This is a genomic window from Geodermatophilus siccatus, from assembly GCF_900103785.1.
Classification (GTDB): domain Bacteria; phylum Actinomycetota; class Actinomycetes; order Mycobacteriales; family Geodermatophilaceae; genus Geodermatophilus; species Geodermatophilus siccatus.
This window is the reverse complement of record NZ_FNHE01000001.1, coordinates 57,672-114,367: the sequence shown is the minus strand read 5'-3', so window position 1 is coordinate 114,367 and position 56,696 is coordinate 57,672. Positions and strand designations below refer to the sequence as shown.

Here is a 56,696-nt window from a genome sequence, read left to right as displayed (position 1 = left end):
GGTGAAGAGCTGCCAGCCCGTGCTGGACCTGGCGCGGGCGCACGGGGTCGACATGCCGCTGACCGAGGCCGTCGTCCGGGTGTGCCACGACGGCGTCCCGGTGACGCAGATCGTCAAGGACATCATGTCCAGGGAGGCGAAGCCCGAGTGAGCGCCTCGATCGAGGGCCGAGCCCGAGGAACCGGGTCGGCTGGAGCGGAGCGCACGTGAGCGAGCTGCCGGAGGAGTGGGGCGACGGCACCCGCTCGGTCCGTGCCGGTGAGGAGGCGCCCGTGCCGGGCGCGCCGCTGCGGCCCTCGCCGGTCTTCGCCGCGCCGTTCCACCTCGGGGACCGGCCACCGCGCGCCGACGGGGCGGACGCGTACGCGCGCACCGAGCACCCCACCCTCCGGGCCTTCGAGGCGGCGGTGGGCGAGCTCGACGGCGGTCGGTGCCTCTCCTTCGCGACGGGCATGGCCGCGATCACCGCCGCGCTCATGGCCTGCGCGAGCGCGGGGGACCGGGTGGTCCTGCCCGCCGACGGCTACTACACGACCCGGCTGCTGGGACGTGACGAGCTCGACCGGCTGGGCCTGCGGGTGGAGTACGTGCCGACGCCGGCGATCGAGGGCCTCGCCGCCCGCGGGGAGCTCCGGGGTGCCCGGCTGGTGATGCTGGAGACGCCGAGCAACCCGCAGCTCGACGTCTGCGACGTCGCCGCGGTGGCGGAGGCGACCCGGGACGCCGGCGCGCTGCTCGCCGTCGACAACACCACCGCCACGCCGCTGGGCCAGCGTCCGCTGGCCCTCGGTGCCGACCTCACCATCGGGGCGGACACCAAGGCGCTGACGGGCCACAGCGACCTGCTGCTCGGGCACGTGAGCACCACCGACGACGCGGTGTACGCGCGCCTGAAGAGCTGGCGGGACCACACCGGCGCGACCCCGGGGCCGTTCGAGGCCTGGCTGGGCCACCGCTCGATGGCCACGCTCGACCTGCGGCTGACCCGCCAGGCGGAGAACGCCCGCGCCGTCGCCGAGCTGCTGGCCGCCCATCCCCGGGTGACCGGCGTCCGGTGGCCCTGGCGGCCGGAGGACCCCTCGTTCCCGCTGGCCTCGAGGCAGATGGCCCGTCCGGTGGGCGTCGTCTCGGCGGTGCTGCCCGACGAGGCCGCCGTCGCGCGGCTGGTCGCCGCCAGCCGGCTGTGGGCGGCGGCCACCAGCTTCGGTGGTCTGCACAGCACGCTGGACCGGCGGGCCCAGTGGGGCGGGGACGACGTCCCGCCGGGCTTCGTCCGGTTCTCCTGCGGCATCGAGGACACCACCGACGTGGTCACCGACCTCGCCACCGCGCTGGACGCCGCCCTCGGGGGCCCGTAGCACCCGGTGACGTCGTGGAGCGGCCCCGTCCCGGGCGCCCCGAGCCCGCGAGGGGTGGGGAGATCGGGGTCCGCTTTCAGGCGGCCGGGGCGAGCTCGCCCCGCCGCCGGTGGGCCGCGCGGGCGGTCAGCCACAGGCTCACCCCGACGTAGTACCCGAGGTAGGCCAGCGACAGCGCGACCACGACCGGGTGCGGGTCGGGCACCTGCAGCAGCAGGACTGCGTAGGCGACCAGCCAAACCGCCGTCAGCGCCAGGCTCAACCCGCGCAGCGCCTTCGTCCGCGACGGGTAGAGGTAGCGCACCGGCACGAACACCAGCACCGAGCACACGACGAGCACCGTGGCCACGACCGCCGGACTCAGGTCGAGGACGATGGCGTAGAAGGCGACCACGTTCCAGTAGCTCGGGAAGCCCAGGAACGCGTGGTCCTCGGTCTTCGCGTCGACCCGGCAGAACTGGTAGCAGGAGGCCAGCAGCGGCAGCGCGGCGACGACCCACCCCGCGGCGCCGCCCGGCAGCGACCCGGTCGTCCACAGCAGCACCACCGGCGCGAAGGCGTAGGTGAGGTAGTCGACGATGTCGTCGAGCCGGGCGCCGTCGAACCAGGGGATCGTCTCCTTGACCCGCAGCCGGCGGGCCAGCATCCCGTCGGTGCCGTCGACGACGAGGGCCACCAGGCCCAGCCACAGGGCCGCCACCGCGTCGCCGTCGAACGCGGCCAGCACGATGAGCAGCCCGAGCACCGAGCCGATCGCGGTGTAGAGGTGGACGGCGGCCCCCGCCAGGCGCAGCCTGCGCGAGGTCGTCGCCGTTCCGGCTGCGTTCATCGGGTCGAGGTTCCCACATCCGGACGCGGTAGGTCCGTCCTGCCCGTCGTCCGGGCGCCGTGGAGGGCCTCCACTAGGGTCGGCCGCGATGAGCGGACAGGCGGGCAAGCGGCGGATCGCGGTGGTCTTCGGCGGCCGCAGCGCGGAACACCCCATCTCCTGCGTCTCCGCCGGGGCCGTCCTCGCGGCGCTGGACCCGGACCGGTACGACGTCGTCCCCGTGGGCATCACCCGCGACGGTGGCTGGGTGCTGACCGACCCGGGGCAGCGGCTGGCGATCGTCGACGGCGAGCTGCCGGAGGTCGCCGGCGGGACCCCGGTGACGCTGGTCGGCGACCCGAGCGGGCGCGGCCTGCAGCGCCTGGACGGCACGGGGGAGCGGATCGGCGTGGACGTCGTCTTCCCCGTGCTGCACGGCGCCTACGGCGAGGACGGCACCATCCAGGGGCTGCTGGAGATGAGCGGCATCCCCTACGTGGGCTCGGGCGTCTTCGCCAGCGCGGCGTCGATGGACAAGGAGTTCACCAAGAAGCTCCTCACCGCCGCCGGGCTGCCCCAGGGCGACCACGTGGTGCTGCGCGACCCCTCCGGGGCGCTGTCGCCCGACCCCGCGCTGCTCGACGACCCCACCCGGGAGCGTCTGGGCCTGCCGGTGTTCGTCAAGCCCTCGCGGGCCGGCTCCAGCATCGGGATCACGAAGGTCACCGACTGGGCGCAGTTGCCCGAGGCCGTCGCGACCGCCGCCGCCGTCGACGCCAAGGTGGTCGTCGAGGCCGCCGTCCCGGGGCGGGAGATCGAGTGCGGCGTCCTGGCCACGCCCGGCGGCGGGCTGCCGCAGGCCAGCCTCCCGGCGGAGATCCGGCTGCACCCGGGCACCGACTGGTACGACTTCGCCGCCAAGTACCTCGACGACGCCGCGGACTTCGACGTCCCGGCCGACCTCACCCCCGAGCAGACCCGGGCGGTGCAGGAGGCGGCCTGCCGCGCGTACCTGGCGATGGACTGCCGCGGCCTGGCGCGGGTCGACTTCTTCCTCGGCGCCGGTCCCGACGGCGCCGAGCGGCTCGTGGTCAACGAGGTGAACACCATGCCGGGCTTCACGCCGATCTCGATGTACCCGCGGATGTGGGCGGCCTCCGGCGTCGACTTCACCGCGCTGGTGGACCGGCTGGTCGAGGTCGCCCTGGCCGTCGCACCGACCGCCGCCGGCCACCCGACGTTGGACGGCACCCGGGCGTGAGCCCGGTGTCGGCCGTCCGGCGCGGCGGGCTGGCGCTGCTGCTGGCCCTGCTGACCGGCTGCGCCACTTCGACGGACGGCGACGCCTCCGCCGCACCGGCCGCGGCGACACCGGACACGCCCCGGCAGCTCGAGGGCCTCGTCGTCCCCGCGGTGCCCTCCGGACTGCCGCGCGTGCCCGACGACGCCCTCTCACCGCCGGCCGGGGAGAAGCTGGTCGAGGACGTCGCCGGCTACGCCGAGGACGCCGCCCGTGAGCGCGAGGTGCTCGACGACTACGGCTACCGATTCGGCTGGGAGCGCTACTGGGGCTCGGGATCCGGGCCGCTGACCACCGTCGCCGCCCACCAGTTCGAGACGACCGACGGCGCCGCGGCGTTCACCGCGGACCTGGCCGCCCACGAGGCCGAGGTCTACGGCGGCCTGCTGCGCGAGGACCCGCCGGACCTGCCCCCGGGCTGCCGGCTGCTGCAACTCGAGGAGGGCGCCCCGGCGGCGGGGGTGGCTGCGCCGGCCGCCCTCGCCTGGTGCGCGCGCGGGGCGTTCAGCGTGGCGGTCACCGCCGTCTCCGGGTCGGTGGAGTCGGCGACCGCGGAGGTCCGGGCCGTCGTGGCGGCCCAGTTGGAGCGCCTCCCGTCCCCGTGAGCCGGGGCTCCCGGTGGGGGAGCGGGGTGCTCGACGAGGCCGGGCACCCCCTGCGGCGATCGACGCGGATCTCATCCCGGCTGCACCTCGGGGCGCCGGCTCAGCCGCCGGCGTCGACCGGCTGGGCGGGGAGCGTCCCGGTGATGACCGGGCCGAGGGCGGTGACCGGTGCGGAGTCGGTGTCCACGGAGACGGTCACCTGCAGGTAGACCGGCCGGTCGACGGCGGTCCAGACGATGCTGTCCGGGTCGGTGGTGTCGACCAGCCACTCGACGCCGTTGACCTGGATGAGCGGGGACGTCGGTTCCAGCGCGGCGGGCCGCTCGACACCGCAGACCAGCACCACCGGCGGCTCGCCCCAGGCGTAGGCGTACGGGGAGTCGGACCGGACCGGGCGGGACTGCTCGCCGGCCAGTTCCAGCGGCAGGGCGCCCATGAGCGCCGGGCAGTTCGCGTCGGCCTCCGGCGTCACCGGTGGCACGTCCACCGGCAGCGGCGGCAGGTCGGCCCGCTCGGGCGCCTGCGTGCCCTCGACGTCGGCGACCGCGTCGTCGGTCCGCTCGCCGGCGTCCCCACCGAGGACGCGGGTGAGCACCAGCAGCACGACCACCAGCGGCAGGACGACGGCCGTGACGACGAGCGCCACCCGCCGCAGCGGGTCCTCCGGCCGGGAGGGCCGCGGCGGTGGACCGGGCTCCGGGGTGGGGTTCTCGGTCAGGGCGCTCAGATGTTGACGACGGGACAGGTCAGCGTGCGGGTGATGCCGTCGACCGACTGCACGCGGGCGACGACCAGCCGACCGAGCTCGTCGACGGTCTCGGCCTCGGCCCGGACGATCACGTCGTAGGGGCCCGTGACGTCCTCGGCCTTGGTGACACCCGCGATCTCGCTGATGGTCGACGCGACCTGGGCGGCCTTGCCGACTTCGGTCTGGATGAGGATGTAGGCGTGGACCACGGGAGACCTTTCCTCGGCTGGCGTTGCGGGTGCGGCGTCCGCGCCGGTGGGCGGACAGTTGCGCAACCTACCGCAGTGAGCTGGAGGGACCGGTGACTCGTCCTCGTCCGCTGGTCCCGCGCGACGACCCCGCCGACAGCGTGCGGGTCGTCGGCGAGTTCGGCGTGATCGCGCGCGTGCTCGCGCGGTCCGGCGTCGCGCGGGTCGCCGAGGTCGGGCCCGGCGACGACGCGGCCGTGCTGCGGGCCCCCGACGGCCGCGTGGTCGCCACCACCGACGTCCTGGTCGAGGGCCGGCACTTCCGGCGGGACTGGTCGTCGGCCGAGGACGTCGGGCACAAGGCGGCGGCGGCCAACCTCGCCGACGTGGCCGCGATGGGCGGGGTGACGACCGCGCTGCTGGTCGGCCTGGCCTGCCCGCCGGACACCCCGACGACGTGGCTGGAGGGGGTGGCCGCCGGGCTGGCCGCGGAGTGCGCGCCGCTGGGAGCGGCCGTCGTGGGCGGCGACACGGTGTCCGCGGCCCCGGACAGCGGGGGCGTCGTCCTGTCGGTGACCGCGCTGGGCGACCTGGGCGGGCGGGCGCCGGTGCTGCGCTCGGGTGCCCGGCCCGGCGACGTGCTGGCCCTGGCCGGCCGGCTGGGCTGGTCGGCGTGCGGCCTGGCCGTGCTGCGGCGCGGGTTCACCAGCCCGGCCGCCGCGGTGGCCGCGCACCGCCGTCCGGCGCCGCCGTACGCGGCCGGCCCGGCCGCGGCCGAGGCCGGCGCGACGGCGATGTGCGACGTCAGCGACGGGCTGCTCGCCGACGCGGGGCACGTCGCGGAGGAGAGCGGCGTGCTCGTCGACGTCGACCGGGCCGCTCTGGTCCGGGCGACCCTCGAGCTGCCCGGCCCGCTGCAGCAGGTCGCGGCCGCCCTCGGCGGGGACCCGATGGCCTGGGTGCTCACCGGCGGCGAGGACCACGCGATGCTGGCCACCTTCCCGCCCGGTGCCGACCTGCCGGACGGCTGGGCGCGGATCGGCACGGTGCGCGAGGGCGAGCCGGGGGTGCGCGTGGACGGCGAGCCGGCCGAGGCGGTCGCCGCGGCCGTCGGGGCGGAGGGGACCGGTCATGCGCACTTCCGCTGACGCCCGGCTGGCCGACGGCCGCCCGGTGGTGCTGCGGGCGGTGCCCTACGACGACCCGCTGGCCCGCGAGCTCGTCGGCCGCGTGCAGCAGGAGTACGTGACCCGCTACGGCGGGCCCGACGAGGCCGTGGTCGACCCGGCCGAGTTCGAGGCCCCGGCGGGGCTGTTCCTCGTGGCCGAGGTGGACGGCGTCCCCGCGGGGTGCGGCGGGTGGCGGGTGCACGCCCCTGGCGTGGCCGAGGTCAAGCGCGTGTTCGTGGCGCCGGAGTTCCGCCGGCAGGGCCTGGCGCAGCTGCTCATGGCCGCGCTCGAGGACAGCGCGGCCGCGGCCGGCGCCCGCTCGGTGGTGCTGAACTCGGGGTCCCGGCAGCCCGAGGCGCTGGCGCTGTACGCCGCACTCGGCTACACCTCTGCACCCGGGTACGGCGTGTACGCGGGTCTGCCCGGGGCGGTGTTCCTGGGCAAGCGGCTGACCGGTGAGGAGGAGCGGTGAGCGGAGCCGGTGTGGTGACGATCTCGGCCTCCTACGGCGCCGGCGGTGACCTGGTCGGCCCGGCGGTCGCCGCGCGGCTGGGCCTGGTCTTCCACGACCGCGCCATCCCCGCGCAGGTGGCCGGCCGGCTCGGCGTCCCGCTGGCCGAGGCGGAGGCCAACGACGAGAACGTCGCCCGCGGGTTGTGGCGGATCGTCGCCTCGCTGGGCACCATGCCCGACCCGATGGGCGGCGTCGTCCCGGTGACCGAGCAGCTCGACGAGCGGACGTTCCGCCTGCAGACCGAGCGGGTGGTGCGCGAGATCGCCGACGGGCAGGGCGGGGTGGTCCTCGGCCGGGCCGCCGCGCTGGTGCTCGGCGACCGTCCCGACGCGCTGCACGTCCGCCTCGACGGACCCGAGGAGCGGCGGCTCGACGCGGTGGTGGCGCGCTTCGGGCGCCCGCGCGACGAGATGCGGCGGGAGCTGCGGGCCAACGACGCGGCGCGCGAGGGGTACGTGCGACGGTCCTACCGGGTCGACGCGACCTCGCCGCGCATCTACCACCTCGTGATCGACAGCACGGCACTGCCGCAGCAGACGGTGGTCGACCTGGTGGTCGAGGCGGCCCGCGCCCGCGGCATCGGCTGAGGCCCCGTCGTTCCCGCCCCGGCCACCGGGGGCACTGAACGCCAGAGGCCCAGAACCCGGTGGGTTCTGGGCCTCTGGCGTTCAGTGCCCCGTGCGGGGGCGACCGTCAGGCGCGCACGACCTTGCCCGCGCGGATGCACGAGGTGCAGGCGTTGATGCGGCGACGGTTGCCCGGGGCGACGAGCGCCCGCACGGACTGGATGTTCGGGTTCCAACGGCGCGGCGTCCGCCGGTGCGAGTGCGACACCGACATACCGAAACCGGGCCCCTTGCCACAGACATCGCACACGGCAGCCACGGTGGATCACTCCCAGGAGATTCGTTCACGGACGGCGGCACGCCGACGCGCCCGCACACAGACCAACGGAGAGTCTAACCGGTCCTCGGCGGAGACGTCGCGGAGGTCGGGGGGACCACGCCTCCGCCCGGTCGTGCACCCGGCGTGGTCGGTCTGCGTGGGTACCCTCCGGCCGTGCTGCCGGCGCTCGACGACGCCGCGGTCGGCCAGTGGTGCCGGGCCGCGGTCGCCGTCCTGTCCGCGGCCCGGAGCCGCATCGACGACCTCAACGTCTTCCCCGTCCCCGACGGCGACACCGGCACGAACCTGCTGGCCACCGCCGAGGCCGCCGTGGCCGCGCTCGACGAGGCGGGGGAGGGCGGCACCGAGCCGGCCTGGGCGCTGCTGGCCCGCGGCGCGGTGCTGGGCGCCCGCGGCAACTCCGGCACCATCCTCGCCCAGCTGTGGCGCGGGCTGGCCGACCAGCTCGCCGGGCAGCCCCCGGCCGACGGGCCGACCCTCGCCGCGGCCCTGCAGAAGGCCGCCGACACCGCCTACGGCGCGGTCGCCGACCCCGAGGAGGGGACGTTCCTCACGGTCGCGCGGGCCGGTGCCGAGGCGGCGGTCGCCGCGGTCGCGGCCGGGCACGCCGCCCTGGGTGAGGTCGTGCGGGCCGCGGCCGACGGCGCCCGCGCCGCGCTCGAGGCGACGCCGGGGCAGCTGACCGTGCTCCGCGACGCCGGGGTGGTGGACGCCGGGGGAGCGGGGCTGTGCCTCGTCCTCGACGCGCTGGTGACCACGGTGACCGGCGTCGAGCCCGACCGCCCGTCACTGGCCCGCCGGCCCGAGCGCGGGCACCCCCACCACGCCCACGACCACGGCGACCTGCCGCACCAGCCGCCGGCCGGACCGGGCAGCGAGGTGCAGTACCTGCTGGCCGACAGCGACGAGGCCGCCGTGGCGCGGCTGCACGAGCGGCTGGCCGCCCTCGGCGACAGCCTGGTGGTCGTCGGCGTCGACACCCCCGGCGGGCGCGAGTGGAACGTGCACGTGCACGTCGCCGACGTCGGCGCCGCGATCGAGGCCGGCATCGAGGCGGGCCGCCCGTACCGCATCTCGGTCACCCCGCTGGCCCCGGTGCGGCCACCGGCGCCGGTTCCCGACGCGCGGGCGGTCGTGGCGATCGTCCCCGACGGCGGGCTGACCCGGTTGTTCGCCGACGAGGGCGCCGCCGTCGTCCCCTGCGGGCCCGACGGCGTGCCGGAGGACGACGTGCTCGCCGCCGTCCTGGGGTCCGGCGCGGCCGGCGTGGTCGTGCTGCCCAACGACCCGACGCTGACCGCACTGGCCTCCCGCGCCGCGGAGCGTGCCCGCGAGGAGGGCCGGGACGTCGCCGTCGTCCCCACCCGTTCGCCGGTGCAGGGCCTGGCCGCGCTGGCCGTCCACGACCCCAGCCGGCGCTTCGGCGACGACGTCATCACCATGGCCGAGGCGGCCGCGGCGACCCGCTGGGCCCAGCTCACCGTCGCCGAGCAGGAGGCGCTGACCAGCGCGGGGCGCTGCGAGCCCGGCGACGTGCTCGGCTCCGCGGAGGGCGACGTCCTGCTGATCGGTGCGGAGCCGGTCGCCGTCGCCTGCGAGCTGCTCGACCGCATGCTGTCGGCCGGCGGGGAGCTGGTCACCCTGGTCGTGGGCCCGGACGCCGAGCTCGCCGACGCCGTGTGCGCGCACCTCGCGCGCACCCACCCGACGGTCGAGGTCGCCCGCTACGACGGCGCGCCCGCGGGGGTCCCGCTGCAGGTGGGGGTGGAGTGATGGCGGTGGAGATGACGACCCGGCTGGACCGGGTCCTCGGTGCCAAGACCGCCAAGGCGATGGCGGAGTCGCTGGGTCTGCACACCGTGCGCGACCTGCTGCGGCACTACCCGCACCGCTACGCCAAGCGGGGGGAGATGACCCGCCTCGACGACCTGCAGGTCGGCGACCGGGTGACCGTGCTGGCCCAGGTGCGGTCGGTCGACAGCCGCCCGATGCGGCAGCGGCGCGGCACCCTCACCGAGGTCACCGTCGGGGACGGCGCCGGGACGATGAAGCTGGTCTTCTTCAACCACCGGCACACCCGCCTGGTGCCCGGCGCCTGGGGGCTGTTCGCCGGCACGGTCAGCGAGTACCGCAGCAGGCTGCAGTTCGCCCACCCCGACTGCCACCTCATGACCGGGGACGACGACGACGTCGACTGGGCCCGTGCGCTCATCCCGATCTACCCGGCCAGCAAGGAGGTCTCCAGCTGGGTGATCCAGCGCTCGGTGCGGTTGCTGCTCGACGCCTCCGGCGGCTTCGGCTTCGTCGAGGACCCGCTGCCCGAGGAGCTGCGCGTCCGGCACGGGCTGCCGAGCCTCCCTGCCGCGCTGCTCGACATCCACCGGCCCACCTCCGACGAGGACGTCGAGCGCGCGGAGCACCGGCTCAAGTGGGACGAGGCGCTCACCCTCCAGCTGACTCTCGCCGCCCGCCGCCGCGCCGCCGCTCTGGAGCCGGGCGTGGCCCGTCCCCGGCGGTCCGCCGGGCTGCTGGATGCCGTCGACGCGGCCCTGCCCTTCGCGCTCACCGAGGGCCAGCGCGAGGTGGGGGAGGAGCTGGCCGCCGAGCTCGCCCGCGAGCAGCCCATGCACCGGCTGCTGCAGGGCGAGGTCGGCGCGGGCAAGACCGTCGTCGCGCTGCGGGCCATGGCCCAGGTCGTCGACGCCGGCGGGCAGGCCGCGCTGCTGGCCCCCACCGAGGTGCTCGCCGCCCAGCACGCGCGCAGCATCAGCGCGATGCTCGGGCCGCTGGGCCGCGCCGGCGAGCTGGACGGCGACCCGGCCGGCACCCGCGTCGTGCTGCTCACCGGCTCGCAGAAGGCCGCCGCCCGGCGGGAGGGGCGCGCCGCGGTCGCCGACGGCAGCGCCGGCATCGTCGTCGGCACGCACGCGCTGCTGCAGGCGGGCGTGGACTTCGCCGACCTCGGCCTGGTCGTCGTCGACGAGCAGCACCGCTTCGGCGTCGAGCAGCGCGACGCGCTGCGGGCCAAGGGCAACCGGCCCCCGCACGTGCTGGTCATGACCGCGACGCCGATCCCGCGCACGGTGGCGATGACCGTCTACGGCGACCTGGAGACCTCCACGCTGCGCCAGCTGCCCGGTGGGCGCGGCGGCGTGGCCAGCTCGGTGGTCCCGGTCCGGGACAAGCCGGCCTGGCTCGACCGCGCCTGGGAGCGGCTGCGCGAGGAGGTGGCCGCCGGCCGCCAGGCCTACGTCGTCTGCCCGCGGATCGGCGAGGACGCCGCCACCGAGGAGGAGCCCGACGACGCCGACGGCGCGCCGGCCGAGGAGGGGTCGGGCCGCCGTCCGCCGCTGGCCGTCCTCGACGTCGCCGAGCAGCTGCGCGAGGGGCCGCTGGCCGGGCTGCGCCTGGAGGTCCTGCACGGCCGGATGACGCCGGAGGACAAGGAGGCGCGGATGCGCGCCTTCGCGGCCGGCGAGGTCGACGTCCTGGTGGCCACCACCGTCGTCGAGGTGGGCGTCGACGTGCCCAACGCCACCGTGATGGTCGTCATGGACGCCGACCGCTTCGGCGTCAGCCAGCTGCACCAGCTCCGCGGCCGGGTCGCCCGCGGCAAGCACCAGGGGCTGTGCCTGCTGGTCTCCGAGGCGCCCACCACCTCGGCCACCGGGCAGCGGCTGGCTGCGGTCGCCGGAACCTCCGACGGCTTCGAGCTGGCCCGGCTGGACCTCGAGACCCGCCGCGAGGGCGACGTGCTCGGCGCCGCCCAGTCCGGCCGCCGCTCGGGCATCAAGCTGCTGTCGCTGCTGGAGGACGAGGAGCTCATCGCCGAGGCGCGCGCCGAGGCCACCGCCCTGCTGGAGACCGAGCGTGGTCTCGCCGACCACCCCGGCCTGGCGATGGAGGTGGCCGCGCTGGCCACCGACGAGCGCGCCGAGTACCTCGAGAAGGCATGAGAGAGGACCCCTCGCCCCCCTCGAAGGACCCCCTGCCCCCCGCCACTCGCAGGCTCGCGGCGGGACCCTGCAGGAGGCCGTCGACGTTCGCGGCGGGCCCCTGGGAGGGGCCGCCTCGCACCCTCGGGGCGAGCCTCTGGACGGGGCCGAAGGCGTGACCAGGATCATCGCCGGCACCGCCGGAGGACGTCGGCTCAGGGTGCCGCCGTCGGGCGTGCGGCCCACCGGCGACCGCGCCCGGGAGGGGCTGTTCAACAGCCTCTCGACGCTGACCGACCTCGAGGGCGCCACCGTCCTGGACCTCTACGCCGGCTCCGGCGCCCTGGGCCTCGAGGCGCTCAGCCGGGGCGCGGCCCAGGTGGTGTTCGTCGAGAACGGCCCGCGGGTGCTGCCGGTCCTGCGTGCCAACATCGACGCGGTCGGCCTGCCCGGCGCACGGGTGGTGTCCGGCTCGGTGCCCACGGTGGTCGCCGGGCCGCCGCCGGCCCGCTTCGACGTCGTCCTCGCCGACCCGCCCTACGCCACGCCGCTGCCCGAGGTCCTCCGGGTGCTCGAGGCGCTGGTCGCCGGGGAGTGGCTGGCCGAGGACGCCGTGGTCGTCGTCGAGCGCTCCAGCCGCGAGGAGCCCTTCGAGTGGCCGACACCGCTGCGCGGACTGCGCGAGCGCCGCTACGGCGAGGCCGTGCTCCGGTACGGTCGCTGTCCGTGAGGCGAGCGGTCTGCCCCGGGTCGTTCGACCCCGTGACGAACGGCCACGTCGACGTCATCACCAGGGCGGCGGCCCTCTACGACGAACTCGTCGTCGCCGTCCTGGTCAACCCCGGCAAGGCCGGGCTGTTCAGCGTCGACGAGCGCATGGCCCTGCTGCGCGACGCGGTCGCCGACGTGCCCAACGTGACCGTCGACAGCTTCCAGGGCCTGCTCGTCGACTACTGCCGCGCCAAGGACATCCCGGTGATCGTCAAGGGGCTGCGCGCGGTCAGCGACTTCGAGTACGAGCTGCAGATGGCGCAGATGAACCGCGAGCTGGCCGGGGTGGAGACGCTCTTCGTGCCCACCGCCCCCCAGGTCGGGCACCTGTCCTCCAGCCTGGTGAAGCAGATCGCCACCTTCGGCGGCGACGTCTCCGGGCTGGTCCCCAAGGTCGTGCAGGAACGGCTCACCGCGCACCGGGAGCAGAGCACATGACCGAGGTCGTCTACCGGCTCTACGAGACCGTCGACGAGCTGAGCAGCGTCATCGAGAACGCCCGCAGCGTCCCGATGTCCGGCGGCTCGTGCATGGTGCCCCGCGACGTCCTGCTCGACCTGCTCGACGACCTCCGGGAGAACCTGCCCGCCGAGGTGCACAAGGCCGGCGCGATCGTCGAGCAGCGCACCGAGATCCTCCAGCAGGCGCAGGCCGAGGCCGAGCGGCTGACCGGCCGCATCCGCAGCGAGACCGAGCAGGCGGTCGGGGCGGCCCGGCGGCAGCGCGAGGAGCTCCTCGGCACGGCCCGCCGGCAGCGCGACGACCTGCTCGCCCGCGCCCAGGCCGAGGCCGAGGACCTGCTCGCCCAGGCCGAGGAGGAGGCCCAGCAGATCGTCGAGGAGGCCCGCCGGCACCGCGAGGCGCTGATCGCCGACGGGAAGGCCCAGCAGGCGGAGATCCTGGCGGCCGCGCAGGCCGAGCACGAGCGGCTGATCAGCGAGACCGAGGTCTACCGGGGCGCGGTCGACCGCGCCGACGAGCTCGGCGCGCAGACCGCGGCGGACGTCGCCCGGATGCGCACCGAGGTCGACGAGTACGTCGACACCCGGCTGGCCGACTTCGGCGGCACGCTCGAGCGGATGCTGCGCTCGGTCGAGAAGGCACGGGCCAGCCTCCGCGACGGCTGAGCGAGGGCCACCTCCACTCCGGAACGGCGTCGCTCCCCATCGGGTAGGCTGGGTCCCTGGTCCGACCGCCGGAGGTCCCCGCACCCCGGCCGGCCACCTCCCCGATGCCTACCGCGAGTACTGACATGCCTGCCGCACCGCCGCCCCGCCCAGGCGCCGCGTCCACGGACGCCCGGCGTCCCGCCGCCAACCCCTGGTTCGTGGACCTGCGGGAGCTCGGCCGCCGCGCCGGCTCGATGCAGGAGATCGAGCGCACGCTCCCGGCGCCCGCCGACTGGCGGGTCGAGCTCATCGGCGTCCCCGAGGGCGCCGAGGTCCGGCTGCGGCTGCGGCTGGAGTCGGTCATGGAGGGCGTGCTGGTCTCCGGGGAGGTCGACGTCCCCGTCGCCGGCTCGTGCGCGCGCTGCCTGGAGCCGATCGAGGACACCCTCGAGCTCGACGTCCAGGAGCTGTTCGCCTACGAGGGCAGCACCACCGAGGCCACCAGCGAGGAGGACGAGGTCCGCCGCGTCGAGGGCGAGCACATCGACCTCGAGCCGATGGTCCGCGACCTCGTCGTCCTGAGCCTGCCGCTGGCGCCGACCTGCACCGAGGACTGCGCCGGCCTGTGCGTCGACTGCGGGCAGCGGCTCGACGACCTGCCCGCCGACCACACGCACGAGCAGCTCGACCCGCGCTGGGCCGGGCTCGCCGGCCGTTTCGCCTCCGCACCGGGCACTCCCGCTGCGGACAACCCAGAGGAGAACTGACGTGGCCGTCCCGAAGCGGAAGATGTCCCGCGCCAACACCCGTGCCCGGCGTTCGCAGTGGAAGGCCTCCGCGCCGACCCTGACGCCGTGCCCGAACCGGGCCTGCGGCCAGCTCAAGCCGCCGCACCAGGCCTGCCCGAACTGCGGGCAGTACGCGGGCCGTCAGGTCCTCTCGGTCTGACCCCGGCAGGCCCAGCCGTGGGGACGACGGTCACCGGTACCCAGCCCGCTCCGGGCGGGGCCGCTGGCCGCTCCCCGGCGGGTGCGGCACACGCCGATCGCGCGGCCGCCTGGCTCCTCGACGCCCTCGGTGTCGAGCTGCCCGGCGGCCTGCTGGCGTTGGCGCTGACCCACCGCTCCTACGCCTACGAGCACGGCGGGCTGCCGACCAACGAGCGGCTGGAGTTCCTCGGGGACTCGGTGCTCGGGCTGGTCGTCACCGACGAGCTCTACCGGCGCCACCCCGAGCTGCCCGAGGGCCGGCTGGCCAAGCTGCGCGCCTCTGTGGTCAACATGACCTCGCTGGCCGGCGTCGCCCGCCGGCTCGGGGACGGCGGCCTGGGCCCGCACCTGCTGCTGGGTCGCGGCGAGGAGACCACCGGCGGCCGGGACAAGGACTCGATCCTCGCCGACGCGGTGGAGGCGCTCATCGGCGCCGTGCACGTCGGGCTGGGCCTGGAGGCCGCCGCCGTGATCGTGCACCGGCTGTTCGACCCGCTCCTCGACCAGGCCGCCACCCGCGGCGCCGGCCTGGACTGGAAGACCAGCCTGCAGGAGCTGGGCGCCCGGCTCGGCCTCGGCGCGCCGACCTACGTGGTCGAGGACACCGGCCCCGACCACGCCAAGACCTTCACCGCCGCCGTCGTCCTCTCCGGCACCGTCCACGGCCGCGGGTCCGGGCGCACCAAGAAGGCCGCCGAGCAGGAGGCCGCGGAGGCCGCCTGGCGCGCGCTGTCCGACGGCGCCGGCCCCGACGGCGAGGGAACCGACGGCGAGGGAACCAACGGCGAGGCACCGGACGGTGCGGCCGTCCCCGCCGAGTCCGGGGCGAGCTGAGCCGGCGTGCCAGAGCTGCCCGAGGTCGAGGTGGTCCGGCGCGGTCTGGAGCGCTGGGTCGCCGGGCGCACCGTCGCCGCCGTCGAGGTGCGCCACCCGCGTGCGGTGCGCCGCCACCTGGAGGGCGTCGACCACTTCGTCGCCGCGCTGACCGGACGCACGCTGACCGCCGCCCACCGCCGCGGCAAGTACCTATGGCTGCCACTGGCCGAGGCCGACGGCACGCCCGCCGGGCAGGCGCTCGTCGCGCACCTCGGGATGAGCGGCCAGCTGCTGGTCGAGAAGCCCTCCCAGCCCGACGAGACGCACCTGCGTGCCCGCGTCACCTTCACCGACGGGGGCCGGGAGCTGCGCTTCGTCGACCAGCGCACGTTCGGCGGGCTGGTGGTGGAGGAGTGCGCCGGGGGCGGTGGGGCGGGCGGAGCCATCGCGGAGGACATCCCGACCCGGCTGGCGCACATCGCCATCGACCCGCTGGACGAGGGCTTCGACGCCGACGGGTTCAGCGCGGCGCTGCGCCGTCGGCGCACCGAGGTCAAGCGGGCGCTGCTGGACCAGACGCTGATCGGCGGGGTCGGCAACATCTACGCCGACGAGTCGCTGTGGCGGGCCCGGCTGCACGGCACCCGCCCGACCGACCGGCTCACGCGGGCGCAGGTCGCCGACCTGCTGGAGGGGGTGCGGGACGTGCTGACCGAGAGCCTCGCCCAGGGCGGCACCTCCTTCGACTCGCTCTACGTCGACGTCAACGGGCAGAGCGGCTACTTCTCCCGGCACCTGGCCGTCTACGGCCAGGCCGACCGGCCCTGTCCGCGCTGCGGGACGCCGATCGTGCGCGAGTCGTTCATGAACCGCTCCAGCTACAGCTGCCCGCGCTGCCAGCCGCGCCCGAGAGCCCGCCGGTCGTGAGCGGACACGTGGGCACCGCAGCGAGGAGCGGAGCGCCCCGCGGGAGCGAGTGGGAGGGGCCGTGACGCGGCGCGCGGTGGCCCTGGTCTCGGGCTCGGTGCAGGGCGTCGGCTACCGCTGGTTCGTCCGCGGGCGCGCCGAGGCGGCGGGGCTGGCCGGCTCGGCCACCAACCTGCCCGACGGGCGCGTCGAGGTCGTGCTCGAGGGGCCGGACGCCGCGGTGGACGCCGTCCTGGCCGACCTGCAGGGCCCGCGGGCGCCCGGGGCGGTGACGCGGGTCGACGTGCGGGACGAGCCGGTCGAGGGGAGTACCGGGTTCACGACGGCGTGACGAACGTGACACCTCCCCGACACCGGAGCGTTGGAGTGTGCCCGTTGACCTGCGTGTCCGGGCCTGTCACCCTGGGAACACACGGACCGCGCCGACCGTCATACGGGGCGCAGGTCATCCCCTCACGCAGTCGAAAGGCCGTTGTTGCCATGGCCAAGGCCCTGTTCGGTCACGTCGTCGCCCCCGCGGAGCTCCGAGTAGCCGAGGAGAACGCCGTCCTGCGGGCCAAGGTGCGTCGGCTGGAGCAGGAACTGGAAGAGCTGCGCACGCAGCGCGAGGCCGCCATCGCCCACGAGCTGCTCAGCCTGGCCGGCGACAACGCCGAGCCCGCACTGGCGTAGTCGAGAGCCGTCGGCCCCGTCCGGAGGCTCGCCCTCGGCTTGCGCAGGGTGAGAGGGACGGGGTCCTCAACTCGTGCACCTCTCGAGCCTGACGCTGAAGGGCTTCAAGTCCTTCGCCTCCGCGACGACCCTGCGCCTCGAGCCGGGGATCACCGCCGTCGTCGGACCCAACGGCTCCGGGAAGTCCAACGTCGTCGACGCCATCGCCTGGGTCCTGGGCGAGCAGGGCGCCAAGAGCCTGCGCGGCGGCAAGATGGAGGACGTCATCTTCGCCGGCACCGCCGGCCGCCCGGCCCTCGGCCGGGCCGAGGTGACCCTCACCATCGACAACGCCGACGGCGCCCTGCCGATCGACTACACCGAGGTCTCGATCACCCGGCGGATGTACCGCTCCGGGGAGAGCGAGTACGAGATCAACGGGGACAAGGTCCGGCTGCTCGACGTCCAGGAGCTGCTCAGCGACTCGGGCATCGGCCGCGAGATGCACGTCATCGTCGGCCAGGGCCAGCTCGACGCCGTCCTCTCCGGCCGCCCCGAGGACCGCCGTGCCTTCATCGAGGAGGCCGCCGGCGTCCTCAAGCACCGCAAGCGCAAGGAGAAGGCACTCCGCAAGCTCGAGGCGATGCAGGGCAACCTCGACCGGCTGGCCGACCTCACCGCGGAGCTGCGCCGCCAGCTCAAGCCGCTGGGCCGGCAGGCCGAGGTCGCCCGCCGTGCGGCGGGCGTGCAGGCCGACCTCCGCGACGCCCGGCTGCGGCTGCTCGCCGACGACCTGGTGCAGCTGCGCGACGCGTTGGACAAGGACGTCGCCGACGAGACCGCCGCCCGGGCGCGGCGCACCGTCGTCGAGGCCGACCTGGCGCGGACGTCGGCGCGCGAGTCGGCGCTGGAGAGCGACCTCGCCGCCAACGCCCCCTTGCTGGCCGCCGCCCAGGACACCTGGTACCGGCTCTCCGCCCTCACCGAGCGCTTCCGCGGCATCGCGCAGCTGGCCGCCGAACGTCACCGCCACCTCTCCGCCGCGCCGCCCGCGGCCGCCGCCGGCCGGGACCCCGACCAGCTCGAGGCCGAGGCCGACCGGGTCGCCGCCACCGAGGCCCAGCTCGCCGCCGGGCTGGAGTCCGAGCGTGGGCGCCTGGCCGCCGCCGTCGCCGCCCGCACCGAGGTCGAGGCCGCGCTCGCCGAGGCCGAGCGGGCCTGGGTCGCCGCCGCCCGCGCGCTGGCCGACCGCCGCGAGGGCCTGGCCCGGCTCTCCGGCCAGGTCGCCGCCGCCCGTTCCCGCGTCGCCGCGGGGGAGTCGGAGATCGAGCGCCTGGCGCTGGCCGCCGGCGAGGCCGCCGACCGCGCCGAGGTCGCCGCCGAGCGGCTGGCCGAGCGCCGCGAGGCGGTCGCCGAGCAGGAGGACGGCGACGTCGCCCTCGTCACCGCGCACCAGGACGCCGTCGCGGCGCACACCGAGGCCGCGAAGGCGGTCACCGAGCTGGTCGCCGCCGAGCGGGCCGCCGAGCGCGACCGCGCCTCCGCCCAGGCCCGGCGCGACACCCTGGCCCAGGGCCTGGCCCCCGCCGACGGAGCGGCCGCGGTGCTCGCCGCCGGGCTGCCGGGCGTGCTGGGCCCGGTGACCGAGCGGGTCACCGTCGCCCCCGGCGCCGAGGTCCCGCTGTCCGCGGCCCTGGCCGGCATGGCCGACGCGCTCGTCGTCGACTCCGTCGCCGGTGCCGCCGCCGCGATCGCCCACCTCAAGGACGTCGACGGGGGCCGGGCCGGGCTGCTGGTCACCGGCGGACTGCCGGCGCTGCCGCGCGAGGGCTGGCCGCAGCTGCCGGAGGGCGTGCGCTGGGCCCGCGACCTCGTCGACGCCCCCGAGGAGCTGCACCCCGCCCTGGACCGCGCGCTGGACCGCGTCGCCGTCGTGCCCTCGCTCGACGTCGCCGTCACCCTCGTCGGCCGCCACCCGCGGGTGCGGGCGGTGACCGCGGACGGCGACCTCGTCGGCTCGGACTGGTCGGTCGGCGGCCAGGCCGACGCGCCGTCCGGCCTCGAGGTCCGCGCCCGGGTGGACGACGCCGAGCGGGAGCTGGCCGCCGCGTCCGCGCGCGCCGCCGAGCTCGCCGACCGGCTGGCCGCCGCGCGGGAGACCGCCCGCGCCCGCTCCGCCGACGTCGACGAGGCCCTCGCCGCCCGCCAGGCCGCCGACCGCAGCCGCTCCGCCGTCGCCGCGCAGCTGGCCGAGCTGGGCGCGGCCGCCCGGTCGGCCACCGCCGAGGCCGAGCGCTCCGCGGCCGCCCGGGTGCGCGCCGAGCAGGCGCTGGAGCAGGCGCAGACCGCGCTCGCCGGGCTGGCGGAGCGGCTGGCGGAAGCGGAGGCCGCGCCGGTGGAGGAGGAGCCCGACCCCGCCGAGCGCGACCGGCTGCGGCTGGAGGCGGCCGCGGCCCGGCAGTCCGAGACCGAGGCGCGGCTGGCGGTGCGCACCGCCGAGGAGCGGGCCCGGGCGCTGTCCGGGCGGGCGGAGTCGCTGCGCCGGCAGGCCCGCCAGGAGCGGGCCGCCCGCGAGCGCGCCGCCGCGGCCCGGGTCGCCCGCGAGCGCGGTGCGCAGGTGGCCGCCCGCGTGCGGTCGGGCGCGGAGACGTCGTTGACCGCGCTGGCGTCGTCCCTGGAGCGGGCGGTCGCGGAGCGCGACGGGCTCGCCCGCGTGCGCACCGCCCGCGAGGCCGAGCTGCTCGAGGTGCGCGCCGCCGTCCGGTCGGCCACGGCGGAGCTGGAGCGGCTGACCGACGAGGTGCACCGCGACGAGGTGGCCCGCGCCGAGCAGCGCTACCGCATCGAGGCGCTGGAGGACCGGGCCGCCGAGGAGTACGGCGTCGACCTGTCCACCCTGCTGGCCGAGTACGGCCCGGCGGCCCCGGTGCCGCCCACCCCCGCCCAGCTCGCGGCCGCGCAGGACGCCGGCGAGCCCGAGCCCGCCCCGGTGCCCTACGACCGGGCCGCGCAGGAGCGCCGCGCCGCGAAGGCCGAGCGCGACCTGGCCACGCTCGGCAAGGTCAACCCGCTGGCGCTGGAGGAGTTCGCGGCGCTCGAGGAGCGGCACGGCTTCCTGGCCACGCAGCTCGAGGACCTCAAGGCCACCCGCCGCGACCTGCTCACCGTCGTCCGCGAGGTCGACGGGCGGATCCACGACGTCTTCGCCTCGGCCTTCGCCGACGTGCAGCGGGAGTTCGAGCAGGTCTTCGCGGTCCTCTTCCCCGGCGGGCACGGACGGCTCCACCTGACCGACCCCGAGGACATGCTGACCACCGGTGTCGAGGTCGAGGCCCGCCCGCCGGGCAAGAAGGTCAAGCGGCTCTCGCTGCTCTCCGGTGGCGAGCGCTCGCTGACCGCGGTCGCGCTGCTCGTGGCCATCTTCCGGGCCCGGCCCTCGCCGTTCTACGTGCTCGACGAGGTCGAGGCCGCCCTCGACGACGTCAACCTCGGTCGGCTGCTGACCCTCGTCGAGCAGCTCCGCGCGACCTCGCAGCTGATCGTCATCACGCACCAGAAACGGACGATGGAGATCGCCGACGCGCTCTACGGCGTGAGCATGCGCGGGGACGGCATCACCGGCGTCATCAGCCAGCGCCTGCGCGAGGCCGAGCCCGCCTGACAGCGGTGCGGCCCGATGCGATGGCCGCACCGCCTCCGGCGTACAGGCGAGCGCCGGAGGATGCGGCTCGTGTCACACGTCCGGCGCTTCGAGCGCGTCGGCATCGCCGACGCCGCCGTCGGACCAGGAGCCCGATCTCGCTCGCGCGACCAGCGGCGCCTTCGACCTCGTCCTGCCCTGGTCGAGGTCGTCCGACCTCCGCCGCACGTGGATCGTGGTGTGCGGCCTCAGACGCCGGACCGGACCTCGAGGTCGACGACCAGGGGCAGGTGGTCGGAGGCGCCGGCGCCGTCGAGCACGTGCGCGCGGGTCACCCCGACCCCGGGGGAGACCCACACCTGGTCGATCCGCCGGTGCGGACGCCGGGCCGGGTGCGTCCCGCCCTGGCGGGCGTGCCAGAACCGCCACCCGGCCCGGTCCTCGCGGTCGGGGGCCAGTTCCCAGGCGTCGGCGAACCGCCCGGTCAGCGGAGCCAGCTCCGGGGCACCCGGGTCGGCGTTGAAGTCCCCGACGAGGACGCCGGTCTGCATCGGCTCGGTGTGCAGCTGCGCGATCGCGGCGAGCTGCTCGGCGCGCTCCTGCGGCGAGCGGGTGGACAGGTGGGTGGTCGTCACCCACAGCGCGGCACCGTCGAGCTCGACCATGGTCCGCAGCGCGCTGCGCGGCTCGCCGCCGCCGGGCAGCGGGTGGACGTCGCTGACGAGGATCGGCAGCCGCGACAGCAGCGCATTGCCGTACTGCCGGCGCGTCCCCCTGTCCCGGCGCGGCTCGTCGATCGCCGGGCCCCAGGCCAGCTGCATGTCCAGCGCCCGGGAGAGCAGCAGCGCCTGGTCGACGTCCTCGCTGCGCCCGCCGTAGTACTTGTCCACCTCCTGCAGGCAGATGAGGTCGGCGTCGGCCGCGGCGAGCACCGTGGCCAGTCGCGGCAGGTCGTGCCGGCCGTCGTCCCCGACGCCGTGGTGGGTGTTGAAGGTGACCAGCCGCACCGGGATCGGCGGCTGGTCGGGGCCCGGAGCGGGCCGCGTGCCGAGGGGGTCGCTCACCTCGTCAGCCTGTCACCTCCGCCGGGACCGGGTTCGACAGCGGCAGGTCGGCGACCAGCTCCAGCCGCTCCTGACCCGCGTCCACCCGGTGGGTGACGAACAGCCGGAAGGAGGCGTCGCGGTCGTGCAGGACCAGCTCGCCGAGCTGGTTGCCGAAGTACGGGCCGGCCTGCTTGGCCCAGTCCAGCTCCGAGGGGCGGACCCGCGCCAGGCGAGACAGCCCCGTGGTCAGCCGGCGGGCCCAGCGACTCCACCCGATGCGGAAGCCCACCCGGATCGGGTGCGGTGCCTGGTTGTGCAGCGGCGACACGGTCAGCTGGTGCACCCGCGTGGCCAGACCGCCGGGGGCCACGAGCTCGGCGGCGTAGGCGTGGTGGACGTCGCCGGAGAGCACCAGCACGGTCGCCGGCGCCCGGCCCTGCTCGCCCCGGGCCAGCGCGACCACGGCCCGGCCCAGCCGCTCGAAGGAGTCGCCGAACGCCGACCAGTGCTCGAGGTCCGCGGCCTGCCGCAGCTGCTCGGAGACCCAGCCCAGCGGACGGCCCAGGTGCCGCCGGACGAGCGTCTCGTTCCACCGCTCGACCTCGTGGATGGCGTGCGGCAGCAGCCACGGCAGCGAGGTGCCCAGCACCAGGTGCTCGACGCCCTCGTCCACGGCGCGGCGCATCGCCGCCTCGACCCAGGCGAACTCGTCCTCGTCGAGCATCCCCCGCGCGGACTCGTCCAGCACCCGGCCGGCCCGGCTGTCGACCATGATCATCCGCGCCTCGCCCCAGTGGCGCACGTAGCTCCAGCGGACCGAGCGCGGATCGCGGTCGGCGGCCTCGGCCATCGCCTGGAGCACCGACTCGGCGTCGTCCCGGTGCTCCTGCACCGCCTGCCAGACGGCGTTCTCGGCCAGCTCCTGGGGGCTGAGGTTGCCCAGGTGCTGGTAGACCCAGTAGCTGACCAGACCGCCGCAGATCCGGCGGGTCCACCAGTCCTGCCCGGTCACCTCGCGCCGCCAGGCGGCGGAGGTGTTCCAGTCGTCGATCATCTCGTGGTCGTCGAAGATCATCGACGACGGCACGGTCGACAGCAGCCAGCGCACCTGGGGGTCGCTCCAGGACTCCGCGTAGAGCCGGGTGTACTCCTCGAAGTCGTCGACCTGGGCGTCCTGCGGGGCCGGCCGCTGCCGGCGCAGCGACAGCCACTGACGGGTCGCGTGCGTCAGCTCGTCGGCGTAGACCTGGTCGCCGAGCAGCACCAGCGCGTCGGGCCACGTGTCCTCGGGCTGTCCGGTCAGCCGCGCGGCGTAGCTGTCCAGCGCGTCGGGTGGGATGCCCTCGGCGGCGTCGACGGTGCTCGGGGTGGCGTAGCGGCAGGAGCCGAAGGCGATGGTGAAGGGCCCGGGCCGGCCCGGCGTCCGGATCCGGCTGGGCGGGAACTGGGACGAGGCCTGCGGCCACACCGGCTCGCCGTCGAGGTGCACCTCGTAGGGCGTGACGCTGCCCGGCTCGAGCCCCTCGACGACGACGAGGGCGTAGTGGTGGCCGCCCACGCAGAAGGTGCGGGCGCGGCGGCCGAGCACCGTCACCTCGCAGGGCCGGTCGGTCTCCACCCACACGGTGGCCGACACCGGGTCGACGTGCCGCAGCAGGGGACCGAGGAGGAGGACCGGGTTCTCCCGGCCGGGCAGCGGCATGCCGCCCAGGGTGGCCCACCGCCGCGGGTTCCGCACCGACCCCGCTCACGGGTGCTGGGAGACTGAGGGCCATGGAGTTCGTGCTGATCGCGATCGCGATCCTGCTCGTCGGGCTGGTCCTCGGGGTCAGCCTGCTCGTCGGTCGCGGCCGGCGGACCACCCGGCTGGACGACGACGCCGCTGCCGGCACCACGCTGACCCGGCCGCGCCCGCCCACGCCGACGACGGAGGCGCCGCCCCGGCCCTCGGGGGCGACGGCCAGCGGGATGGGGACGACGGCCGAGCCGGACGCCGTCTCGCCCGAGGCCCCACCCGAGGTCGAGCTGCCCCCGGCCGCCCCCGAGCCCGGCCTGGTCTTCGAGACGCCGCCGCCGTCGGCCGGCCGGCTGGTGCGGCTGCGCTCCCGGCTGGCCCGCTCGCAGTCGAACCTGGGCCGCGGCCTGCTCACCGTCCTCGCCCGCGAGCGGCTGACCGAGGACGACTGGGAGGAGGTCGAGGAGACGCTCCTGGCCGCCGACGTCGGCGTGGCCGCCACCCAGCAGATCGTCGACCGGCTCCGCACCCAGTCGATGGTGCTGGCCACCGCGTCGGGCCCGGAGCTGCGCCGGCTGCTGGTCCGGGAGCTGACGGCCGTGCTCGGCCCCGACCTCGACCGCAGCCTCGGCGTGGACCGGCACGACGGCCGGCCGGGCATCGTCCTGGTCGTGGGGGTCAACGGCGCGGGCAAGACGACGACGGTCGGCAAGATCGCCCGCGTCCTCGTGGGTGACGGCAGGAGCGTCGTCCTGGGTGCCGCCGACACCTTCCGCGCCGCCGCGGCCGACCAGCTGGAGACCTGGGGCGAGCGGGTCGGCGTCCTCACCGTGCGCGGCCGGGAGGGGGCCGACCCGGCGTCGGTCGCCTTCGACGCGGCGCGCACCGGGATCGAGGGCGAGGTCGACACCGTCGTGATCGACACCGCCGGTCGGCTGCACACCAAGGGCGGTCTGATGGACGAGCTCGGCAAGATCAAGCGGGTCGTCGAGAAGGTCGCGCCGGTGACCGAGGTGCTGCTGGTCCTCGACGCCACGACCGGCCAGAACGGCGTCGTCCAGGCCCGCGTGTTCACCGAGGCGGTGACGGTGACCGGCGTCGTCCTCACCAAGCTCGACGGCACCGCCAAGGGCGGCATCGTCGTCTCGGTGCAGCGCGAGCTCGGCATCCCCGTCAAGCTCGTCGGGCTGGGGGAGGGGGCCGACGACCTGGCGCCCTTCGAGCCCGAGGCGTTCGCCGAGGCGCTCGTCGGCGGGGCCGACTGAGAGAGGACCACCCTTCCCCCCACGCCCCGCACGCTCGGCGCGGGCCCCTGCAGGGGGCCGTTCCAGCACGTCACCAGGTCGCCGGGCCGGGTCGGTCCGTCCACGACGGTGGGGTGGTCAGGGCACGGTGCGCGGATCGAACCCGTAGGGCAGCTCCAGCCGGTGGCGGGCCAGCAGGGCGGTGTCGGCGAGCAGCTCGCGGGTCGGCCCGTCGGCGACCACGACACCGCCGTCGAGCACGACCGAGCGTGGGCACAGCTGCAGGGCGTACGGCAGGTCGTGGGTGACCATCAGCACCGTCACCGGCAGCGACTCGAGCACCTCGGCGAGCTCGCGCCGCCCGGCGGGGTCGAGGTTGGACGACGGCTCGTCGAGCACCAGGACCTCCGGGTGCATCGACAGCACCGTGGCGACGGCGACCCGCCGCCGCTGGCCGAAGGAGAGGTGGTGCGGCGGCCGGTCCGCGTAGCCGGACATGCCCACCGCGCCCAGGGCCTCGGCGACCCGGTGGGCGACCTCCGGCTCCGGCAGGCCGAGGTTGCGCGGGCCGAAGGCGACGTCCTCGCCGACGGTGGGCATGAACAGCTGGTCGTCGGGGTCCTGGAAGACGATGCCGACCCGCCGCCGGATCTCCTGCAGGTTCCGCCGGTCGACCGGCAGCCCGGCCACGTGCACGCTGCCGCGGCCGCCGGTCAGGATGCCGTTGAGGTGCAGCACCAGCGTGGTCTTGCCGGCACCGTTGGGCCCGAGCAGCGCGACCCGCTCGCCACCCTCGACCCGCAGGTCGACGCCGTAGAGCGCCTGGTGCCCGTCGGGGTAGGCGAAGGCGAGGTCCTCGACGAGCAGGGAGGGGGCGGGGCCGGTCACCCGAGCAGCAGACCAGACGCCAGGACGGCGGCCGCACCCAGCGGGAGGGCGAGGGCGGTGAGCCACGCCTGCACGGGCACCGCCGCGGCCGGTGCGCCCGGTATCCGGCCGGTGTAGCCGCGGGACAGCATCGCGAGGTGCACCCGCTCGCCGCGCTCGTAGGAGCGGACGAACAGCGAGCCCGCTGCCGGCCCCAGCACCCGCAGCGCCGAGAGGTTGCGACCCACGAAGCCGCGGGACTCCCGGGCCACCCGCATCCGGTGCAGCTCGCCGCCGACCACGTCGGCGTACCGGATCATGAACGTCAGGATCTGCACGAGCAGCGAGGGCAGCCGCAGCCGCTCGAGCCCGGTCACCAGCGCCCGCGGCTCGGTGGACGCCGAGAGGACGACGGCGGCGAGCACCGACAGCGTCGCCTTGGCCAGCAGCCCACCCGCGGCGACCAGGCCGCTCTCGGAGAGCGCGAGGCCGGCGACCTGCACGCGCGGCCCCTGGGCGACGAACGGCAGCAGCACGGCGAACAGCACGAACGGCACCTCGATGGCGAGCCCCCGGGCCAGTCGGGCCGGCCGCACACCGGCCACGGCGGCGGCGAGCAGCACCAGCGCCAGGTACCCGCCGTAGGCCGCCCAGGCCCAGGGCGCGTGGACCGGGGTGGCCACGACGACCAGCGCGAAGCCGAGGACGGCGACGAGCTTGAGGTGCGGCTCCAGGCGGTGCACCGGGCTGGACCCGGCGAGGTAGGCCCCGCCCAGGACGCCGCCGTGCACTGCGGTCACCTCAGTCCTCCGCGGTCGCGGCGGACCGGCTGCGGCGGCGCAGCAGGAGGGTGAGACTCCCGGCGAGCACCAGGGTCACCAGCACGCCGATGACCCCGGCCAGCCCACCGGAGAGGCGCTCGGAGTCGACGCCGGAGACGCCGTAGTCGGCCAGCGGCGAGGTCGCGGCCGCGCTGTCCTCGGCGGTGGACAGGAAGCCGGACTGCTCGGCCGCCCACTCCAGCCCGTCGGGGGAGGCGCTGGCGTAGGAGCTGACGACGCCCGCCACGACGAGGGCGGCGACCAGGCCGACGACCCACAGGGTGCGACCCCGGCGGCTCATCGCGCGCCCGCCGGCACCGACGCGGGCCGCTCGGCCAGCAGGGTGGCCCGGCGCAGGGCGCGGGCGCCGTGCACCAGGTCGGGGCGGACGGCGAGGACCGCGCCGACGACCGCCACCGTGATGGCCGCCTCGCCGAGCCCGATGAGCACGTGCACGCCGCCCATGGCCGCGGCCACGGTGCCCACGGGCACGTCGGCGACCCCGCCGACCGCGAACAGGCCGACGAACACCAGCGCCGCGACCGGCACCGAGAGGAACGCGCCCACGCCGGCGGCGGTCAGCACGCCGCCGCGCGTCGTGGGCAGCAGCCGCGCCAGCAGCCGGAAGACGCCCCAGCCCACCGCGACGGCGACCAGGCCCAGCAGGGTCACGTTGGTGCCCAGCGCCGTGAGCCCGCCGTCGGCGAACAGCAGCGCCTGCACCCCCAGGACCACGGTCAGGCACAGCACCGCCGTCCACGGACCGACCAGGACGGCGGCGAGCAGCCCGCCCATCAGGTGGCCGCTGGTGCCGGCGCCGACGGGGAAGTTGACCATCTGCACGGCGAAGACGAAGGCGGCGGTGAGGCCGGCCAGGGGAGCGGTGCGCTCGTCGAGCTCGCGCCGGGCGCCGCGGAGGGCGAGGGCGACGCCGCCGGCTGCCACGGCCGCGGTGGCGGCTGACGTCGGGGCGTCGAGGAACCCGTCGGGTACGTGCACGCTGCCTCCTCGGGAGCTCGCCCGGCCCCCTGCGGCGGGCGACTCCAGCCGACCTTATTGCACACGACTCGCAGTTGCACACGGCTTGCAACAAGGCGCAACGGGGGCCGGGAGGGGTCCCGCAACACGGACGGAACACGGGAGCCGGACACGCGGCCGGGAGTTCACCGCCCGGAAACAGCGGCGCGCCGGTCGCCGAAACGTGCCGACGGCACCGTGAACGCCACGTCGCCCCCTCCTGGGAGGGGGTGCCGCTCAGCCCCTCGGCCGGGCGTCCGCGACGTCCCGGCCCCGCCCGTGCGGCCCGCGCCCGATGCAGGCCGCACCGATCCGTCAGGAGGTTGCCGTGGACACCGGCGACACCGCTTGGGTCCTGGTCAGCGCCGCGCTGGTGCTGTTCATGACCCCCGGTCTGGCGCTCTTCTACGGCGGCATGGTCCGCGCGAAGAGCGTCCTCAACATGATGATGATGAGCTTCGGCGCGCTGGCCCTGATCAGCGTGCTCTGGGTGCTCTACGGCTACTCGATGGCCTTCGGCGACGACCTCGGCGGCGGCCTGCTGGGCGACCCGCTGGAGTTCTTCGGGCTCTCCTCGCTGCTGGGCACCAGCGGTCTGGAGGGCGGCTTCCAGCCCGAGAGCCTGGTCTTCACGGTGCCCTCGATGGCCTTCGTCGCCTTCCAGGCGATGTTCGCCATCCTCACCGTCGCGCTCATCTCCGGCGCCATCGCCGACCGGGCTCGCTTCGGCCCGTGGATGGTCTTCGCCGGCGTCTGGGCGACGCTGGTCTACTTCCCGGTCGCGCACTGGGTCTTCGCCTTCGACGGCGCGGAGTCCCAGACCGGTGGCTGGATCGCCAACGACCTGCTGGCCATCGACTTCGCCGGCGGCACCGCGGTGCACATCAACGCCGGCGCGGCGGGCCTGGCGCTGGCCCTGGTGCTGGGCAAGCGGCGCGGCTTCGGGCGCGACCCGATGCGGCCGCACAACCTGCCGCTGGTGATGATCGGTGCCGGCATCCTGTGGTTCGGGTGGTTCGGCTTCAACGCGGGCTCCGCGCTGGCCGCCAACGGGCAGGCCGCCGAGGTCTTCGTGACCACGCTGGTCGCCACGGGTGCGGCGGCCCTGGGCTGGCTGCTGATCGAGAAGCTGCGCGACGGCCACGCCACCTCGCTGGGCGCCGCTTCCGGCGTCGTCGCCGGCCTGGTCGCCATCACCCCGGCCTGCTCGTCGGTGACGCCGATCGGGGCGATCCTCGTCGGCCTGGTCGCCGGTGTCGTCTGCGCGCTGGCGGTGGGTCTGAAGTACCGCCTGGGCTACGACGACTCGCTCGACGTCGTCGGCGTCCACCTCGTCGGCGGCCTGTGGGGCACCCTCGCGGTGGGCCTGTTCGCCTCGGCGTCCACCACGGCCGGTGTCGACGGCCTCTTCTACGGCGGCGGTCTCGACCAGCTGTGGCGGCAGGCGCTGGGCGCCGGCGTCGTGCTGGTCTACTCGTTCGTCCTCACCATGGTGATCGGCGTCGTCATCGCCAAGACCATGCGCTTCCGGGTCTCCGAGGAGCACGAGGTGAGCGGCATCGACGGCGTCGTGCACGCTGAGACGGGCTACGACTTCGCCTCCCTCGGGGGCGGGGGCGGCAGCGCGACCCTGGGTGGCCAGGCGCACGCTGAGGCCCGGGGTGTCACCGTTCCCACCGAGAGGAGCCGGGCGTGAAGCTCGTCACCGCCATCGTCAAGCCGTTCAAGCTCGACGACGTCAAGAACGCCCTCGAGCTGATCGGCATCGCCGGGCTCACCGTCAGCGAGGTCCAGGGCTTCGGCCGCCAGCGGGGCCACACCGAGGTCTACCGCGGGGCGGAGTACCAGGTGGACTTCGTGCCCAAGGTCCGCATCGAGGTCGTCGTCGACGAGATCGACGCCGCCCGCGTCGTCGACGCGATCGTCGAGGCGGCCTCCACCGGCCAGATCGGCGACGGGAAGGTGTGGGTGACCACGATCGACGAGATCGTGCGCGTCCGCACCGGTGAGCGTGGCGCCGACGCCCTGTAGTCGCCTGTAGTCGGAGGACCCCGTCCTCCTCGCGCCTCCCATGCTCGGCGCGAGCCTCGGGACGGGGCCGGTCGGCCGGGGTGGCGGGGTTCGCCTGCCGCCCCGGCCGACGCCGTCCGGGGGACGTCCCAGAGGAGCGAGGGGGGAACGTGCTGGACACCGGGTCGCTGCCCGCACTGCCGCGGGCCGAGCGCAGCGAGGTGCTCGACACCTGGCTCGCGGGCCTGCTGGACGAGGCGGTCGCGGGCACCCCGCCGCCGCGCTCCCGCCGGGGTGGTCCGCCCCCGCGGACGGGCACCGAGGGCGTCGCCCTGGTCGCCGTCGGGAGCCTGGGCCGCCGCGAGCCCCCGCCGCACGGCGACCTCGACCTGGTCCTCGTCCACGAGGGACGGCCGGAGGTCGCTGCCCTCGCCGACGCCGTCTGGTACCCGATCTGGGACGCCGGACTGCGCCTGGACCACTCGGTGCGCACCGTCGCCGAGGCCGTCGGCGTGGCCTCCACCGACGTCAAGGCCGGCCTCGGGCTGCTCGACGCCCGCCTCGTCGCCGGGGACGCCGGACTCGCGGCGACCCTGCGCGCCGCCACCCTCGGCAGCTGGCGGCAGTCGGCGTCCCGGCTGCTGCCCCAGCTGCGCGACCTGCGCCGCGGCCGGGCCCGGCTGGTCGGGGAGCTGGCCTTCCTCCTCGAGCCCGACCTCAAGGAGGCCTACGGCGGGCTGCGGGAGGGGCAGGTGCTGCGCGCGGTGGCCGCCGCCCAGCTGGCCGACGAGCCCACCGCCGAGGCCGAGGAGTCCTACGCGTTCCTGCTCGACGTCCGCGACGAGCTGCGCCGGCGCACCGGCCGACCGGCCGACGTGCTGGTCCGCCAGGAGCAGCGCCCGATCGCCGTGGCCCTCGGCCTGCCCGACGAGGACGCGCTGCTGCGCGAGGTGAGCCTGGCCGGGCGCCGGCTGGCCTTCGTCGCCGACGAGACGTGGCGGCGGGTGGAGGCCGCGCTGGTCCGCCCCCGCGGCCGGTACCGCCGCATCCGCCGCGAGCCGCTGGCCGAGGGCGTCGTCCGCCAGGGCGACGAGGTCGTGCTCGCCCGCGACGCCCGCCCCGCCGCCGACCCCGGCCTCGTGCTGCGCGGCGCGGCCGCCGCCGCTCGCGAGGACCTGCTGCTCTCCCCGTACACGCTCAAGGTGCTGGCGGTGCACGCGCCGCCGGTGCCCGAGCCGTGGCCGGCGGAGGTGCGCTGGTCGTTCCTGCGGCTGCTGGCCAGCGGGCGGCCCGCGGTGGCGGTCCTCGAGCAGCTGGACCAGGAGGGGCTGCTGTCCCGGCTGCTGCCGGAGTGGGACCGGGTCCGCTCGCTGCCGCAGCGCCACCCCTGGCACCGCTACACCGTCGACCGGCACCTGGTCGAGGCCGCCGCGGCCGCCGCGGAGCTCACCCACGACGTCGACCGGCCCGACCTGCTCCTGGTCGGCGCGCTGCTGCACGACGTCGGCAAGGGCTGGCCCGGCGACCACAGCGAGGTCGGCGAGCCGATCGCGGCCCGGATCGCCACCCGCATGGGCTTCGCCGAGGCCGACGTCGCCACGCTGGCCGCGATGGTGCGCCACCACCTGCTGCTGCCCGACACCGCGACCCGCCGCGACATCGACGACCCCGCCACGATCGACCGGGTGGCCGCGACCATCGGGCACGACCCCGCGCTGCTGCAGCTGCTGCACGCCCTGGCGCAGGCCGACGGCGCCGCGACCAGCTCCTCGGCCTGGTCGCCCTGGAAGGCGCACCTGGTCGCCGCGCTCGTCGCCCGCGTGCAGGCGCGGCTGGGCGGCACCCCGGTGCCCGAGCCCGAGCCGGTGCTGCACCCGGGGGAGCCGCAGGTGAGCACCGGCGCCCCGGCCGCCGCCGGCAGCGGCATCTCGGTCGGGGTGGAGGACGTCGCCGACGGCCAGCAGGTGACGATCGTCGCGCCCGACGGGCACGGCCTGTTCAGCCAGCTCGCGGGGGTGCTGGCGCTCAACCAGCTCGACGTGCGCGCCGCCAAGGTCAACGTCGTCGGCGAGCGGGCCACCGCCGTCTTCGCCGTCCGGCCGCGGTTCGGGCGGGCACCGGTGGCCTCGATCCTGGCCGACGCCGTGCGGGCGGCCCTCGAGGGCACCCTGCCGCTGGCCGAGCGGCTGCGGCAGCGGGAGGCCGACTACCGGCAGGACGCCGTCCGGGGGACCCCGCCGCGGGTGTCCTGGCACAACGGCGAGGTGACCGGCGACGCCACCGGCATCGTCGAGGTGCGCGCGGGGGACCGGGCGGGGCTGCTCTACCGGCTGACCGCGGCCCTGGTGACCGAGGGCCTCGACGTCACCTCCGCGCGGATCGAGACCCTCGGCGCCGACGCCGCCGACCACTTCTACGTCGCCAACCCCTCGGGGGAGCCGATCAGCAGCGACCAGCGGGCCCGCGTGGAGGCCGCCCTGGCCGCCGCCGTCCGGGGTGCCGTGTCCGACCCGGCGGACACGCCGGGCTGACGTCCGCGGTCCTGTCGTACCCCCGTGCCACCGTCGAGGGCGAGCGGGACGGAACGGTCCCGTCGACGACGGCAGGGAGGCAACCGCATGACCGGCACGTCCTTCGAGGTCGCCGCAGCCGAGGGCAGGGTCTGGTCCTGCTCCTCCTGCGACGGGGACCGGGAGTTCGTCCAGCCGCCGTGCGTCGACGGGCACACCGAGGACGGCGGCGAGTGCCCCGAGTGGGCCTGCGCCGACTGCGGGACGGCGGTGTTCTCGGCCGCGCCGGTGGCCTCCGTGGCCGCGCCCGCCCGCCGCGCCGCCTAGCGGCCTCCTGCAGGGTCCCGCCGCGAGCTCGCGAGTGGTGGGGGGCAGGAGGTCCTTGCTGCCTCGCGGGCTCGGCGCGGGCCCCCGAAGGGTGGCCGTTCCAGAAGGTGACCGGGTCCGGCCGGTCGATCCCGCCGCCCCCCGGCCCGGGCTCGTTAGGCTGGTCGGGAGGTGGCGCGACGGCCCCGGGGCTCCCCGGACGCCGGAGGCCGAGCAGCCGGTCGGAGCGACCGGCCGGCCGCGCCCGCGAGAACTGCTGAGGACGTGCTGTGTTCGAGACCCTCTCCGACCGCCTGGACAAGGTCTTCAGCGGCCTGCGCGGCAAGGGCCGGCTGACCGACGCCGACATCGACGCGACCGCGCGCGAGATCCGCATCGCGCTGCTCGAGGCCGACGTCGCCCTGCCGGTGGTGCGGGCCTTCATCAACGCCGTCAAGGAGCGGGCGCGCGGGGCCGAGGTGTCCCAGGCGCTCAACCCCGCGCAGCAGGTCATCAAGATCGTCAACGAGGAGCTCATCGAGATCCTCGGCGGGGAGACCCGGCGGCTGCGGTACGCCAAGCAGTCGCCCACGGTCATCATGCTCGCCGGTCTGCAGGGCTCCGGTAAGACGACGCTGGCCGGCAAGCTCGGCCGCTGGCTCAAGGCCCAGGGCCACACGCCGCTGCTGGTGGCCGCCGACCTGCAGCGGCCCAACGCGGTCAACCAGCTCTCCATCGTCGCCGGCCAGGCCGGGGTCGACGTCTTCGCGCCTGAGCCGGGCAACGGCATCGGCGACCCGATCCGCGTCGCCGCCGACTCCATCGACCACGCGCGGCGCACCATGCACGACGTCGTCGTGGTCGACACCGCCGGCCGGCTGGGCATCGACGCCGAGCTGATGGCGCAGGCCGCCGGCATCCGCGACGCCGTCCGGCCCGACGAGACGCTGTTCGTCGTCGACGCGATGATCGGTCAGGACGCCGTCACCACCGCGGAGGCCTTCCGCGACGGCGTGGGCTTCACCGGCGTCGTCCTCACCAAGCTCGACGGTGACGCGCGCGGTGGTGCGGCGCTCTCGGTCCGCTACGTGACCGGCCAGCCGATCATGTTCGCCTCCACCGGCGAGAAGCTCACCGACTTCGACGTCTTCCACCCCGAGCGGATGGCCTCGCGCATCCTCGGGATGGGCGACGTGCTCACCCTCATCGAGCAGGCCGAGCAGGCGTTCGACGCCGAGCAGGCCGAGAAGATGGCCGGCAAGCTCGTCAGCCGCGAGGGCTTCACCCTCGAGGACTTCCTCGAGCAGATGATGGCCATCCGCAAGATGGGCCCGATCGCCAACCTGCTCGGCATGCTGCCCGGCGCCGGGCAGATGAAGGAGCAGCTCAAGCAGGTCGACGACCGCGACCTGGACCGCACCGCGGCGATCATCCGCTCGATGACGCCGGAGGAGCGGGTCAACTCCAAGATCATCAACTCGTCGCGGCGGGTGCGCATCGCCAACGGCTCGGGCGTCACCGTCACCGAGGTCAACCAGCTGCTGGAGCGCTTCGCCCAGGCCCAGAAGATGATGGGCCAGATGGCCGGCAGCATGGGCCTGCCCGGCATGGGCCCGATGTCGAAGAAGGCCCGCGGGCGGCAGATGCAGGCCCAGTCGAAGAAGGGCAAGAAGGGCAAGGGGAAGGGCAGCGCCGCCAAGAAGGGTGGCGGCCCCGCGCGCCGGCCCGTCGGTGCGCCCGGTCTGCCGCCGGGCGCGGGCAACCCCTTCGGCGGCGGGTTCCCGGGCGGTGGGATGCCCGGCGGCATGCCCGGGCTGCCCCCGGGTCAGGGCCTGCCCGACCTCACCAAGCTGAACTTCGACCAGCCCGGGGACGAGCGGCCCTCCCGGTGACCGCCCCGACCCTGCACCTCTCCGGTGTCGTGCTGCCCGAGGGGGAGCACCGCGACCTGTGGGTCCGCGACGGCCGCGTCACCTTCGAGCCGGTGCCCGGCGCCGAGACGGTCAGCCGCGGCGGCTGGCTGGCGCCCGGCCTGGTCGACGCCCACTGCCACGTCGGCATCGGTCGCGGGGGAGTGCACGTCGAGGACCTCGCCGGGCTGCGCGAGCAGGCCCTGACCGAGCGCGCGGCGGGCGTCCTGGCGCTGCGGGACTGCGGCTCCCCGGTCGACACCCGCGCCCTGGACGACGAGCCGGACCTGCCGACGATCGTCCGCGCCGGCCGGCACATCGCCCGCACCCGCCGCTACATCCCCGGCCTGGCCGCCGAGATCGAGCCGGACGCGCTGGTCGAGGAGGTCCGCACGCAGGCCCGCCGCGGCGACGGCTGGGTGAAGCTGGTGGGGGACTGGATCGACCGCGGCGTGGGCGACCTCGCGCCCGAGTGGCCGGCCGACGTCCTCGCGGCCGCGATGGCCGCCGCGCACGAGGAGGGCGCCCGGGTCACCGCGCACACCTTCGGCACCGACGCGCTGCCCGACCTCATCGGCGCGGGCATCGACTGCATCGAGCACGGCACCGGCCTGACCGAGGAGCTCATCGGGCAGATGGCCGCCCGGGGCACCGCTGTCGTCCCGACGCTGGTCAACGTCGAGAACTTCCCGGACTTCGCCGCGCAGGGGGAGCGCAGGTTCCCCACCTACGCGAGCACGATGCGCCGGCTGCACGCGTCGTCGGGCGCCGTCGTCCGGGCCGCGTTCGAGGCCGGCGTGCCGGTGTTCGCCGGCACCGACGCCGGGGGCGGCATCGACCACGGCCGGATCGCCGACGAGGTGCGCGCCCTGCACGCGGCGGGCATCCCGGCCGAGGCGGCGCTGGCCGCGGCCTCGTGGTCGGCGCGCTCGTGGCTCGGGCTGCCGTGCATCGAGGAGGGGGCGCCGGCCGACCTGGTCGTCTACGACGCCGACCCCCGCGCCGACCTCGACACCCTGGCCCGTCCGCAGCGCATCGTCCTCCGCGGCCGCGTCGTCTAGGCCGGGGGCGCGCCGAACTCCAGCGTGACCTGGGTGCCGCCCGAGGCGGAGGCCAGCCGGAGAGCGCCCCCGGAGCCCTCCGCGGTGCGGCGGGCGATGTCGAGCCCCAGGCCGGTCGACCCGCTGCCGCTGCGACCCCGCGCCACGGCGGCGACCGGCAGACCCGGGCCGTCGTCGCGCACCGTCACGACCGCTCCGCCGCCCTCCCGGAGGCGCACGGCCACGTGCAGCCCGATGCCCTCGGGGGTGTGCGCGAAGACGTTGCCCAGCACGGCGTCCACGGCCGCGCGGAGGTCGGCGCCCGCGACCCGGACCGGGAACGGCCCCTCGGGGACGTCGACGGTGAGCGGACGGCGTTCCTCCTCGGCCAGCACCGCCCAGAACAGGACCCGTTCGGCGACCACCGCCGCCGCGTCGCACCCGGCGCCCAGCCCCTCGCGCACGGGACGGCGCGCCTCGGCGATCACCTCGTCGACGCCGCGGCCGAGCGCGTCGACGTCGGCTGCCAGGCGCTCGCGGTCGGCGGCCGGAAGTGCCTCCACGTCCAGGCGCAGCGCGGTCAGGGGCGTGCGCAGCCGGTGGGCGAGGTCGGCCGCGGCCTCCCGCTCGTCGGCCAGCAGCTCGCCGATCCGCCCGGCCAGTCGGTTGACCGCGGCGCCCACCTCCCGCACGTCCGCCGGCCCGGACGGTGTGACGCGGGCCGACAGGTCCCCGCCGCTCAGCCGGTGCGCCGTCGTCGCCAGCTCGGTGACCGGCCGGGTCAGCGACCGGGCGACCCGGTCGGCGACCAGCAGGGCGAGCAGCAACAGGGCCAGGCCGAGGCCTGCCAGGACCGATCGCGTCCCGGGCACCCCGGCGCGCAGCTCGGCGGCCGGGACGAACACCTCGAGCACCGCGGTGCCGCCCTCCCGGCGGACCGGCTGCAGCAGGTACGTGCCCTCGTCGGTCTCCCGCTGCTCCGCGCCGGCCGGTGCCGGGTCGTCCCCGAGCACGCCCACCGTGCCGAGCCACGTGCCGTCGCTCCACCGCACCGCCAGGCGGCGGCCGTCGGAGAGGGCGAGCGGGCCGGCGACGACCTCCTCCCGGGCGTCGAGGCCCACGGTCGGCACCAGCAGCTGCAGCTGGACGCGCCCGGCGTCCAGCGCCCGGGCCTCGGCGACGCGGGCCACCAGGGCGGAGGCCGGCAGCAGGAAGGCCAGCAGCACGACCGATGTCGTCGCGGCCACCAGCAGGGTGATCCGCCGCCTCACGGTTCGGGCTCGGCCAGGCGGACGCCGACCCCGCGGACGGTCTGCAGCAGCCCGGGCTCGGCGGCGGACTCGCCGAGCTTGCGCCGGAGCCAGGACAGGTGCACGTCGACGGTCTTGTCCGACCCGCCGTAGGGCTGCTGCCACACCTCGGTGAGCAGTTCGCGCTTGGCGACGACCGTGCCGGCCCGGGCGGCGAGGTAGGCCAGGAGGTCGAACTCCTTGGGCGAGAGGTCGACCGGACGGCCGGCGTGGGTCACCCGGCGACTGCGCGGATCGACGGTCAGCGCGCCCACCGTCACGGGCGCCGGACCGGTGTCGTTGCCGGCGACCCGCCGGAGCACGGCACGGACGCGCGCCTCGAGCTGTCCCGCGGAGAACGGCTTGACCACGTAGTCGTCGGCGCCGGCGTCCAGGACCCGGACGACGCTGGCGTCGTCGTCGCGCGCGGTGGCGATGATGACCGGCACGGCGGACACCGCCCGGAGCATCCTCAGCAGTTCGCCGCCGTCGAGGTCGGGCAGCCCGAGGTCCAGGACGACGAGGTCCGGGCGCTCCTCCACGGCCACCTGCAGCCCCGAGAGGGCGGTGCCGGCGGAACTGACGGCGTGGCCGCGGTCACGCAGCGCGCGGATGACGGCGGTGCGGATCCGCTCGTCGTCCTCCACGACCAGGAGGTGTGCCACGCCCGGACGCTATCGGCGCCGGGCCTCGTGATCGTCTCCCCAAGTCGGGGGGATGAGTGCCGGGGCAGCGCTTGTCAGTCTCTTAGCGTGGCCTTGACCGACGCGGCGGGAGCGTCTGCGGCATGAAGCGAACCATCGCATTCGCCGCCCTCTGGACCGCCTCCGCGGCATCGGCCGTCGGCCTGGGGTTCCTCGCGGTGTCCCTCGTCGACGCCGACGCCTCGCCCGTGACCCAGCCGCTCGCGGCCGCGGGGTCGCTGGCGGCCGCACCCACCCCCGACGACCCGATCGCGTCCGCCCCGGCGCCGCAGCCCCCGGCCGCGGCGCCGGCCTCGGGCGAGCACGCCACGACCGGGGGGACCGTCTTCGCCTCCTGCGACGGCGGGGTCCTCCAGGTCGCGGCTGCTCCCGCGGCCGGCTGGTGGCTCGACGACCAGGACCAGCACGGTGAGATCGAGTTCGAGAGCACCACGCACCGGGTGGAGGTGCACGTCGCCTGCTCGATCGGCGGCCCCGTCTTCCGCGACGAGGGGGTGCGCGCGGACCGGAACGAGCCGGAGGACTCCGCCTCCACGTCCCCGGGCCCGGCGTCCGCGCGCCCGGACGGCGACGACTCCGACGGCCGGGTCGGCGGTGGGCACGGCTCCGACGACCCGCCGGGCGACGACCGCGGTGGCGACCGCTCCGACGACCGCGACGACGACTGACCCTGCCTCCACCCACAGGCCCGCTGCCGGGCTCGGTGACCCCCGCACCGGGCCCGGCAGCGCTGCGGCGACGCACCACCCGGCCACGGCGCAAACCCGTGGACGGCGCCCGGCGGGCGCCTGGGAGACTCGTCGCGTGCTGTTGCGGATGTCCACCCTCTTCCTGCGCACCCTGCGCGACGACCCGGCCGACGCCGAGGTCCCGAGCCACCGCCTGCTGGTGCGGGCCGGGTACATCCGGCGGGCCGCGCCCGGCGGCTTCACCTGGCTGCCGCTGGGCTACCGGGTGTTCCGCAACGTGGAGCGCATCGTCCGCGAGGAGATGGACCGGATGGGCGCGCAGGAGGTGCACTTCCCGGCGCTGCTGCCGCGCGAGCCCTACGAGGCCACCAACCGCTGGACCGAGTACGGCCCCAACCTCTTCCGCCTCCAGGACCGCCGGGGCGTCGACTACCTGCTCGGCCCCACCCACGAGGAGATGTTCACGCTCCTGGTGAAGGACCTGTACTCGTCGTACAAGGACCTGCCGGTCACGCTCTACCAGATCCAGACCAAGTACCGGGACGAGGCGCGTCCCCGCGCGGGGCTCTTCCGCGGCCGCGAGTTCACGATGAAGGACAGCTACTCCTTCGACGTCGACGACGCCGGCCTGGACAAGAGCTACGCCGCGCACCGCGACGCCTACATCCGGGTCTTCGACCGGCTGGGCCTGGAGTACGTCATCGTCTCGGCCATGTCGGGGGCCATGGGCGGGTCCAAGAGCGAGGAGTTCCTGCACCCGACCCCGATCGGCGAGGACACCTTCGTCCGCTCGCCCGGCGGGTACGCCGCCAACGTCGAGGCGGTCAGCACCGTCGTCCCCGAGCCGATCCCGCTCGAGGGGCTGCCCGAGGCCCACGTCGAGGACACCCCCGACACCCCGACCATCGAGACGCTGGTCGCGGTCGCGCAGCAGCTGTTCCCGGACGCCGGCTACACGGCCGCCTCGACGCTGAAGAACGTCGTCGTCACGCTGGTGCACCCCGACGGCGCCCGCGAGCCGTTGGTCGTCGGCATCCCCGGCGACCGCGAGGTCGACACCAAGCGGCTCGAGGCGCAGGTCTCGCCGGCCGAGGTCGAGCCGTTCACCGACTTCGAGGGCCACCCCGAGCTGGTCAAGGGCTACATCGGCCCGCAGGTGCTCGGCGCCGGCAGCGCGTCGGCCATCCGCTACCTCGTCGACCCGCGGGTGGTGACCGGCACCCGGTGGATCACCGGCGCCAACGAGCCGGGCAAGCACGTCTTCGACCTGGTGGCCGGCCGGGACTTCACCTGGGACGGCGTCATCGAGGCCGCCGAGGTGCTGCCCGGCGACCCCGCCCCCGACGGCTCCGGCCCGCTGGAACTCGCCCGCGGCGTGGAGATGGGCCACATCTTCCAGCTGGGCCGCAAGTACGCCGAGGCGCTCGACCTGAAGGTGCTCGACGAGAACGGCAAGCTGGTCACGGTCACCATGGGCTCCTACGGCATCGGCGTCTCCCGGGCCGTGGCCGCGATCGCCGAGTCCACCCACGACGAGCTGGGCCTGGTCTGGCCGCGCGAGGTCGCACCGGCCGACGTGCACGTCGTCGCCACCGGCAAGGACGCCGCGGTCTTCTCGACCGCGGAGGCCCTCGCCCAGGAGCTGGTCGCCGCCGGGCTCACGGTGCTCTACGACGACCGGCCGAAGGTCTCGCCGGGGGTCAAGTTCAAGGACGCCGAGCTGCTCGGGATGTCCACCATCGTCACCGTGGGGCGCGGGCTGGCCGACGGCGTCGTGGAGCTGCGCGACCGGGCGACGGGGGAGCGCGAGGAGGTGCCGGTCGACGGCGCCGCGGCCCGCGTCCTCGCCGCCGTCCGTCAGTCGCCGGCGGCCAGCGCCCGGTAGCGCGACGGGGTCATGCCGTAGGCCGCGCGGAAGGCACGGCCGAACACCGAGGGGTCGGCGAAGCCGCAGCGGTGGGCGACGGCGGCGAGCGGCAGGTCGCGCGCGCCGCTGCGGGCCAGCTCCTCGCGGGCCCGCTCCAGCCGCCGGCGCCGCACGTAGCGGGCCGCCGTCTCCGCCTCGCCGGCGAAGAGCCGGTGCAGCTGCCGGACGGAGACGAAGTGGGCCGCCGCGATGGACCGCGGGTCCAGCGCGGGGTCGGCCAGGTGCTCCTCCACGTGCGCCCGGACGGCGGCGAGCAGGGCCCGGTCGCCCCGCGGGGGCCCCGCAGGCGGTGGGGGAGCGGTGCCGGCCGCGGTGGTCACCAGCTCGAGCAGCTCGCCGGCCAGCCGGTCACCGGGGTCGGTGCCCCCGACGTCCCGGGTGCGCAGCAGGTCGGTCATCATCCGGCCCAGCACCCCGGTGAGTCCCGACGCGCCGTCCATCCGCCGCGCGGTGAGCCCGGGAGACGTCGGGCCGGGCCGGCACCAGGTGAGGACCAGCAGCGACCACGTCGGACCCGTGCCGGCGCGCAGCTCCCAGGAGAAGGGACGGCGGGTCTCGTAGAGCGCGTAGTCCCCCGGCTGCAGCCAGCACTCCCGGCCGTCCTGCTCCACCCGGGCGCTGCCCCGCTCGACCAGACCGACCTGCACGTAGTGCCGCCGGTCGGTGCGGGCCAGGCCGGCGGTGCGCACCGCCCGCTGGTCGACCGACCGCACCCGCGACAGCTGCAGCGACCCCACCGCCCGGCTGCGCACCTCGCCGGGGAGCGGCCCCTCGGCGGAGGGCACGACGTCGAGGTCCACGAAGTGCTCGCCGAGCAGGTCCTGCCAGGACCGCACCCCGGTCGAGCGAGCGGTCCTCGCTGTCGGCATGGCGGCCTCGCTGGCGGTCGGCCGCGCGAGTCGCGCGGCGCGTGCCGGACCCGGCGCCCCGGATCCGGCGGACGACGGCCCGAGGGTGCCATGCGCCTCCAGCGGGGGGAAGGCACCCGCGGTCGAGGACCTGGCACGCAGCGTCGAGCCGGGCGGGACCCCGCGCGCCACGATCGCCGCACCGCGCCGGGCCACCGGCGCCTGGGAGGAGGCGACCATGTCGGTGACCGACCTGCCGATGCCGGGGACGACGACGGTTCGCGGCGCCTGCCCGTGCGACTGCCCGGACACCTGCGCGCTCGAGGTGACCGTCGAGGACGGCCGCGCCACCCGGGTCCGCGGCGACCGCTCCCACCCGTTCACCCGCGGCGGGCTCTGCGTGAAGATGAACGACTACGAGCGCACGGTCTACAGCGAGGACCGCGTGCTGCACCCGCTGCGGCGCACCGGCCCCAAGGGCGGCGGGCAGTTCGAGCGGATCTCCTGGGACGACGCCCTGGACGAGATCGCCGGCCGCTTCCGGGAGATCGCCGAGACCTCCGGGCCCGAGGCGATCATGCCGGTCAGCTACCTGGGCACCCAGGGCATCCTCAACGGCCTCAACGTCGGCGACCCGTTCTTCAACCGGCTCGGGGCGACCATCAGCGAGCGCACGTACTGCGACTCCGGCTCGTGCACCGCCTACGCGATGACGGTCGGAGCGACCGCCGGCGTCGACCCGGAGTCCTTCGTGCACGCGCGCTACATCGTGATCTGGGCCAACAACATGCTCAGCACCAACCTGCACCTGTGGCCGTTCGTCGCCGAGGCACAGCGGCGCGGGGCCAAGGTCGTCGTCATCGACCCCGTCCGGCACCGGACCGCGCAGCACGCCGACTGGTACATCCCGATCCGTCCGGGCACCGACGGGGCGCTGGCCCTGGCCATGGCGCACGTGATCATCGGCGAGGGGCTGACCGACGAGGACTACGTCGCGCGCTACACCGTCGGCTTCGACGAGCTGGCCGAGCGGGTGCGGCAGTACACCCCGGAGTGGGCGAGCGGGGAGACCGGCATCCCGGCCGAGGACATCCGGACGCTGGCCCGCGAGTACGCCGCGGCCAGCCCCTCGGTGATCCGCATCGGGGTCGCGATCGAACGGCACGCCGGCGGCGGGCAGACCGTGCGGGCGATCTCCTGCCTGCCGGCCCTCACCGGCGCCTGGCGCGAGCCCGGTGGCGGACTGCTGCAGCTGCCGCTGTGGGCCTTCCCGGTCAACTGGCCGGCGTTCCTCGGCGCGGAGTTCATCCGGCCCGGCACCCGCGTGGTCAACCAGTGGCTGCTCGGTCGCGCGCTGACCGGTGAGCTGGCGCTGGACCCGCCGATCCGGGCCCTGATGGTCTACAACAGCAACCCGCTGGTGGTCTGCCCCGAGCAGGACCGGATGGTCGCCGGGCTGTCGCGCGAGGACCTGTTCACCGTCGTCAGCGAGCACTTCCTCACCGACACGGCCGACTACGCCGACATCGTGCTGCCCGCGACGACGCAGCTGGAGCAGCGGGACCTGATGTTCTCGTGGGGCCACTTCTACGTGACGATGAACGAGCCCGCGGTGGCGCCGCTGGGGGAGGCGGTGCCCAACACCGAGCTGTTCCGCCGGCTGGCCGCGCGGATGGGCTTCACCGAGCCGGTGTTCACCCGCACCGACGAGCAGATGGTCGCCGAGGCGTTCGACTGGTCCTCCCCGGTGATGGCGGGCATCACGCCGGAGACCCTGGCCCGCGACGGCTGGGCCCGGCTGCGCCTCCCCGGCCCCGACGAGTACGCCCCGCACGCCCAGGGCGGCTTCCCGACGCCGTCGGGGAAGGTGGAGTTCGTCTCGTCCGCGGCTGCCGGCGGCAACTTCGTGCTCCCGCTGTTCCGTCAGGGCTCGAACGAGCACCAGCCCGGTGAGCCGGTGGACCCGCTGCCGCACTACGTGCCGCCACGGGAGTCGGCCGGTTCCGGCCGCCACCCGCTCACCCTGCTGTCGCCGAAGTCGCACGCCTACCTGAACTCCAGCTTCGCCGACCGGCCGGGCCAGCAGCGCGTGCAGGGGGGACCGGCCCTGCACATGCACCCGGACGACGCGGCCGCTCGGGGCCTCGCCGAGGGCGCGGAGGTCTCCGTGGTCAACGACCGGGGCCGCTTCACCGCTCGGCTGCACGTCACGGCCGACGTCGCGCCCGGCGTGGTGGTCTTCCCGATGGGGGCGTGGCGCAAGCACTCCCGCGGGGCCACGGTCAACGCGCTGAGCCCCTCGGTCTTCGCCGACCTGGGCCGCGCGCCGACCTTCTCGGACAACCGCGTGGAGGTCCAACCGGTGGGACCGGTGGACGCCGCCGCCCCGGCCGGAGAGGCCGGTCGCGCGGATCTGGCATGATGGACGGTCGAACACGGCGGTGGGCGGCCCTCTCACCGTTGCCGGCCGTGTCCAGCCGCACCGCCCCCGGCGTACCCCCACGCGTCGCTCCGGGCGGGCACACGACCTGCGTTCGAGGAGAACACCACACACCGTGGCCACCAAGATCAAGCTCATGCGCCTGGGCAAGATGCGCGCGCCGTACTACCGCATCGTCGTCGCCGACTCCCGCACCAAGCGCGAGGGTCGCGTCATCGAGACGATCGGCAAGTACCACCCGAAGGAGGAGCCCTCCTTCATCGAGGTCGACTCCGAGCGGGCGCAGTACTGGCTGGGTGTCGGCGCGCAGCCGACCGAGCCGGTCGCGGCCATCTTCCGGGTCACCGGTGACTGGCAGAAGTTCAAGGGCGAGGCCGCGCCGCCGCCCATGAAGGTCGCCGCCCCGAAGCCGGACAAGAAGGCCCTCTACGAGGAGGCCGTCCGCGCCTCGGGTGAGGAGCCGGCCGCCGGCGCCACCACCCCGAGGAAGAAGGCCGCTCCCAAGGCCGACGACGCGGCGGCGAGCGACGCCCCCGCCGAGACGCCCGCCGAGTGAGACCGTGCTCGAAGAGGCGCTCGAGCACCTGGTCAAGGGCATCGTCGACCACCCCGAGGACGTGACGGTCGACCTGCTCACCAACCGTCGCGGCAAGACCCTCGAGGTCCGGGTGCACCCCGACGACCTCGGCAAGGTCATCGGCCGCGGCGGCCGCACCGCCAAGGCGCTGCGCACGGTGATGACCGGCGTCGGCGGCCGCGGCCTGCGGGTCGACGTCGTCGACACCGACGGGCGCTGAGCGCCTCATCCTGAGCACCACCGTGGTGAACGCAGAACCGAACGACCCCACCGACACCGTGGTGGTCGGCCGCATCGGCCGGCCCCACGGTGTCCGTGGTGAGGTGACCGTCGAGGTCCGCACCGACGACCCGGACCTCCGGTTCGCGCCGGGTGCGGTCCTGCGCACCGACCCCGTCGACCGCGGGCCGCTCACCGTGGCCGGCCGACGCTGGCACCGCGAGGTGCTGCTGCTCGCCATCGAGGGCGTCGAGAGCCGCGAGGCGGCCGAGGAGCTGCGCAACACCGAGCTGCACGTCCCCGTCGCCGAGCTGCCCGCGCTCGAGGACCCCGACGTCTTCTACGACCACCAGCTGGTCGGCCTGACCGCCCGCCTGCCCGACGGCACCGAGCTGGGCACGGTGGACGCCGTCCGCCACGAGGGCGCCGAGCTGCTCGTCGTCCGCCGGGTCGACGGCGGGGAGCTCCTCGTGCCGTTCGTGACGGCGATCGTCCCGACCGTCGACCTCGCCGGCGGCTCCCTCGTGGTCGACCCGCCCGAGGGGCTGCTCGACCTGTGAGCGGCTCTGTGACCGAGCCGGCTCCGCCGGGCGGGAGCGGAGCGGGAGCGCCGAGCCCGCCGTTCCGGGTGGACGTCGTCACGATCTTCCCCGAGTACCTGGCGCCGCTGCGGCAGTCGCTGCTGGGCAAGGCCGCCGAGCGCGGCCTGGTCAGCGTCGGCGTGCACGACCTGCGGCAGTGGACCGACGACGTCCACCGCACCGTCGACGACGCCCCCTACGGCGGCGGCCCGGGCATGGTCATGAAGCCCGAGCCGTGGGCCCGGGCGCTGGAGGCCGTCCGCCCGCCGGGCACCCGCCTGGTCGTGCCGACCCCCGCCGGCCGTCCGTTCACCCAGGCCGTGGCCGCCGAGTGGGCGCGTGAGCCCGGCCTGGTCTTCGCCTGCGGCCGCTACGAGGGCATCGACCAGCGGGTCGCCGACTGGGCCGCCGAGGCCGGGCCGGTGTCGGAGGTCTCGATCGGCGACTACGTGCTGGCCGGTGGCGAGTCGGCGGTGCTGGTCATGGTCGAGGCCGTGACCCGGCTGCTGCCCGGCGTCGTCGGCAACCGGGAGTCCGTCGAGTACGACTCGCACGCCGACGGCCTGCTCGAGGGGCCGGCCTACACCCGCCCGGCGTCCTGGCGCGGCCACGACGTCCCACCGGTGCTGCTGTCCGGCGACCACGCCGCGATCGCCCGCTGGCGGCGCGCGGAGTCGCTGCGGCGGACCGCGGCCCGGCGTCCGGACCTGCTCGCGGCGCTGCCCGAGGGCGCGCTCACCGCCGCCGACCGCGCCGTCCTCGACGAGTGACCGGCCGCCGGGTGGGTGGGCGAGCGCTGGTGCGGCCGACCGCCCGCGTCGTCGTCCTCGACCCGTCCGGGCGGGTGCTGCTGCTCGGCGCCCGGCTCACCGACCCCGCCGTCCCGCCGGGCGACGTGCTGTTCTGGTACACCCCCGGCGGTGGCGTGGAGCCGGGGGAGGGCGTGCGGGAGGCCGCCGCCCGGGAGCTCGCCGAGGAGATCGGCCTGGTCGTCGACCCCGCGCAGCTCGAGGGGCCGGTGTGGTTCCGGCGGCACGTCGGCCCGTTCGCCGGCGTGCAGATCGACTCGCGGGAGACCTTCTTCGTGCTGCGGGACGTGGTGCACGAGGTGGACGCGAGCGGGCGCACCGAGCTCGAGCGGCTCGGCGCCGAGCCGCACCGCTGGTGGAGCGCCGAGGAGGTCGCCGCGAGTGGCGAGACCTTCGCGCCGCGGGAGCTGGCCGACCTGCTGCCGGACTTGTCCGCCGGCCCGTGGACGGGGCCGCCGCGCTTCGTCGGCTGAAGATGTGGCACAGTAGAGAGCTGCTGCGGACGCATCGCCCCGTCGACGGCGAGCTCCTCCCGGAGCGCAGCGCCCCGGATCGGACAGCCGGGGGCGCCTGCGTCCGCACCGCACCGACATGACCGCTAGGACAGGACTGCCGCGATGAACACCCTGGACGTACTCGACGCCGACTCGCTGCGCGACGACATCCCCGAGTTCCGCCCGGGTGACACCGTCAAGGTGCACGTGCGCGTCATCGAGGGCAACCGCTCCCGCATCCAGGTCTTCCAGGGCGTGGTCATCCGCCGGCAGGGCGGGGGCATCCGCGAGACCTTCACCGTCCGCAAGGTCAGCTTCGGTGTCGGCGTCGAGCGCACCTTCCCGGTGCACACCCCGGTCGTCGAGAAGATCGAGGTGCTGACCCGCGGTGACGTGCGCCGCGCCAAGCTGTACTACCTGCGCGAGCTGCGCGGCAAGGCCGCCAAGATCAAGGAGAAGCGCGAGACCGTCTCGCGCTGACGCTCCGCGCTGACACGACGCAGGCCGGTCCGGCCTGACCACGGCGGGTCTTCCGCGGCCGTACGCTGACTCCGATGAGCAGTGACCGGCCCGGGAGGCCCGCCGACGTCGTTCCGGAGGGGGAGGACCCCCAGGCGACCGGGTCCACGGCCGACACCGGCCCCGGCCGCCGTCCCGCTGGCCGCGCCGCCCGCCGGCGGGCAGAGGCCGACAAGGGCTCGCTGATCCGCGAGCTGCCGGTGCTCCTGCTCATCGCCTTCGTGCTCGCCCTGCTGGTGAAGACCTTCCTGGTGCAGGCGTTCTTCATCCCGTCGGGCTCGATGGAGCGGACGCTGCACGGCTGTCCCGGCTGCACCGGCGACCGCGTGCTGGTCAACAAGGTGCCCTACTGGTTCGGTGAGCCCGAGCCCGGCGACATCGTCGTCTTCGAGGGGCCGGAGAGCTGGTCGCCGGAGGTGGACGTCCAGGAGCCGGGCAACTGGCTCTCCAGCGGCCTGCTGTGGCTGGGCCGCGCCATCGGGGTGGCGCCGCCGAGCGAGGACGACTTCGTCAAGCGGGTCATCGCCACCGGCGGCCAGACGGTGCAGTGCTGTGACCCCGAGGGCCGGGTCACGGTGGACGGCGAGCCGCTCGACGAGCCCTACGTCTTCGAGAACACCCCGCTGGAGAGCCGGGCGTTCGGTCCGGTCACCGTCCCCGAGGGTCGGCTGTGGGTCATGGGTGACCACCGCTCGGCGTCGGCGGACTCCAAGGCGCACATCGGTGACGAGTGGTCCGGAACGGTCGCCGTGGACGACGTCGTCGGCAAGGCCGCGCTGATCGTCTGGCCGCTCGACCGTTTCGGCACGCTCGGCTCACCCGACATCCAGGGGACCGAGGCGGCCGGCGTGCCGGTCTCCGGCGCCGCGGCGGTCGCCGCCCCGTACGCCATGGGGCTGGTGGGCGCGGTGCCGCTCACCGCCTGGCGACGGCGACGACGCCGGTCCCGCGGCGACTGACGGATCCCGCGGTCCTCCCTCGACCCGCACCTCCCGGCACCCCGGGGCGTGCGGGTCGACTCGCTCCCGGGCTCCCCTCGGAATGGCGTCGCCATGTCGACACGAATGCAGCGGGTCGCCATTCCGCCGTTTCTCGTGTGACTGGTCGCGGCTCGAAGTGGTGCCGGAAGATTTTCTCAGGAAATGTTGGAAAAGCGTTCAAGCACCCGTCTCACCCGTCCGATGGAGATCGTGAGAAGTTCCCCGAACGTGTGAAACGGAGTCATTGTGTCCGCACCCATGGCGAGCGCCGCCCGCGGCGTCACCCGCGTGCTCATCCTCGCCGACGCCCCCGTCCTGCGCCGTGGGCTCGTGAGCATGGTGAACGAGACCGCCGGCATGCAGTCGGTCGGGACTCCGGGCGAGCTGCGCCGCGCCCTCACGCTGGTCGAGACCGCCCGCCCCGACGCGGTGGTCGTGGAGCTGGGCCAGGGCCGCGCCGCGACCCTGAACGCCTGCCGCGACCTGCGCCGCCGGTACCCCCGGGTGACCATCGTGGCCCTGGGCACCTCCGAGGACCCGGCCGTGGTGAACGAGGCCCTGGCCGCCGGCGTCCGCGGCTACCTGATGATCAACACCTCGCCGACCCTGCTCGGCTGGGCCATCCTGGCCGCCCGCGCCGGCCGCACCGTCGTCGACCCGCAGATCCGCCGGGTCGAGCCGTCGGCCGCTCCGGCCGCCAAGCCGTTCACCCCCGAGGTGCCGCTCACCCGCCGCGAGTCCGACGTCCTCGACGAGCTGATCCAGGGCCAGTCGAACCGGCAGATCGGCCGCAACCTGTTCATCAGCGAGGACACCGTCAAGTCCCACGTCAAGGCCATCCTGCGCAAGCTGGGTGCCCGCGACCGGGCGCATGCCGTCTCCCTGGTGCTCTCCTCCCGCACCCCCGCCGCCTGCACCTGCGGCGCCCACGCCCTGGCCCCCGCCGAGGCCGGGGCCTGAGGACCCCGTCCTCACCGTTCGCGGGCTCACGGCGAGCCTCTGCGCGGGGCCGCCCTGCCCCCCCCCGTTCGGAGGAGGACCCCGTCCTCCCACCCTCGTCGACGGACCCCCTGCTCCCGCTGCTCGCGAGCTCGCAGCAGGACCCTGCAGGGGGCCGGCGGGACCCGGACGGGGCCAGGGGCCCTGCACGGGGGCGTGCGGACCGTCCGCCTCCTCGGCGCTCCCGGCCGCTCCGGCGGCCGACCGTCCAGGGGCCGGCCCCTCTGACCCCGGGGCCGGCTCCTGGCGTTCCCGCCGGGCGACAGCCGCCCACGGTCCCTCGCCGGCGTCGTACTGTCGGACCGCGATGGCCGTCCGTACCACCCCCGCTCCTCCCGGGCCGCGGAACCGCACCCGCGCCGTCCCGGCCGCCGACGACCGGCCCGACGCGCTGTGGGAGATGGAGCGCTCCCTGCGCCGCCGCGGCTTCGCAGCGGTCGCCGGCGCCGACGAGGCCGGCCGCGGTGCCTGCGCCGGTCCGCTCGTCGCCGCCGCCTGCGTGCTGCCGGCCGGCCGCCGGGGGAGGGTCCCCGGCCTCGCGGACTCCAAGATGCTGACCGCCGCGACCCGCGAGCGGGTCTACGAGGAGGTCGTCGACCGCGCCGAGGCGTGGTCGGTGGTCGTCCTGCCGGTCGCCGACCTCGACGCGCGCGGCATGCACGTGACCAACATCGAGGCGCTGCGCCGCGCGGTGTGGGCCCTCGACCCCGGCGCGGACTACGTGCTCACCGACGGCTTCCCCGTCCCGGGGCTGGCCTGCCCCACCCTCGCGGTGTGGAAGGGCGACCGGGTGGCGGCGTGCGTGGCGGCGGCGTCGGTGCTGGCCAAGGTCACGCGGGACCGGATCATGCTCGACCTGCACGAGCGCTGGCCGGAGTACGACTTCGCCGTCCACAAGGGCTACAGCACCGCCGCCCACGACGCCGCCCTGCAGCGGTACGGGCCCTGTCCGGAGCACCGGAAGCGCTTCGTCAACGTGGTCCGGGCCCGCGACGCACACGCCGCTCGGGGACTCCAGCTGACCGGCTCCGGCGCCATGGTCGATGATGGGGCCATGCGCCACGTGTCCGGAGAGCCGCGATGAGCACCGAGGACCTGGAGAAGTACGAGACCGAGATGGAGCTGCAGCTCTATCGCGAGTACCGGGACATCGTCCGGCAGTTCACCTACGTGGTGGAGACCGAGCGGCGCTTCTACCTCGCCAACTCCGTCGACCTGCAGGTCCGGGAGGCCGGCGGCGAGGTGTACTTCGAGCTCAAGCTCTCCGACGCCTGGGTCTGGGACATGTACCGGCCGGCCCGGTTCGTGCGCAACGTCCGGGTGCTGACCTTCAAGGACGTCAACGTCGAGGAGCTGGACAAGCCCGACCTCGAGCTGCCCGACGGTCCCCGGCTGACCTGATCCGCGTGCCACGGCGTGGATGCTGACCGCGCCGGGTGACGTCCCGGGACCCGGCGTCCACAGGCGGCCCTCCCGTCCACAGATCGGCCAGCACCGCCAGCCGCAGCCGGCGGCGCATCGGCACCAGCAGCTCGGCCAACTCCTGGGCGTCGATCGGGTCGGGGGCGCCGTCCTCGCGCTCGAGCACCAGGGTTCCGGCGGCCGCGTGCCCGGAGACGTGCAGCACGTCCCATCCGCCGCGATCGTCGACCGCCCGCTGAAGCGCGTCGCGGGTGACGCCGTATTGCAGCACCCGCAGCTGCACCGCCCGCGGCTGCTGGCCCTGCCCGACGTCCTGGATGAGCTGCTGCAGGGCGTGGCGCTCCCGGCGCAACCCCAGCGGCGCCTCGCCGGTGGGCAGGCTGAACAACGCCAGCACCCGCACCGGCGTGCCGTCCTGGTCCTGCCCGGCGGTGCGCGGCCGGCGGCGGGTGTCGGGCAGGTCGAAGACGAACCCCACCTGCTCGCGGGCCAGCACCTGGCCCTGCCAGGCGGCGATCTCCCACGGCCGGTACGGCAGGAACCCCAGCGCCGCCGGGACCGGCACCCGCACGATCACCGGCGCCTCCTCCAGCAGGACCTCCATCACCTCCGCGCCGAGCAGGTGCCGGCCGATCCAGTCGCCCACCCGGGCGGTCAGCTCCGCCTCCGAGGTCACCCGCCGGTCCGGGTCGGCCTGCCAGCGCAGCCACCGGTACAGATCGGTGAACCCGCCGAACTCGAAGTCGCCCTCCGGCACCACCACCTCGTGCGAGGCCAGCGCCTCGCCGTCCTCGGTGCGCAGCAGCCACCGCCACCGGGTCGGTCCGGTGACCTCGACCGGCTCGAGCACCAACCCCGCCATCACGACCTCCCCCCGGCCGAGCCGAAGCCCGGCCGCGCCGCGGCGACCAGCGCCACCCCAACGTAGAAGAGGCAGCTCCCAAGCGGAGAAGTACGCACCGTGCGGCCTCGGTGCTGTCCGGGGCTGGCGCCGTAGACCCCCGGCAGATGAGCTCCGCACCGCGGCGCCGGTTTCGCCAGGAGACCTACCGTTCCCACAAGGCGTGGACTTCATCGCCATCCGGTAGCGCATCTTTGTAGGGGACTGGCTACTGGCCTTGTCCCGGGCCGGGTGCGTTGAGGCGCAGGACGCTGCGGACGAGGCTGGCGATGGTGCTGTCACGCATGGCGCGCTTGTGGATGCGCAGCTTCCAGCGGCCGCTCTCGGCGCTGTTCCACTCGACCTCGGTCTGCAGCACCGCGATGACCAGGCCGCCGACGAGGAGCATGGTGACCGGCTCGACGCGGGTTCGGTCGTTGACGAGCTGGATGGCGCGGGGCAGCAGCCGCGCGGCCTCGGGGTCGGAGGCAACGAGGTAGCTCAGCGCGGCGCGGGCCAGCGCTGCCTCCGATGCCGCGAGTTCACCGTCGGTCGCTAAGTCTGCAGGGTCAGCCTCGTGCACCTCCTCGGTGTCGTCGTCGATGACCTCCAGACGTGTGAGGTCGCCGGCTGCGGTGGCGAGCTTGTCGCGGTTGTCCTCGGCGGAGGCGCGGCCGGGCAGCGCCTTGATCAGCTCCTCGAGGACGGCGGCGACCTTCTCATTGGGGATGCCTGCGACCTGTTCCTGCGGGGTGGTGCTGGTCATGGGGTCGTCCTCCTCGACGGGCTGAGCTGTCGGGCAGTGCGTGCCGCTAGGTTGTGCCGCCGGTGAGGGCGGCGAGAACCTGGCCGGGGTCGGCTTTCTCGTCCCCGGTGGCGGGCACGGAGGCTCCAGAGGGGCCGGGCTGGGTGGCTGCGATTTCGGCGGCGGTGACCCGTTGCTGCAGGACGGTGGGGTCGGCGGCGAGGGTGTCGGCGACCTCGAGCAGCTTCGGGTGGCCCTGGGCGACGGTGAGGGTGCGGGCCAGCAGCGCGCGGTCGGCCGCGACCTGGGGGGCAGGGGTGCCGGTGGCCGGTTCGGTGTCGTGCTGCAGTGCGTGCAGGTGTGGGAGTTCCCGGGCCAGCAGCACCGCCTCGTCGGAGGTCAGGGCCTCGACGGGCAGCGCCACCACCCGGTCGGTGTCCAGCCCGGTGGGGACGGTGCGGCTGGTCAGCACCACCCGGGAGGCGCCGGTGTGTCCGGTCAGCGCGGCGATCACCCGGCCGAAGCGGGGGTCCAGCCAGCCGCCGCTTGAGGTGAGCACGCTGTCCAGGCCGTCGAGGACGATGAGCAGCCGGGCCTGCTCGAGCAGCTGGGTCAGCACCGGCAGGTAGCCGGTGAGCCGGGTGTCGGTGCTGGTGTTGCCGGCCAGCTGCAGCACAGCGGCGGTCGGGTCCTGGTCGGGGTTGAGGGCGGGGTTGAGCTGGGTCTCCAACGCGGTCGCGAGGCTGGCCAGCGCGGTGGCCCACTGGCCGGCCGGTGGGGCGGTCCACCAGGCCGCGGCGGTGAACGTCCCGGCGGCCTGGTAGGCCAGCTCGACCGCGGCGGTGGTGGTGCCGACCCCGGCGGGGCCGTGCAGCAGCACCCCGGCCCGGCCGGAGCCATACCGCAGCGCACGCCGGGCGCGGGTGAGGGTGGCGGTGCGGCCGACGAAGCGCGCGGGTTCGTCGGGGAAGCCGGCCAGCGCCACGCTGATCGGCGCCGCCCGCCCGGACGGCGGCTGCAGCGTCAGGCCGGTGGCGGGGCCAAGCAGCGCCGGGGTGGCCAGCGACACCGCCGGCGCCGACAGGGACGGCCGGTCGGGTGCGGCGCGGGACAGCGCCCGGGCGGCCGCGACATCGAGGGTCTGCCCGTGCTCGAGCAGTCCGCGGTAGAGGTGCCCGGTGAGGGCGATGGCGAAGTCGTCGATCACCGGGTAGCGCATCGCCAGCACCGCGCAGCCCAGCTTCTCCAACAGCGCCCGGCCCAGCCCGGGCCACCCCACAGGCTCCGCGGCGCCGCCCCTGTCGGGGCCGACCCCGCTGTCCTCTGTGCTCGGCTGGTGAACCTGTGTGGACAGGTCGAGCATCCGGCGCAGCTCGGCGGCGGTGGCCGCGCCGGACTCGCACGCCGCCAGCACCGCCAGCCGCAGCCGCCGCCACATCGGTACCAGCAGCTCCACCAGCTCCGCCGGGCCGAGCGGGTCCGGAGCACCGTCCGGGGTCTCCAGCACCAGCTGCCCGGTGCGGCCGTGGCCGGAGACGTGCAGCACGTCCCAGCCGTCGGCGTCGTCGACCGCCGCCTCGAGCGCCTGGCGGGTGACGCCGTACTGCAGCACCCGCAGCTGCACCGCCCGCGGCTGCTGGCCCTGCCCGAGCTCGCTGATCAGCTGCTGCAGCGCCCGCCGTTCCCGGCGCAGCCCCAGCACGGTGCCGCCGGTGGGCAGGCTGAACAACGCCAGCATCCGCAACGTCTTCGCCGGCTGCTGCGCCAGCGAGGAGCGCGCGCGGGCGGGCAGATCGAAGACGAACCCCACCTGCTCACGGGCCAGCACCCGGCCCTGCCGGGCGGCGATGGTCCACGGCCGGTACGGCAGGAACCCCAGCGGCGGCGGGACCGGTACCCGCACGGTGACCGGCGCCTCCCGGAAAAGCGCCTCCATCACCTCCGGCCCGAGGAGGTGCTCACCGATCCAGGCGCCGATCCGGGCGGTCAGCTCCGCCTCCGACGCCAGCCGCCGATCCAGGTCCGACTCCCACCGCAGGAACTGGTACAGGTCGACAAACCCCCGGTGCTCGTAGTCGGCCTCGGGCACCGCCACCTCGTGGGAGGCCAGCGCCTCGCCGTCCTCGGTACGCAGCAACCACCGCCAGCGCGTAGGCCCGGCGACCTCCAACGGCTCGAGCACCAGCCCAGCCACCCCGACCACCCCCCGGGAGAGGACAGCACGCTGCCACACCCGTCACTCCGCGGACCCCTTCGCTGCGACGGCCGCCGTGACACGCCGACGACACGCCGCCAGTACCGGTCAGAGCGCCGCTTGTCCCGAGGCAGGCATCAGCGCGGTGTCCGACGCAGCCGTCGGGCAGCGGCCATCCATGCACGGCGCGCGAGATCGACAACTACGGGGCTAGCGCGTCCTCGGGGGCCGGGGACCGGGAGATCGCCGCCGGCGCGGAGTCGGACGCGGCCGGCGAGGGCGTCGAGCAGCCGGGTGACGATCGCGGTGTCGATCGCGTCCAGGCCGGGCAGCAGCGCCTCGGGGTCGCGCTCGCCGGCGAGCACCCGGCGCAGTACCCGGGCCAGGGCGGCCCAGTCGGCGGTGTCGGCCAGGCTGTCCAGCAGCTGGTCGACCTGCTGGCGAGCGGCCTGGTTGCCGGCGGTGGCGGCGGCGATCGCGGCCAGCACCGGTTCCCACTGGCCGACTGGGTCCTCGGTGCTGGGTGCGGGCTGGGCGCCAGGCGCTGGCTGGAGTCGGATCCGGCCGGCGAGGGCGTCGAGCAGCCGGGTGACGATCGCGGTGTCGATCGGGTCCAGGTCGGCCAGCAGCGTCTCGGGGTCGCGTTCGCCGCTGAGAACCTGGCGCAGCGCTTGAGTCAGCGCGGCCCAGTCAGAGGTGTCGGCCAGGCTGTCGAGGAGTTCATCGACTTGTCCGCGGGCGGCCTGGTCACCGGCGGTGGCGGCGACGATCGCGGCCAGCCGCGGCTCCCACCGGTCGAGATGCGGCTGTACACCGAGGGCCTGGTCGAGGGTGAGGGTGCGGGCGGTGTGGATGATCTCGTCGAGAGCGGCCTGCTGGTGATCGGCGTCCGGCTGCAGCGCACCGAGCAGGTCGCCGAGGCGGACGCCCTCGACCTGCTCCACGGCGTCCCGAACCTGGTCGACGGTGCGCGGAAGGGCGGCTGTGGTGGCGGGGTCGGTGAGCTCCCGGGCGAGGGTGCGCAGGTCGTCCTGCAGGCCGCTGGCGCCGGTGAGGCGGTCCAGGAGGGTGGCGGCGAGCCGGTGGGCCAGCCAGACGCCGGGGGCGGTGCCGGACCGCTGCTGGTAGTTGGCGAGGTTGTAGTGGCTGACCGCGATGGTCTCTGTATCGCCGGCGGCGTACTTGAAGCGCAGCGCGATCTCTTCCAGGCGGATGGCCGCCTCGCGGTGTCCCTGCCGGTCGGCGCGGTCGGCGCGCGCGGACAGCACCTTGCCGAGCATCCCCGTGTCGCCGGCCTGTTCAAACTGGTCCTGGCAGGCGCGCAGCAGCCGATCGGCCTCCGACAGGCGGCCGAGTTCCAGCAGCGGCCCGTAGTCGTTGAACCCGGCGTAGGCCAGCTCGTACTCGCCGGCGCCGCGGCGCCGCTTGCTGTCGAGTAGCTCGGCGTTGAGGTCGAGGGCCTCCTGCCAGCGGCCCAGGTCCCCGGCGGCCTGGCGGCCGGTGTCGAGGATGCCCTCCCGGACGTTCCACGGGTCGACGGCCTCATCGTCGCCGCGCTGGTCGGGCAGCTGGTGCATGCGCTCGCGCAGCCGCTGGACCTCATCCAGGACCGGCTGCGGGTCGCCGATGATCCCGAGGAGCTGCAGCCGCCGGCCGGCGCGCCCCAGCTGGCTCCACGGGCCGAGCCCCGCGAGCCGGGTCAGCTCCGCCATCCGGTCGACGGTCGCGAGGGCCTCGGCGTAGCGGCCGCGGCCGGTGAGCAGGTTGGCCAGCGCGCCGGCGACCCCGGTCGCCAGCTGGTATTGGCCGCGGTCGGCGGCCTGGTCGAGGATGGCGCGCAGCTGGCGTTCGCCCTCGGCGGGGTCGAGGCGCGCGACGGCGCGGGCCAGCTTGCCCTGGTCGGTGAGGTCGCGGTCGGTGCCGGTGGTGGCCTCGGCGATGGCCTCAAGGTGCGGCAGGGCGGCGGCGGTCGTGCCCGGGGAGTGGTCGCGCAGCAAAGCATGCTCAAGCAGGAAGCCGGCGGTCTCCCAGTCGCGGCGCCGACGCAGGTAGGGGGCGGCGGCCAGCGCGGCGCGAACCACCAGCCAGCCGGTCGCCTGCTGATGCTCTCCCTCCCGGGCGAGCTTGAACATCGTGTTCCAGTAGGCGGCGAGTTCGATGTCGGCGGCGGTGCGCACCTCGGCCGGGGTGTCGACGCGGATGGTGTCGGCGATGCCGGGGTGCAGCCGGTAGCGCACCGGCCGGTCCTGATCCTCGGGGTCACCGACCGGTTCGGCCTCGACCAGCGCGGCCGCGACGAGGGGGAGAAGGGTGTCGGGCAGCGTGGGTGGGTCGCCGGGGCGGGCCAGCCGGTGCCACAGGTCGGCCCAGTTGCCGTCGAGCACGATGCTGGTGCGGTCGTCGGGTTCGGCGGCGGCCAGCAGCTGCAGCAGCAGCCGGGAAGCCTCCGGGAGGGTGCCGGCCGTGGCGCGGGTCCAGCCGGTCAGGGCGTCGAGCAGCTGACCGGGCTCGGCCTGGGTGTGGCCCGTGTTCAGGAAGGCGGCCAGCGGGGTGCCGCGGGCGGTGGCGGCGGCCTCGGCGGCGGCGACCCGGGCCTCCAGCACGGCGGGGTCGGCGGCGGTGGCGTCGGCCAGCTCCAGCATCTTGGGATGGCCCTGCACCACGGTGAGGGTGCGGGCCAGCAGCGCCCGGTCGGCGGTCACTCGAGGGTTGGTGGTGCGGGTGGCCGGTTCGGTGTCGTGGGCCAGGGCGCGCAGGTGCGGGAGTTCGCGGGCCAGCAGCAGCGCCTCGTCCCGGGACAGCGCGTGCACCGGCAGCACCTCCACCCGCTCGGGGTCGAGTCCGGCGGGGACGATGCGGCTGGTCAGCACCACCCGGGACGCGCCCGAGTGGGCCGTCAGCGCGGCGATCACCCGGCCGAACCGCGGGTCCTTCCAGTCGCCGCGGTCGGTGAGCAGGGTCTCCAGGTTGTCCAGCACCAGCAGCAGCCGGACCTGCTTCACCAGTTCGGTGAGAACCGGCAGGTAGTCGTCCAGCAGGGGGTCGGTTTCGCTGTTGCCGACCAGCTGCACGCTGAGGCCGTAGCCGGCCAGGTTCGGGTTGAGCCGAGCCTCCAGCGCGTTCGCCAGGCTGTTGAGGCCGGTTGGCCACTGGTCGGCCGGCGGGGCGGTCCACCAGGCGGCGGCGGTGAAGGTGGCGGCGGTCTGATAGGCCAGTTCTAGGGCGGCGGTGGTCTTGCCCGCGCCAGCCATGCCGTGCAGCAGTAGCCCGGTTCGGCCGGAGCCCGCCAGCAGAAGGTGGCGGGCTTGGGTGAGGGTGGGCGTGCGGCCGACGAACCGCTCGGGTTCGGCTGGGAAACCGGCCAGCGCCACGCTGATGGGCGCCGCCTGCCCGGGCGGAGGCTGCAGTGTAAGGGCGGTGGCGGGGCCGAGCAGCGCGGG

Annotated in this window: 56 protein-coding genes (2 of these 56 cut by a window edge); 39 read left to right on the top strand and 17 right to left on the bottom strand. The window is 75.5% G+C overall.

From position 1 onward, the window contains the following. A protein-coding gene (locus tag BLS21_RS00530) for an NAD(P)H-dependent glycerol-3-phosphate dehydrogenase (RefSeq protein WP_175479347.1) crosses the window boundary here: on the top strand, positions 1–151 show its final stretch. The gene continues 860 nt to the left of window position 1, outside the view; only the last 151 of its 1,011 coding nucleotides appear in the window; its start codon lies beyond the left edge, outside the window; it ends in the stop codon at positions 149–151. Positions 152–206: 55 nt separating this feature from the next. Next, a complete protein-coding gene (locus tag BLS21_RS00525; protein ID WP_091212483.1) occupies positions 207–1,358 on the top strand; it encodes a cystathionine gamma-lyase in 1,152 nt (383 codons plus the stop codon). Positions 1,359–1,434: 76 nt separating this feature from the next. Here BLS21_RS00525 and BLS21_RS00520 read toward each other — a convergent pair whose 3' ends face one another. Continuing rightward, positions 1,435–2,187: a CDP-alcohol phosphatidyltransferase family protein gene (locus BLS21_RS00520; protein ID WP_091212479.1), complete on the bottom strand. Its 753-nt coding sequence runs from the start codon at positions 2,185–2,187 to the stop codon at positions 1,435–1,437. Between the two features lie 88 nt (positions 2,188–2,275). On the opposite strand from BLS21_RS00520, the gene BLS21_RS00515 reads away from it, so the two are divergent. Both BLS21_RS00515 and BLS21_RS00510 read left to right on the top strand, forming a co-directional pair. Next, a complete protein-coding gene (locus tag BLS21_RS00515) occupies positions 2,276–3,427 on the top strand; it encodes a D-alanine--D-alanine ligase family protein (RefSeq protein ID WP_091212477.1) in 1,152 nt (383 codons plus the stop codon). Then, positions 3,424–4,071 carry a hypothetical protein gene (locus BLS21_RS00510; protein WP_091212474.1) on the top strand — a complete coding sequence of 216 codons (648 nt, stop codon included), beginning with the start codon at positions 3,424–3,426 and terminating at the stop codon, positions 4,069–4,071. Before BLS21_RS00515 ends, BLS21_RS00510 begins: the two co-directional genes overlap by 4 nt. A gap of 100 nt (positions 4,072–4,171) precedes the next feature. On the opposite strand, the gene BLS21_RS00505 is transcribed toward BLS21_RS00510, so the two are convergent. Further along, on the bottom strand, positions 4,172–4,717 hold the full coding sequence (locus BLS21_RS00505) for a DUF3515 domain-containing protein (protein ID WP_091212471.1): 546 nt from the start codon (positions 4,715–4,717) through the stop codon (positions 4,172–4,174). A gap of 77 nt (positions 4,718–4,794) precedes the next feature. Continuing rightward, positions 4,795–5,028 carry an Lrp/AsnC ligand binding domain-containing protein gene (locus BLS21_RS00500; protein WP_091212468.1) on the bottom strand — a complete coding sequence of 78 codons (234 nt, stop codon included), beginning with the start codon at positions 5,026–5,028 and terminating at the stop codon, positions 4,795–4,797. A gap of 92 nt (positions 5,029–5,120) precedes the next feature. On the opposite strand from BLS21_RS00500, the gene BLS21_RS00495 reads away from it, so the two are divergent. From BLS21_RS00495 to BLS21_RS00485, 3 genes are read left to right on the top strand one after another with little or no spacing between them, the layout of a single operon-like run. Then, positions 5,121–6,155, top strand: coding sequence for a thiamine-phosphate kinase (locus BLS21_RS00495; RefSeq protein WP_245699868.1), 1,035 nt, complete (start codon positions 5,121–5,123; stop codon positions 6,153–6,155). Further along, complete coding sequence (locus tag BLS21_RS00490) at positions 6,139–6,648, top strand: GNAT family N-acetyltransferase (RefSeq protein ID WP_091212465.1); 510 nt, start codon at positions 6,139–6,141, stop codon at positions 6,646–6,648. Before BLS21_RS00495 ends, BLS21_RS00490 begins: the two co-directional genes overlap by 17 nt. After that, positions 6,645–7,277 (top strand): cytidylate kinase-like family protein, encoded by a 633-nt coding sequence (locus BLS21_RS00485; protein ID WP_091212463.1) that lies wholly within the window; start codon positions 6,645–6,647, stop codon positions 7,275–7,277. The genes BLS21_RS00490 and BLS21_RS00485 overlap by 4 nt, the downstream gene beginning before the upstream one ends. A 106-nt stretch (positions 7,278–7,383) precedes the next feature. Here BLS21_RS00485 and rpmB read toward each other — a convergent pair whose 3' ends face one another. Further along, entirely contained in the window at positions 7,384–7,566 is a 183-nt protein-coding gene (gene rpmB, locus BLS21_RS00480; protein WP_425283681.1) for a 50S ribosomal protein L28, read from the bottom strand. Positions 7,567–7,749: 183 nt separating this feature from the next. Between rpmB and BLS21_RS00475 the strand changes: the two genes are divergently transcribed. The 12 genes from BLS21_RS00475 to smc all read left to right on the top strand — a co-directional run bounded on the left by BLS21_RS00475 (position 7,750) and on the right by smc (position 20,455). Further along, entirely contained in the window at positions 7,750–9,369 is a 1,620-nt protein-coding gene (locus BLS21_RS00475; RefSeq protein ID WP_091213659.1) for a DAK2 domain-containing protein, read from the top strand. Further along, the gene (gene recG, locus BLS21_RS00470) at positions 9,369–11,552 is read left to right on the top strand and encodes an ATP-dependent DNA helicase RecG (protein ID WP_091213657.1); all 2,184 of its coding nucleotides are present in this window, start codon (positions 9,369–9,371) and stop codon (positions 11,550–11,552) included. Before BLS21_RS00475 ends, recG begins: the two co-directional genes overlap by 1 nt. A gap of 154 nt (positions 11,553–11,706) precedes the next feature. Then, the gene (gene rsmD, locus BLS21_RS00465) at positions 11,707–12,261 is read left to right on the top strand and encodes a 16S rRNA (guanine(966)-N(2))-methyltransferase RsmD (protein ID WP_091212461.1); all 555 of its coding nucleotides are present in this window, start codon (positions 11,707–11,709) and stop codon (positions 12,259–12,261) included. Next, a complete protein-coding gene (coaD, locus tag BLS21_RS00460; protein ID WP_091212458.1) occupies positions 12,258–12,740 on the top strand; it encodes a pantetheine-phosphate adenylyltransferase in 483 nt (160 codons plus the stop codon). The genes rsmD and coaD overlap by 4 nt, the downstream gene beginning before the upstream one ends. Then, entirely contained in the window at positions 12,737–13,429 is a 693-nt protein-coding gene (locus BLS21_RS00455; RefSeq protein ID WP_091212456.1) for a hypothetical protein, read from the top strand. Before coaD ends, BLS21_RS00455 begins: the two co-directional genes overlap by 4 nt. Before the next feature lie 125 nt (positions 13,430–13,554). Further along, positions 13,555–14,178: a YceD family protein gene (locus BLS21_RS00450; RefSeq protein WP_091212453.1), complete on the top strand. Its 624-nt coding sequence runs from the start codon at positions 13,555–13,557 to the stop codon at positions 14,176–14,178. A gap of 1 nt (position 14,179) precedes the next feature. Next, the gene (gene rpmF, locus BLS21_RS00445; RefSeq protein ID WP_091212451.1) at positions 14,180–14,359 is read left to right on the top strand and encodes a 50S ribosomal protein L32; all 180 of its coding nucleotides are present in this window, start codon (positions 14,180–14,182) and stop codon (positions 14,357–14,359) included. Positions 14,360–14,376: 17 nt separating this feature from the next. Next, on the top strand, positions 14,377–15,234 hold the full coding sequence (gene rnc / locus BLS21_RS00440; protein WP_091212448.1) for a ribonuclease III: 858 nt from the start codon (positions 14,377–14,379) through the stop codon (positions 15,232–15,234). Between the two features lie 6 nt (positions 15,235–15,240). Then, complete coding sequence (gene mutM, locus BLS21_RS00435) at positions 15,241–16,143, top strand: bifunctional DNA-formamidopyrimidine glycosylase/DNA-(apurinic or apyrimidinic site) lyase (protein WP_091212445.1); 903 nt, start codon at positions 15,241–15,243, stop codon at positions 16,141–16,143. Between the two features lie 61 nt (positions 16,144–16,204). Beyond that, positions 16,205–16,474: an acylphosphatase gene (locus tag BLS21_RS00430; RefSeq protein ID WP_245699866.1), complete on the top strand. Its 270-nt coding sequence runs from the start codon at positions 16,205–16,207 to the stop codon at positions 16,472–16,474. A gap of 149 nt (positions 16,475–16,623) precedes the next feature. Beyond that, entirely contained in the window at positions 16,624–16,815 is a 192-nt protein-coding gene (locus tag BLS21_RS00425; RefSeq protein WP_091212440.1) for a hypothetical protein, read from the top strand. Positions 16,816–16,888: 73 nt separating this feature from the next. Further along, complete coding sequence (gene smc, locus BLS21_RS00420; RefSeq protein WP_091212437.1) at positions 16,889–20,455, top strand: chromosome segregation protein SMC; 3,567 nt, start codon at positions 16,889–16,891, stop codon at positions 20,453–20,455. 227 nt (positions 20,456–20,682) lie between these two features. On the opposite strand, the gene BLS21_RS00415 is transcribed toward smc, so the two are convergent. Together BLS21_RS00415 and BLS21_RS00410 are read right to left on the bottom strand one after the other, a co-directional pair. Next, entirely contained in the window at positions 20,683–21,498 is an 816-nt protein-coding gene (locus tag BLS21_RS00415) for an endonuclease/exonuclease/phosphatase family protein (RefSeq protein ID WP_091212435.1), read from the bottom strand. 4 nt (positions 21,499–21,502) lie between these two features. Beyond that, entirely contained in the window at positions 21,503–23,182 is a 1,680-nt protein-coding gene (locus BLS21_RS00410; RefSeq protein ID WP_091213654.1) for an alkaline phosphatase D family protein, read from the bottom strand. 71 nt (positions 23,183–23,253) lie between these two features. Between BLS21_RS00410 and ftsY the strand changes: the two genes are divergently transcribed. Continuing rightward, positions 23,254–24,480, top strand: coding sequence for a signal recognition particle-docking protein FtsY (ftsY, locus tag BLS21_RS00405; protein WP_091212433.1), 1,227 nt, complete (start codon positions 23,254–23,256; stop codon positions 24,478–24,480). Positions 24,481–24,597: 117 nt separating this feature from the next. Here the strand turns inward: ftsY and BLS21_RS00400 are convergent, their stop codons facing one another. The 4 genes from BLS21_RS00400 to BLS21_RS00390 are packed head-to-tail and all read right to left on the bottom strand — an operon-like array spanning position 24,598 to position 27,146. After that, entirely contained in the window at positions 24,598–25,347 is a 750-nt protein-coding gene (locus tag BLS21_RS00400; RefSeq protein ID WP_091212431.1) for an energy-coupling factor ABC transporter ATP-binding protein, read from the bottom strand. Then, a complete protein-coding gene (gene cbiQ, locus BLS21_RS00395) occupies positions 25,344–26,126 on the bottom strand; it encodes a cobalt ECF transporter T component CbiQ (RefSeq protein ID WP_091212428.1) in 783 nt (260 codons plus the stop codon). Before cbiQ ends, BLS21_RS00400 begins: the two co-directional genes overlap by 4 nt. Position 26,127: 1 nt before the next feature. Further along, positions 26,128–26,448, bottom strand: a complete 321-nt coding sequence (locus tag BLS21_RS24880) for a PDGLE domain-containing protein (RefSeq protein WP_175479346.1) — start codon at positions 26,446–26,448, stop codon at positions 26,128–26,130. Further along, positions 26,445–27,146, bottom strand: coding sequence for an energy-coupling factor ABC transporter permease (locus BLS21_RS00390; RefSeq protein ID WP_175479345.1), 702 nt, complete (start codon positions 27,144–27,146; stop codon positions 26,445–26,447). Before BLS21_RS00390 ends, BLS21_RS24880 begins: the two co-directional genes overlap by 4 nt. A gap of 346 nt (positions 27,147–27,492) precedes the next feature. On the opposite strand from BLS21_RS00390, the gene BLS21_RS00385 reads away from it, so the two are divergent. The 6 genes from BLS21_RS00385 (at position 27,493) to BLS21_RS00360 (ending at position 34,961) form a co-directional block, all read left to right on the top strand. After that, a complete protein-coding gene (locus BLS21_RS00385; protein ID WP_091212425.1) occupies positions 27,493–28,860 on the top strand; it encodes an ammonium transporter in 1,368 nt (455 codons plus the stop codon). Beyond that, on the top strand, positions 28,857–29,195 hold the full coding sequence (locus BLS21_RS00380) for a P-II family nitrogen regulator (protein WP_091212422.1): 339 nt from the start codon (positions 28,857–28,859) through the stop codon (positions 29,193–29,195). The genes BLS21_RS00385 and BLS21_RS00380 overlap by 4 nt, the downstream gene beginning before the upstream one ends. A gap of 149 nt (positions 29,196–29,344) precedes the next feature. Beyond that, positions 29,345–31,705 (top strand): [protein-PII] uridylyltransferase, encoded by a 2,361-nt coding sequence (locus BLS21_RS00375; RefSeq protein ID WP_091212418.1) that lies wholly within the window; start codon positions 29,345–29,347, stop codon positions 31,703–31,705. Positions 31,706–31,792: 87 nt separating this feature from the next. Then, positions 31,793–32,011 carry a hypothetical protein gene (locus BLS21_RS00370; RefSeq protein ID WP_091212415.1) on the top strand — a complete coding sequence of 73 codons (219 nt, stop codon included), beginning with the start codon at positions 31,793–31,795 and terminating at the stop codon, positions 32,009–32,011. A 269-nt stretch (positions 32,012–32,280) separates the two neighbouring features. Next, a complete protein-coding gene (gene ffh / locus BLS21_RS00365) occupies positions 32,281–33,882 on the top strand; it encodes a signal recognition particle protein (protein ID WP_091212412.1) in 1,602 nt (533 codons plus the stop codon). Then, positions 33,879–34,961 carry an amidohydrolase family protein gene (locus BLS21_RS00360; RefSeq protein WP_175479344.1) on the top strand — a complete coding sequence of 361 codons (1,083 nt, stop codon included), beginning with the start codon at positions 33,879–33,881 and terminating at the stop codon, positions 34,959–34,961. Before ffh ends, BLS21_RS00360 begins: the two co-directional genes overlap by 4 nt. Here the strand turns inward: BLS21_RS00360 and BLS21_RS00355 are convergent. Both BLS21_RS00355 and BLS21_RS00350 read right to left on the bottom strand, forming a co-directional pair. Further along, positions 34,958–36,211, bottom strand: coding sequence for a sensor histidine kinase (locus tag BLS21_RS00355; RefSeq protein ID WP_091212408.1), 1,254 nt, complete (start codon positions 36,209–36,211; stop codon positions 34,958–34,960). The two genes, BLS21_RS00360 and BLS21_RS00355, sit on opposite strands and share 4 nt — an antisense overlap. Continuing rightward, entirely contained in the window at positions 36,208–36,894 is a 687-nt protein-coding gene (locus BLS21_RS00350) for a response regulator transcription factor (protein ID WP_091212405.1), read from the bottom strand. Before BLS21_RS00350 ends, BLS21_RS00355 begins: the two co-directional genes overlap by 4 nt. 122 nt (positions 36,895–37,016) lie before the next feature. Between BLS21_RS00350 and BLS21_RS00345 the strand changes: the two genes are divergently transcribed. Both BLS21_RS00345 and BLS21_RS00340 read left to right on the top strand, forming a co-directional pair. Continuing rightward, entirely contained in the window at positions 37,017–37,601 is a 585-nt protein-coding gene (locus tag BLS21_RS00345; RefSeq protein ID WP_091212402.1) for a hypothetical protein, read from the top strand. A 148-nt stretch (positions 37,602–37,749) separates the two neighbouring features. After that, positions 37,750–39,507, top strand: a complete 1,758-nt coding sequence (locus BLS21_RS00340; RefSeq protein ID WP_245699863.1) for a proline--tRNA ligase — start codon at positions 37,750–37,752, stop codon at positions 39,505–39,507. Here BLS21_RS00340 and BLS21_RS00335 read toward each other — a convergent pair. After that, a complete protein-coding gene (locus tag BLS21_RS00335) occupies positions 39,480–40,418 on the bottom strand; it encodes a helix-turn-helix domain-containing protein (protein ID WP_175479343.1) in 939 nt (312 codons plus the stop codon). The two genes, BLS21_RS00340 and BLS21_RS00335, sit on opposite strands and share 28 nt — an antisense overlap. Positions 40,419–40,635: 217 nt before the next feature. On the opposite strand from BLS21_RS00335, the gene BLS21_RS00330 reads away from it, so the two are divergent. The 11 genes from BLS21_RS00330 (at position 40,636) to BLS21_RS00280 (ending at position 49,416) form a co-directional block, all read left to right on the top strand. Then, a complete protein-coding gene (locus BLS21_RS00330) occupies positions 40,636–42,819 on the top strand; it encodes a molybdopterin-containing oxidoreductase family protein (RefSeq protein ID WP_091212394.1) in 2,184 nt (727 codons plus the stop codon). 133 nt (positions 42,820–42,952) lie between these two features. Further along, entirely contained in the window at positions 42,953–43,393 is a 441-nt protein-coding gene (gene rpsP, locus BLS21_RS00325) for a 30S ribosomal protein S16 (RefSeq protein WP_091212391.1), read from the top strand. A gap of 4 nt (positions 43,394–43,397) precedes the next feature. Beyond that, complete coding sequence (locus BLS21_RS00320) at positions 43,398–43,634, top strand: RNA-binding protein (RefSeq protein WP_091153035.1); 237 nt, start codon at positions 43,398–43,400, stop codon at positions 43,632–43,634. A gap of 25 nt (positions 43,635–43,659) precedes the next feature. After that, complete coding sequence (gene rimM, locus BLS21_RS00315; protein ID WP_091213649.1) at positions 43,660–44,193, top strand: ribosome maturation factor RimM; 534 nt, start codon at positions 43,660–43,662, stop codon at positions 44,191–44,193. Beyond that, positions 44,190–44,984 (top strand): tRNA (guanosine(37)-N1)-methyltransferase TrmD, encoded by a 795-nt coding sequence (trmD, locus tag BLS21_RS00310; RefSeq protein ID WP_245699836.1) that lies wholly within the window; start codon positions 44,190–44,192, stop codon positions 44,982–44,984. The genes rimM and trmD overlap by 4 nt, the downstream gene beginning before the upstream one ends. 29 nt (positions 44,985–45,013) lie before the next feature. After that, positions 45,014–45,496, top strand: coding sequence for an NUDIX domain-containing protein (locus tag BLS21_RS00305; RefSeq protein WP_245699833.1), 483 nt, complete (start codon positions 45,014–45,016; stop codon positions 45,494–45,496). A 144-nt stretch (positions 45,497–45,640) separates the two neighbouring features. Continuing rightward, positions 45,641–45,997 (top strand): 50S ribosomal protein L19, encoded by a 357-nt coding sequence (gene rplS, locus BLS21_RS00300; protein WP_012949994.1) that lies wholly within the window; start codon positions 45,641–45,643, stop codon positions 45,995–45,997. Between the two features lie 74 nt (positions 45,998–46,071). Further along, entirely contained in the window at positions 46,072–46,995 is a 924-nt protein-coding gene (gene lepB / locus BLS21_RS00295) for a signal peptidase I (RefSeq protein ID WP_091212386.1), read from the top strand. A 267-nt stretch (positions 46,996–47,262) separates the two neighbouring features. After that, the gene (locus BLS21_RS00290; protein ID WP_245699830.1) at positions 47,263–47,976 is read left to right on the top strand and encodes a response regulator transcription factor; all 714 of its coding nucleotides are present in this window, start codon (positions 47,263–47,265) and stop codon (positions 47,974–47,976) included. A gap of 346 nt (positions 47,977–48,322) precedes the next feature. Then, a complete protein-coding gene (locus BLS21_RS00285) occupies positions 48,323–49,099 on the top strand; it encodes a ribonuclease HII (RefSeq protein ID WP_091212381.1) in 777 nt (258 codons plus the stop codon). Next, complete coding sequence (locus tag BLS21_RS00280) at positions 49,096–49,416, top strand: DUF2469 domain-containing protein (protein ID WP_012949990.1); 321 nt, start codon at positions 49,096–49,098, stop codon at positions 49,414–49,416. The genes BLS21_RS00285 and BLS21_RS00280 overlap by 4 nt, the downstream gene beginning before the upstream one ends. On the opposite strand, the gene BLS21_RS00275 is transcribed toward BLS21_RS00280, so the two are convergent. The 4 genes from BLS21_RS00275 to BLS21_RS26115 form a co-directional block, all read right to left on the bottom strand. Further along, positions 49,355–50,299: a CHAT domain-containing protein gene (locus BLS21_RS00275; protein WP_091212378.1), complete on the bottom strand. Its 945-nt coding sequence runs from the start codon at positions 50,297–50,299 to the stop codon at positions 49,355–49,357. The two genes, BLS21_RS00280 and BLS21_RS00275, sit on opposite strands and share 62 nt — an antisense overlap. A gap of 247 nt (positions 50,300–50,546) precedes the next feature. Continuing rightward, complete coding sequence (locus BLS21_RS00270; protein WP_091212376.1) at positions 50,547–51,083, bottom strand: hypothetical protein; 537 nt, start codon at positions 51,081–51,083, stop codon at positions 50,547–50,549. Between the two features lie 46 nt (positions 51,084–51,129). Continuing rightward, on the bottom strand, positions 51,130–53,256 hold the full coding sequence (locus tag BLS21_RS00265) for a CHAT domain-containing protein (protein ID WP_091212373.1): 2,127 nt from the start codon (positions 53,254–53,256) through the stop codon (positions 51,130–51,132). Between the two features lie 137 nt (positions 53,257–53,393). Beyond that, positions 53,394–56,696: the 3' portion of a CHAT domain-containing protein gene (locus tag BLS21_RS26115; RefSeq protein WP_091212371.1), read on the bottom strand. Its footprint extends 1,188 nt past the window's final position; only the last 3,303 of its 4,491 coding nucleotides appear in the window; its start codon lies off the right edge, out of view; the stop codon is at positions 53,394–53,396.

Coding starts and splice junctions, on each gene's coding strand:
- BLS21_RS00450 (WP_091212453.1), top strand. CDS start 13,555: ATGCCTGCCGCACCGCCGCCCCGCCCAGGCGCCGCGTCCACGGACGCC.
- BLS21_RS00410 (WP_091213654.1), bottom strand. CDS start 23,182: ATGCCGCTGCCCGGCCGGGAGAACCCGGTCCTCCTCCTCGGTCCCCTG.
- rplS (WP_012949994.1), top strand. CDS start 45,641: ATGAACACCCTGGACGTACTCGACGCCGACTCGCTGCGCGACGACATC.
- BLS21_RS00335 (WP_175479343.1), bottom strand. CDS start 40,418: ATGCCGACAGCGAGGACCGCTCGCTCGACCGGGGTGCGGTCCTGGCAG.
- BLS21_RS00345 (WP_091212402.1), top strand. CDS start 37,017: ATGAAGCGAACCATCGCATTCGCCGCCCTCTGGACCGCCTCCGCGGCA.
- BLS21_RS00280 (WP_012949990.1), top strand. CDS start 49,096: ATGAGCACCGAGGACCTGGAGAAGTACGAGACCGAGATGGAGCTGCAG.
- BLS21_RS00340 (WP_245699863.1), top strand. CDS start 37,750: ATGTCCACCCTCTTCCTGCGCACCCTGCGCGACGACCCGGCCGACGCC.
- recG (WP_091213657.1), top strand. CDS start 9,369: ATGGCGGTGGAGATGACGACCCGGCTGGACCGGGTCCTCGGTGCCAAG.
- BLS21_RS00270 (WP_091212376.1), bottom strand. CDS start 51,083: ATGACCAGCACCACCCCGCAGGAACAGGTCGCAGGCATCCCCAATGAG.
- BLS21_RS00515 (WP_091212477.1), top strand. CDS start 2,276: ATGAGCGGACAGGCGGGCAAGCGGCGGATCGCGGTGGTCTTCGGCGGC.
- BLS21_RS00455 (WP_091212456.1), top strand. CDS start 12,737: ATGACCGAGGTCGTCTACCGGCTCTACGAGACCGTCGACGAGCTGAGC.
- BLS21_RS00490 (WP_091212465.1), top strand. CDS start 6,139: ATGCGCACTTCCGCTGACGCCCGGCTGGCCGACGGCCGCCCGGTGGTG.
- BLS21_RS00330 (WP_091212394.1), top strand. CDS start 40,636: ATGTCGGTGACCGACCTGCCGATGCCGGGGACGACGACGGTTCGCGGC.
- BLS21_RS24880 (WP_175479346.1), bottom strand. CDS start 26,448: ATGAGCCGCCGGGGTCGCACCCTGTGGGTCGTCGGCCTGGTCGCCGCC.
- BLS21_RS00285 (WP_091212381.1), top strand. CDS start 48,323: ATGGCCGTCCGTACCACCCCCGCTCCTCCCGGGCCGCGGAACCGCACC.
- BLS21_RS00425 (WP_091212440.1), top strand. CDS start 16,624: ATGGCCAAGGCCCTGTTCGGTCACGTCGTCGCCCCCGCGGAGCTCCGA.
- lepB (WP_091212386.1), top strand. CDS start 46,072: ATGAGCAGTGACCGGCCCGGGAGGCCCGCCGACGTCGTTCCGGAGGGG.
- BLS21_RS00275 (WP_091212378.1), bottom strand. CDS start 50,299: ATGGCGGGGTTGGTGCTCGAGCCGGTCGAGGTCACCGGACCGACCCGG.
- BLS21_RS00370 (WP_091212415.1), top strand. CDS start 31,793: ATGACCGGCACGTCCTTCGAGGTCGCCGCAGCCGAGGGCAGGGTCTGG.
- ftsY (WP_091212433.1), top strand. CDS start 23,254: ATGGAGTTCGTGCTGATCGCGATCGCGATCCTGCTCGTCGGGCTGGTC.
- BLS21_RS00520 (WP_091212479.1), bottom strand. CDS start 2,187: ATGAACGCAGCCGGAACGGCGACGACCTCGCGCAGGCTGCGCCTGGCG.